This window comes from Acetobacter sp. ESL1128, from assembly GCF_058505085.1.
Map to the genome: position 1 here is coordinate 615949 of NZ_CP196369.1, position 56207 is coordinate 672155.

Annotated in this window: 50 protein-coding genes and 1 tRNA gene (1 of these 51 running past the window's edge); 25 read left to right on the top strand and 26 right to left on the bottom strand. The window is 60.8% G+C overall.

Translation table 11 applies throughout. The annotated features are described in order from the left end of the window. Positions 1 to 51 carry the end of an 8-oxoguanine deaminase gene (locus tag ACSYTG_RS02945; RefSeq protein WP_489783750.1) on the top strand. 1323 nt of this gene lie to the left of the window's left edge, so only the last 51 of its 1374 coding nucleotides appear in the window; the start codon falls outside the window, past its left edge; the stop codon is at positions 49 to 51. A gap of 182 nt (positions 52 to 233) precedes the next feature. Here ACSYTG_RS02945 and ACSYTG_RS02950 read toward each other — a convergent pair whose 3' ends face one another. Beyond that, positions 234 to 1529 carry a dicarboxylate/amino acid:cation symporter gene (locus ACSYTG_RS02950; protein ID WP_086646607.1) on the bottom strand — a complete coding sequence of 432 codons (1296 nt, stop codon included), beginning with the start codon at positions 1527 to 1529 and terminating at the stop codon, positions 234 to 236. Between the two features lie 256 nt (positions 1530 to 1785). Here ACSYTG_RS02950 and ACSYTG_RS02955 point away from each other — a divergent pair, with 256 nt between their 5' ends. The 3 genes from ACSYTG_RS02955 to ppk2 all read left to right on the top strand — a co-directional run bounded on the left by ACSYTG_RS02955 (position 1786) and on the right by ppk2 (position 5113). Further along, positions 1786 to 2367, top strand: coding sequence for an LOG family protein (locus ACSYTG_RS02955; RefSeq protein WP_489783749.1), 582 nt, complete (start codon positions 1786 to 1788; stop codon positions 2365 to 2367). 144 nt (positions 2368 to 2511) lie between these two features. Next, complete coding sequence (locus tag ACSYTG_RS02960) at positions 2512 to 4125, top strand: inorganic phosphate transporter (RefSeq protein ID WP_086646609.1); 1614 nt, start codon at positions 2512 to 2514, stop codon at positions 4123 to 4125. Positions 4126 to 4195: 70 nt separating this feature from the next. Next, entirely contained in the window at positions 4196 to 5113 is a 918-nt protein-coding gene (ppk2, locus tag ACSYTG_RS02965; protein ID WP_086646680.1) for a polyphosphate kinase 2, read from the top strand. A 6-nt stretch (positions 5114 to 5119) separates the two neighbouring features. On the opposite strand, the gene ACSYTG_RS02970 is transcribed toward ppk2, so the two are convergent. From ACSYTG_RS02970 to ACSYTG_RS02985, 4 genes are all read right to left on the bottom strand, one after another. After that, positions 5120 to 5884: a lysophospholipid acyltransferase family protein gene (locus ACSYTG_RS02970; RefSeq protein WP_095349305.1), complete on the bottom strand. Its 765-nt coding sequence runs from the start codon at positions 5882 to 5884 to the stop codon at positions 5120 to 5122. Between the two features lie 58 nt (positions 5885 to 5942). Continuing rightward, positions 5943 to 6566 (bottom strand): SCO family protein, encoded by a 624-nt coding sequence (locus tag ACSYTG_RS02975; RefSeq protein WP_086646611.1) that lies wholly within the window; start codon positions 6564 to 6566, stop codon positions 5943 to 5945. Positions 6567 to 6569: 3 nt separating this feature from the next. After that, on the bottom strand, positions 6570 to 9386 hold the full coding sequence (gene polA / locus ACSYTG_RS02980; RefSeq protein ID WP_489783748.1) for a DNA polymerase I: 2817 nt from the start codon (positions 9384 to 9386) through the stop codon (positions 6570 to 6572). A 158-nt stretch (positions 9387 to 9544) separates the two neighbouring features. Then, entirely contained in the window at positions 9545 to 10648 is a 1104-nt protein-coding gene (locus ACSYTG_RS02985; RefSeq protein WP_253527775.1) for a branched-chain amino acid aminotransferase, read from the bottom strand. Positions 10649 to 10912: 264 nt separating this feature from the next. On the opposite strand from ACSYTG_RS02985, the gene ACSYTG_RS02990 reads away from it, so the two are divergent. Further along, on the top strand, positions 10913 to 12379 hold the full coding sequence (locus ACSYTG_RS02990; RefSeq protein ID WP_489783747.1) for a protein adenylyltransferase SelO: 1467 nt from the start codon (positions 10913 to 10915) through the stop codon (positions 12377 to 12379). Positions 12380 to 12385: 6 nt separating this feature from the next. Here the strand turns inward: ACSYTG_RS02990 and ACSYTG_RS02995 are convergent, their stop codons facing one another. Beyond that, entirely contained in the window at positions 12386 to 13180 is a 795-nt protein-coding gene (locus ACSYTG_RS02995) for an ABC transporter ATP-binding protein (RefSeq protein WP_489783746.1), read from the bottom strand. Continuing rightward, on the bottom strand, positions 13177 to 14226 hold the full coding sequence (locus ACSYTG_RS03000; RefSeq protein ID WP_489783745.1) for a FecCD family ABC transporter permease: 1050 nt from the start codon (positions 14224 to 14226) through the stop codon (positions 13177 to 13179). Before ACSYTG_RS03000 ends, ACSYTG_RS02995 begins: the two co-directional genes overlap by 4 nt. A 251-nt stretch (positions 14227 to 14477) precedes the next feature. On the opposite strand from ACSYTG_RS03000, the gene ACSYTG_RS03005 reads away from it, so the two are divergent. Next, entirely contained in the window at positions 14478 to 15431 is a 954-nt protein-coding gene (locus tag ACSYTG_RS03005; RefSeq protein WP_233129144.1) for an RluA family pseudouridine synthase, read from the top strand. 319 nt (positions 15432 to 15750) lie between these two features. Continuing rightward, complete coding sequence (gene rpoH / locus ACSYTG_RS03010) at positions 15751 to 16635, top strand: RNA polymerase sigma factor RpoH (RefSeq protein ID WP_086646617.1); 885 nt, start codon at positions 15751 to 15753, stop codon at positions 16633 to 16635. A 30-nt stretch (positions 16636 to 16665) separates the two neighbouring features. Here rpoH and recJ read toward each other — a convergent pair whose 3' ends face one another. From recJ to ACSYTG_RS03035, 5 genes are all read right to left on the bottom strand, one after another. Beyond that, a complete protein-coding gene (gene recJ, locus ACSYTG_RS03015; RefSeq protein ID WP_489783744.1) occupies positions 16666 to 18501 on the bottom strand; it encodes a single-stranded-DNA-specific exonuclease RecJ in 1836 nt (611 codons plus the stop codon). A gap of 18 nt (positions 18502 to 18519) precedes the next feature. Beyond that, positions 18520 to 19518 (bottom strand): class II fructose-bisphosphatase, encoded by a 999-nt coding sequence (gene glpX / locus ACSYTG_RS03020; protein WP_086646619.1) that lies wholly within the window; start codon positions 19516 to 19518, stop codon positions 18520 to 18522. Between the two features lie 54 nt (positions 19519 to 19572). Further along, positions 19573 to 20886, bottom strand: a complete 1314-nt coding sequence (locus ACSYTG_RS03025) for a homoserine dehydrogenase (protein ID WP_253527785.1) — start codon at positions 20884 to 20886, stop codon at positions 19573 to 19575. Further along, the gene (locus ACSYTG_RS03030; protein ID WP_086646621.1) at positions 20883 to 22118 is read right to left on the bottom strand and encodes an LL-diaminopimelate aminotransferase; all 1236 of its coding nucleotides are present in this window, start codon (positions 22116 to 22118) and stop codon (positions 20883 to 20885) included. Before ACSYTG_RS03030 ends, ACSYTG_RS03025 begins: the two co-directional genes overlap by 4 nt. 166 nt (positions 22119 to 22284) lie before the next feature. After that, complete coding sequence (locus ACSYTG_RS03035) at positions 22285 to 23310, bottom strand: OmpA family protein (protein WP_472231153.1); 1026 nt, start codon at positions 23308 to 23310, stop codon at positions 22285 to 22287. A 127-nt stretch (positions 23311 to 23437) separates the two neighbouring features. Between ACSYTG_RS03035 and ACSYTG_RS03040 the strand changes: the two genes are divergently transcribed. Continuing rightward, entirely contained in the window at positions 23438 to 24121 is a 684-nt protein-coding gene (locus tag ACSYTG_RS03040) for an ATP-dependent Clp protease proteolytic subunit (RefSeq protein ID WP_179290106.1), read from the top strand. Between the two features lie 130 nt (positions 24122 to 24251). Beyond that, positions 24252 to 25265, top strand: a complete 1014-nt coding sequence (locus ACSYTG_RS03045; RefSeq protein WP_489783743.1) for a ferritin-like domain-containing protein — start codon at positions 24252 to 24254, stop codon at positions 25263 to 25265. A gap of 231 nt (positions 25266 to 25496) precedes the next feature. On the opposite strand, the gene ACSYTG_RS03050 is transcribed toward ACSYTG_RS03045, so the two are convergent. From ACSYTG_RS03050 to ACSYTG_RS03095, 10 genes are all read right to left on the bottom strand, one after another. Next, complete coding sequence (locus tag ACSYTG_RS03050) at positions 25497 to 25853, bottom strand: zinc ribbon domain-containing protein YjdM (protein ID WP_086646683.1); 357 nt, start codon at positions 25851 to 25853, stop codon at positions 25497 to 25499. Between the two features lie 126 nt (positions 25854 to 25979). Beyond that, on the bottom strand, positions 25980 to 26927 hold the full coding sequence (locus ACSYTG_RS03055) for a DMT family transporter (protein ID WP_489783742.1): 948 nt from the start codon (positions 26925 to 26927) through the stop codon (positions 25980 to 25982). 202 nt (positions 26928 to 27129) lie between these two features. Further along, positions 27130 to 28218, bottom strand: coding sequence for a pyrroloquinoline quinone biosynthesis protein PqqE (gene pqqE, locus ACSYTG_RS03060; protein WP_489783741.1), 1089 nt, complete (start codon positions 28216 to 28218; stop codon positions 27130 to 27132). Further along, positions 28215 to 28511, bottom strand: coding sequence for a pyrroloquinoline quinone biosynthesis peptide chaperone PqqD (pqqD, locus tag ACSYTG_RS03065; RefSeq protein ID WP_086646625.1), 297 nt, complete (start codon positions 28509 to 28511; stop codon positions 28215 to 28217). Before pqqD ends, pqqE begins: the two co-directional genes overlap by 4 nt. Further along, positions 28508 to 29248: a pyrroloquinoline-quinone synthase PqqC gene (gene pqqC / locus ACSYTG_RS03070; RefSeq protein ID WP_086646626.1), complete on the bottom strand. Its 741-nt coding sequence runs from the start codon at positions 29246 to 29248 to the stop codon at positions 28508 to 28510. The genes pqqD and pqqC overlap by 4 nt, the downstream gene beginning before the upstream one ends. Beyond that, a complete protein-coding gene (pqqB, locus tag ACSYTG_RS03075) occupies positions 29245 to 30156 on the bottom strand; it encodes a pyrroloquinoline quinone biosynthesis protein PqqB (protein ID WP_095349295.1) in 912 nt (303 codons plus the stop codon). Before pqqB ends, pqqC begins: the two co-directional genes overlap by 4 nt. A gap of 87 nt (positions 30157 to 30243) precedes the next feature. Further along, positions 30244 to 30324 (bottom strand): pyrroloquinoline quinone precursor peptide PqqA, encoded by an 81-nt coding sequence (pqqA, locus tag ACSYTG_RS03080; protein ID WP_035370857.1) that lies wholly within the window; start codon positions 30322 to 30324, stop codon positions 30244 to 30246. A gap of 196 nt (positions 30325 to 30520) precedes the next feature. Beyond that, complete coding sequence (locus ACSYTG_RS03085) at positions 30521 to 31126, bottom strand: GNAT family N-acetyltransferase (protein WP_489783740.1); 606 nt, start codon at positions 31124 to 31126, stop codon at positions 30521 to 30523. Continuing rightward, on the bottom strand, positions 31104 to 31889 hold the full coding sequence (locus tag ACSYTG_RS03090) for an exodeoxyribonuclease III (protein ID WP_489783739.1): 786 nt from the start codon (positions 31887 to 31889) through the stop codon (positions 31104 to 31106). The genes ACSYTG_RS03085 and ACSYTG_RS03090 overlap by 23 nt, the downstream gene beginning before the upstream one ends. Further along, positions 31886 to 32257, bottom strand: coding sequence for a HesB/IscA family protein (locus ACSYTG_RS03095; RefSeq protein ID WP_415420091.1), 372 nt, complete (start codon positions 32255 to 32257; stop codon positions 31886 to 31888). The genes ACSYTG_RS03090 and ACSYTG_RS03095 overlap by 4 nt, the downstream gene beginning before the upstream one ends. Before the next feature lie 137 nt (positions 32258 to 32394). Here ACSYTG_RS03095 and ACSYTG_RS03100 point away from each other — a divergent pair, with 137 nt between their 5' ends. From ACSYTG_RS03100 to ACSYTG_RS03140, 9 genes are all read left to right on the top strand, one after another. Next, positions 32395 to 33585: a deoxyguanosinetriphosphate triphosphohydrolase gene (locus tag ACSYTG_RS03100; protein ID WP_253527798.1), complete on the top strand. Its 1191-nt coding sequence runs from the start codon at positions 32395 to 32397 to the stop codon at positions 33583 to 33585. Positions 33586 to 33625: 40 nt separating this feature from the next. After that, positions 33626 to 35425 (top strand): arginine--tRNA ligase, encoded by a 1800-nt coding sequence (gene argS / locus ACSYTG_RS03105; RefSeq protein ID WP_489783738.1) that lies wholly within the window; start codon positions 33626 to 33628, stop codon positions 35423 to 35425. After that, complete coding sequence (locus ACSYTG_RS03110) at positions 35425 to 36441, top strand: SPOR domain-containing protein (RefSeq protein ID WP_489783737.1); 1017 nt, start codon at positions 35425 to 35427, stop codon at positions 36439 to 36441. The genes argS and ACSYTG_RS03110 overlap by 1 nt, the downstream gene beginning before the upstream one ends. A 20-nt stretch (positions 36442 to 36461) precedes the next feature. Next, positions 36462 to 37421 (top strand): segregation and condensation protein A, encoded by a 960-nt coding sequence (locus tag ACSYTG_RS03115; protein WP_489783736.1) that lies wholly within the window; start codon positions 36462 to 36464, stop codon positions 37419 to 37421. Continuing rightward, positions 37418 to 38179 carry an SMC-Scp complex subunit ScpB gene (gene scpB, locus ACSYTG_RS03120; protein WP_489783735.1) on the top strand — a complete coding sequence of 254 codons (762 nt, stop codon included), beginning with the start codon at positions 37418 to 37420 and terminating at the stop codon, positions 38177 to 38179. Before ACSYTG_RS03115 ends, scpB begins: the two co-directional genes overlap by 4 nt. Positions 38180 to 38253: 74 nt before the next feature. Further along, entirely contained in the window at positions 38254 to 39009 is a 756-nt protein-coding gene (tatB, locus tag ACSYTG_RS03125; RefSeq protein ID WP_489783734.1) for a Sec-independent protein translocase protein TatB, read from the top strand. Next, positions 39006 to 39827, top strand: coding sequence for a twin-arginine translocase subunit TatC (gene tatC / locus ACSYTG_RS03130; protein ID WP_095349286.1), 822 nt, complete (start codon positions 39006 to 39008; stop codon positions 39825 to 39827). The genes tatB and tatC overlap by 4 nt, the downstream gene beginning before the upstream one ends. A 3-nt stretch (positions 39828 to 39830) precedes the next feature. Next, positions 39831 to 41099, top strand: a complete 1269-nt coding sequence (gene serS, locus ACSYTG_RS03135) for a serine--tRNA ligase (protein ID WP_489783733.1) — start codon at positions 39831 to 39833, stop codon at positions 41097 to 41099. 36 nt (positions 41100 to 41135) lie between these two features. Further along, positions 41136 to 41471 (top strand): DMT family transporter, encoded by a 336-nt coding sequence (locus ACSYTG_RS03140; protein WP_086646638.1) that lies wholly within the window; start codon positions 41136 to 41138, stop codon positions 41469 to 41471. Between the two features lie 57 nt (positions 41472 to 41528). Here the strand turns inward: ACSYTG_RS03140 and ACSYTG_RS03145 are convergent, their stop codons facing one another. Beyond that, positions 41529 to 43931, bottom strand: a complete 2403-nt coding sequence (locus ACSYTG_RS03145; protein ID WP_489783732.1) for a protein-disulfide reductase DsbD family protein — start codon at positions 43929 to 43931, stop codon at positions 41529 to 41531. A gap of 92 nt (positions 43932 to 44023) precedes the next feature. Beyond that, positions 44024 to 44239, bottom strand: coding sequence for a zinc-finger domain-containing protein (locus tag ACSYTG_RS03150; protein WP_086646640.1), 216 nt, complete (start codon positions 44237 to 44239; stop codon positions 44024 to 44026). A 59-nt stretch (positions 44240 to 44298) separates the two neighbouring features. Between ACSYTG_RS03150 and ACSYTG_RS03155 the strand changes: the two genes are divergently transcribed. The 5 genes from ACSYTG_RS03155 to ACSYTG_RS03175 all read left to right on the top strand — a co-directional run bounded on the left by ACSYTG_RS03155 (position 44299) and on the right by ACSYTG_RS03175 (position 48809). Beyond that, a complete protein-coding gene (locus ACSYTG_RS03155; RefSeq protein WP_489783731.1) occupies positions 44299 to 45441 on the top strand; it encodes an alpha/beta fold hydrolase in 1143 nt (380 codons plus the stop codon). Positions 45442 to 45554: 113 nt separating this feature from the next. Beyond that, positions 45555 to 45631, top strand: a tRNA-Arg gene (locus tag ACSYTG_RS03160). 220 nt (positions 45632 to 45851) lie between these two features. Next, positions 45852 to 46439: a hypothetical protein gene (locus ACSYTG_RS03165; protein WP_086646642.1), complete on the top strand. Its 588-nt coding sequence runs from the start codon at positions 45852 to 45854 to the stop codon at positions 46437 to 46439. A 31-nt stretch (positions 46440 to 46470) separates the two neighbouring features. Beyond that, positions 46471 to 47880, top strand: a complete 1410-nt coding sequence (locus tag ACSYTG_RS03170; RefSeq protein WP_489783730.1) for a cryptochrome/photolyase family protein — start codon at positions 46471 to 46473, stop codon at positions 47878 to 47880. Positions 47881 to 48047: 167 nt separating this feature from the next. Further along, positions 48048 to 48809 (top strand): SDR family oxidoreductase, encoded by a 762-nt coding sequence (locus tag ACSYTG_RS03175; RefSeq protein WP_086646643.1) that lies wholly within the window; start codon positions 48048 to 48050, stop codon positions 48807 to 48809. Positions 48810 to 48915: 106 nt separating this feature from the next. Here ACSYTG_RS03175 and ACSYTG_RS03180 read toward each other — a convergent pair whose 3' ends face one another. Continuing rightward, the gene (locus ACSYTG_RS03180) at positions 48916 to 49386 is read right to left on the bottom strand and encodes a c-type cytochrome (protein WP_086646644.1); all 471 of its coding nucleotides are present in this window, start codon (positions 49384 to 49386) and stop codon (positions 48916 to 48918) included. Positions 49387 to 49530: 144 nt separating this feature from the next. Here ACSYTG_RS03180 and ACSYTG_RS03185 point away from each other — a divergent pair, with 144 nt between their 5' ends. Together ACSYTG_RS03185 and ACSYTG_RS03190 are read left to right on the top strand one after the other, a co-directional pair. After that, positions 49531 to 50646, top strand: a complete 1116-nt coding sequence (locus ACSYTG_RS03185; RefSeq protein WP_489783729.1) for a THUMP domain-containing class I SAM-dependent RNA methyltransferase — start codon at positions 49531 to 49533, stop codon at positions 50644 to 50646. Between the two features lie 121 nt (positions 50647 to 50767). Next, entirely contained in the window at positions 50768 to 51280 is a 513-nt protein-coding gene (locus ACSYTG_RS03190; RefSeq protein ID WP_086646646.1) for a hypothetical protein, read from the top strand. A gap of 62 nt (positions 51281 to 51342) precedes the next feature. Here ACSYTG_RS03190 and ACSYTG_RS03195 read toward each other — a convergent pair whose 3' ends face one another. After that, positions 51343 to 56010 (bottom strand): autotransporter domain-containing protein, encoded by a 4668-nt coding sequence (locus ACSYTG_RS03195; protein ID WP_489783728.1) that lies wholly within the window; start codon positions 56008 to 56010, stop codon positions 51343 to 51345. Positions 56011 to 56207 lie beyond the last annotated feature (197 nt).

Sequence of the window (56207 nt, forward strand, 5' to 3'; positions counted from 1 at the left end):
CTGGTGGCGCGGCACAACCAGCTTGCCGCGCAGTTGTGCGCTGGGGCGTAGGGCTGCCCATACAGGTGTTTTACCAGTCAGCCCCATCCGGCAAAGCAGGCGTTCCCCCCGGCGCATCGGCCTGACCGGTGCTGGCGGCGTGTCAGTTCCGCGTCGCCAGCATTTCTCTCCCTGCCTGTTTTTCCCAGTCTGTAGAAGCCTCCCGTTGGGAGGGAGGCCTTGTGGTCGTAGGGTCAGGCGGAAGGGATCTCCTTCCGGGAGGCATGCAGGGTTTTATTGAGCTGCTCTGTATCCAGTGCGTTTTCCCACCGGGCCACGACAATGGTCGCCACGGCGTTGCCCACAAGGTTGGTGAGCGAGCGGCACTCGGACATAAACCGGTCAATCCCCAGTATGAGCGCCATACCCCCCACCGGCACACTTGGTACAACGGACAGGGTGGCCGCCAGTGTAATAAAGCCTGCCCCTGTAACCCCCGCAGCCCCCTTGGAGCTGACCATAGCCACAAGCAGCAGGGCAAGCTGTTCACCAAAACCCAGATGCACGTCGGTTGCCTGCGCAATAAACAGGGCTGCAAGGGTCATGTAGATATTGGTGCCATCAAGGTTGAAGGAATAGCCCATAGGCACCACCAGCCCCACAATGCCCGGTTTGCACCCGGCCTGCTCAAGCTTGCTGATAAGCCCGGGCAAGGCTGATTCGGACGAGCTGGTGCCCAGCACAATCAGCAGTTCTTCCTTGAGGAACATCAGAAGTCGCAGAATGCTGAACCCCGCCAGCCGGGCAACAATACCCAGAATAACCAGCACAAACACGCCTGCGGTAAAGTAAAAGGTCAGCACCAGCCCCAGCAGATGTACAATGGAGCCAAGGCCAAACTTGCCCACGGTAAATGCCATGGCCCCAAATGCACCAACTGGCGCCAGATACATAACCAGCCGGACCACACCAAACACCATTTCCGTCAGGCTGCGGAACAGGTTCAGAACCGTCTCCCCCGCCTGACCCATCTGCGCCATGCTGATGCCAAACAGAATAGCGACCAGAAGCACCTGCAGGATCTCGCCCGAGGTAAAAGCCCCCGCCGTGGTGGAGGGAATGATCTGGAGCAGGAAGTCGGTAAAGGAATGGCCGTGTGCTGCCTGCACAAACTGCTCAACGGAGGCGCTGTCCAGGCTTTGCGGGTGGATGTGCATGCCAGCGCCGGGGCGCACGATATTGGCCACCACCATGCCCACAGCCAGTGCCAGCGTGGAAAAACACAGGAAATACAGCATGGCCTTACCCGCCACGCGGCCGGTCTGTTTAAGGTCCGCCATGCCTGCAATGCCGGTGCTGACAGTCAGGAAGATAACCGGCGCAATGACCATTTTGATCAGTTTGACAAACCCGTCTCCCAACGGTTTGAGCAACGTTGCAACGGAGGGGAACAGAGCGCCGACAAGAATACCTGCCGCCACGGCTGCGAGAACCTGAAGATAAAGGAACCGCTGGTGTGAGCTGGATAGGGGAGCAGTAGAGGGAAGCACGCTGGTTATCTTTCTGTTTTTATTGTTTTTGTTTTGGCGTCCGCAATGGGCGTTGGCGAAAAGTTATTCTGTTATATCAAGCCTCTCGGTGTAAGCAGGGGGTAGGCTACTCCCACTTGTTGCAGTTTGGAAAGGGTTGTCCCCTTATCTGGGGCATGAAAAAAACAACACTGTTGTGTGTTTGCCCCCGCACCTGTGCATGCGCGGGCGGAATGGGCGCATCATGTACCGGGGTTTACGGGGAGAATAAGCGGTCGTGCGACGGATTTGTGTGTTTTGTGGTTCCAGTGCCGGGCGTGGGCCTGCCTACCTGCATGCGGCAGAACAGCTTGGCCTGCTTATGGCCCGGCGCGGCATAGGGCTGGTGTATGGGGGGGCTTCGGTCGGGCTTATGGGGGCTGTGGCCAATGCCGTACTGGCCGGTGGCGGGCAGGTTACGGGCGTTATTCCGCAGGCACTGGTTGCGCGGGAGGTGGCGCATAACGGGCTGGAGGACCTGCGGATTGTAGGCTCCATGCACGAGCGCAAAGCCCTTATGGCGGATATGTCCGACGCCTTTATTGCCCTGCCCGGTGGCATTGGTACTCTGGAGGAACTGTTTGAGGTCTGGACGTGGACCCAGCTTGGCAACCACGCCAAACCTTGCGGTGTGTTGAATGTAAACGGGTTTTACAGCACGCTTGGCACGTTTTTGGACCACGTGGTGGCGGAGGGTTTTCTTAAACCCGCCCACAGAGCCATTTTGCAGGTTGGCCAGACACCCCAAGACCTGCTGGACGGGCTGGCCCAATGGCACCCCCCGCAGGAAACAAAATGGATTGCGCAGGATGAACGCTGAATTTGTTTCAATACTGCACCAATGGGGGTGATATTTAGATTATAGAGTTGATGTAAAAGGGATTTTTGTTTCACAATTTCTTAACGCAACCTGAATAAAAAGAGTTTTATCTTGCGCTCATCTTTTTCTGCGCAGGGTGCTTTTATGTCAGATACAATGCTGAGTTCTCCGGTTGGAGGACGTCCGAATATGCGTAAAGGGGAGCATCAGGCTTTCCGCATGTTCTTTTTGGGAGTGATCGCAGCAGCTCTGGCGTTTGTTGGTTACAGCGTGCTGGCTGACCTGCACGCTGTTGGTACCAGTGGCATAGCAACCGGGGCCTTCGCCCTGCTGGCTCTGGCGTTGCTTATTGCTCTGGGCTTTGAATTCGTGAACGGTTTTCACGATACGGCCAATGCGGTCGCAACGGTTATTTACACCAACAGCCTGCCGCCACTGGTTGCGGTGGTCTGGTCTGGTATGTGGAACCTGCTTGGGGTTCTGACCTCCTCGGGGGCGGTGGCATATAGTGTTGTAACGCTGCTGCCGGTGGAACTGATCCTGCAGGTTGGCAGTGGTGCTGGCCATGCCATGATCTTTGCCCTGCTGCTGTCCGCCATTGTGTGGAACCTGGCAACATGGGCGCTGGGTATTCCCAACAGCTCGTCCCACGCTCTGGTTGGCTCCATTCTGGGTGTGGGCCTTGCAAACCAGCTTATGTCGCCTTCTGGCAGCGCGCTGTATGGCGTGGACTGGATGCAGGTTAAAAAGGTGTTCTCCGCCCTGCTGTTTAGCCCCCTGTGTGGCTTTATTCTTGCTGCGGGCCTGTTCATGGTGCTGCGCGTTGTGGTGCGCAATGCCGCCCTCTACCGTGCGCCTGAAGGCGATGCCCCGCCCCCTCTGTGGATCCGTGGTCTATTGATTGGCACCTGCACGGGTGTTTCCTTCTTCCACGGCAGCAACGACGGGCAGAAGGGCATGGGCCTGATCATGCTGATCCTGATTGGTGCCGCCCCGACCGCCTACGCCCTGAACCGCGCCATGCCTGACAGCATGATGCCCGGCTTTGTGGAAACCGCACAGCAGGCCTCCCACGTGTTTGACGTGCACGCCCAGCCCATGCTCAAGCAGCCCACGGCGGAAGAAGCCCGCGCTCAGGTAACAGACGCGCTGCGCATCAAATCCGTAGCCCGTCCCGAAGTGTATGCCGCACTCTCCGTCCTGTCTGCTGATATTGCACAGGCCGTAAGTGGGTATCACTCCTTGCACGAAATTCCGGCAGCAACCGTGCCCAACGTGCGTACCGACATGTATCTGGTGGCGGAAGCCATTCACAACATGGGCAAGGCAGCAACCTTTAGCGCAGAAGAAGACAGCGAACTCGCCAAGTTTATGAAGCAGCTTAACGCAGGCACACGCTTTATTCCTGTGTGGGTTAAAATTGCGGTGGCTCTTGCTCTGGGCCTTGGCACCATGGTCGGCTGGAAGCGCATTGTTGTGACCGTGGGTGAAAAAATTGGCAAAAGCCACCTGACCTACGCTCAGGGTGCTTCCGCCGAGTTCGTGGCCATGGGCACCATTGGTCTGGCCGAAGGGTATGGCCTGCCGGTTTCCACCACGCATATCCTCTCCAGCGGTGTGGCTGGCACAATGGCTGCCGGTGGTGGTGGCTTGCAGTGGGGCACCCTGCGCGCCATGGGCATGGCATGGATTACCACCCTGCCTGCCGCCATGCTGATCAGTGGCGTGCTGTATGTGGTGTTCCGCCACATTTTCTAAAAAACTTCCGCTCTGGCGTGGTCATGCACCACGCCAGACACTGTTTCTGCCAAACAGCAAAGGCAAGATCATGTCTGATGCCAATGTGAACAGCCTTTCTGCTGCCGAGCGTGAACGCGAGCGTATCCGGCAGGAGATCATTGACGATCTGGATGAAGAGATCGAACTCGAATTGCAGGAAGAGGGGCTGGGGGGTGAGGCCTCCGTGTCTGACCGCAGCTTCCGCCATACCTATTTTAGCGAGCTGGTCCGCCTGCAGGGCGAACTGGTGCGTTTGCAGGACTGGGTGAAGGAAACAGGCCACCGTCTGGTGGTGCTGTTTGAAGGGCGCGATGCCGCAGGCAAGGGGGGGGCGATCAAGCGCATTACCCAGCGTCTCAACCCGCGTATCTGCCGCGTGGCTGCGCTGCCCGCCCCCACAGACCGCGAAAAAACACAGTGGTACTTCCAGCGTTACGTAGCCCAGCTTCCCGCTGCGGGTGAGATCGTTCTGTTTGACCGCAGCTGGTACAACCGCGCTGGTGTGGAACGGGTCATGGGGTTCTGCTCGGATGAGGAATACGAAGAGTTCTTCCGCTCCGTGCCAGAGTTTGAGCGCATGCTGGTGCGCAGTGGCATCCAGCTTGTCAAATACTGGTTCTCCATCACGGATGATGAGCAGGAAGCCCGCTTCCGTGCCAGAATAGAAGACCCGCTTAAGCAGTGGAAGCTCAGCCCGATGGATCTGGAGAGCCGCCGCCGCTGGGAATCCTACACCAAAGCCAAGGAAACCATGCTCGAGCGCTCCAGCATTGCCGAGGCCCCGTGGTGGGTTGTGCAGGCGGTGGATAAAAAGCGCGCACGGCTGAACTGTATCAACCATCTTCTGGCGCAGGTGCCTTACCAGCCTGTGTCTCACCCCGAGGTGGATCTGCCCCCGCGTGTGCATCATGCGGACTATGAACGCCTGCCTACGCCTGAAAACATGATTGTTCCAGAAATTTACTAGGTGTGTTCAAAAACCCTCCCCGCCCTGCGGGGAGGACCTGAAGCAGTTGTCCACGGCTTCAATCAGGGCCCGCCCGCTGGCCTCGTCCCGTTTGGGGGCGGCAAAATGCGGTCCAAGCTTTATACCGTAGCGCATGGGCAGGGGAGGGCGTTTTAAAAACGGCCAGCCCTGTGACAGATAGGGTGATGGTGTTTCTATCAGCACCACCTGCACGTCCGAGCGTGTGCGCTGGGCAATGGCGGCAAAGCCGGGCTGCACCGGGCCGGGTTCGGCCCCTGCGCGGGAGCGCGTTCCTTCGGGGAACAGCAGAAGCTGGCAGTCCTCATGCAATGCCTGGGATGCCGGGCCAATAATCCTGAGCAACGTATCGTGCCGCACATAGCCTGCGGTGCGCAGGGTGCTGCCCAGTACGCCCCGTTCCCATATGGAGGCTTTGGTCACGCACACCATATGCGGCAGGGCTGCGGCCAGCAGCAGGCAGTCCAGCCGGGAGGGGTGGTTGGCAACCAGCACAAGGTTCCGGCGCTGGGCAATGGCTGCCAGTTCCGCCATGTCACAGTCCAGAATACCTGCGGCATGTAGGTAGCGTACGGCCACCTTGGCCATGGTGCACAGCCAGCGCCGGGCCACACGCCTGCGGCGTGCGCCCTCGGGCATGGTATGGCGCAGCACAAATGCCCCTGCATCCAGCACCACAAAAACCCCTCCCGTTACCAGCAGGGAGGTATAAAAGCGCGCCGAGGCACTTATGGCGGAGGGGGATAGCGGCATGGGGCTACGGAACAGACCTGCAGGAACACATAACAGAAGTTAAGGCGGGGGAGCCTGATCAGGGGGCGGGAGCATCCGCCGCCATGATCTGGCGCAGGCTTGCGGCCATACTGGCTTTGTCAGCCTGTGCATCTATGGTGCCCCGGTAGCGTGTCTGCGGGTCCATAACCACAAACTGGGGGGACATGCGCATGGCGTAATCCCATTCCGGGTCAGTCATTTTTTCAACGGGTGCATGGTATTCCTTGGCCAGATCAGCCAGAGCAAAGGGGGCTGCCGTGCCAGCCACCACGCGGGGGCTTATGGTCTCGCCGTACTGGCGCAGGCGCTGGGCGTCATCCCGGTCGGGGTCCAGACTGACAAAAATAATAACCATCTTGCGTTTGCCCGGATCAACCTCATCCATGGCGGCAGACATGGCCTGTAGGGCAGGGGTGCATGCGTCCTGCCCGCAATGGGTTGCCCCGAACAGCACCAGCATCCACCGGCCCTGAAAGCTCTTGTCCGTCATGGTGCCGGTTGTGGCGTCCATCAGGCGGAAGGAGCCCCCAACGGGGTTGCCGTAGGAGTTAAGGGTAATGCTGTGCTTGAGTGCCAGCTCGGTGGCCAGCAAGCTGCCCACCCCGGCAAGGGCCAGAATACCCACACTGATCAGGGTAATGCGTTTTCCTGCTGGTGTCATGGGTTAGTGTGCCTCCGCCCAGTTCTGGGCAATGCCTGTTTCTACCACCAGCGGCACTTTGAGCTGTGCTGCTGCTTCCATAATGGCCTTGGCTTTTTGCGCCACGGCACTGGCCTGCTCTGCATCCACTTCAAACAGCAGTTCGTCATGGACCTGTAGCAACATGCGTGCGCTGTCCAGCCCTGTGGCTTTCAGGGCTTCGGGCAGGCGCACCATGGCGCGTTTGATAATGTCCGCAGCACCACCCTGAAGGGGGGCGTTAATGGCCTGTCGCTCCGCATACTGGCGGCGAACGGCACTTTTCTCATGAATGCCCGGTACATAGCAGCGCCTGCCAAACGGGGTCATGACATAGCCGTTGGCGCGGGCTTCGGCCTTGACCTGCTCCATGTAATCCCGGATGCCGGGGTAACGGGCAAAATAGGCATCTATGTAGCTTTTGGCCTCCCCTGCAGGAATACCAAGCTGCTTGCCCAGCCCAAAGGCGGAAATGCCGTAAATAATCCCAAAGTTAATGGCCTTGGCGCGGCGGCGGGTCAGGGCATCCATGCCTTCGAGCGGGATGTTGAACACTTCGGAGGCTGTACGGGCGTGAATGTCCTGCCCCAGCTCAAAGGCTTCACGCAGGGTGGGGATGTTGGCCACATCGGCCAGCAGCCGCAGCTCGATCTGGGAATAGTCGGCCGAGATCAGCTTGCGCCCTGCCGGAGCCACAAATGCCTGACGGATGCGCGTACCTTCCTCCGTGCGGACAGGAATGTTCTGGAGGTTCGGGTCGGAGGAGGACAGGCGGCCCGTGGTGGTAATGGCCATCTGGAACGAGGTATGGACCCGGCTTTCCTTGCTGGTCAGCTTGAGCAGGGCATCCGTGTAGGTGGATTTGAGCTTGGCAAGCTGCCGCCACTCCAGCACGCGCACCGGCAGGTCGTGGCCCTGATCGGCCAGGTCCTGCAATACGGAGGAATCCGTACTCCACGCCCCCGCCTTGCCGCGCTTGCCGCCCTTGAGCCCCATTTCATCAAACAGGATTTCACCAAGCTGGCGGGGGGAGGCAATATTGAACTCCCTGCCAGCCGCGGCATAAATGCCCTGTTCCATGTTTTTCATGCGGCTTTCAAAATCGGCGGAAAGGCGGGTCAGTTCCGCGCGGTCCACTGCAATGCCGTTTTTTTCCATGGTGGCAAGCACCTGCACCAGCGGGCGTTCCACCTGCTCGTACAGGGCCAGTGCCTTGTTGGTGCGCAAGGTGGGGTGCAGCACATGCCACAGGCGCAGGGTTACGTCTGCATCCTCGGCAGCGTAGGTGGTGGCTTTTTCTACCGGTACCTTGGCAAAGGGAATACGGTTGCGGCCCGTGCCGGTTACGCTGTCATACGTTATGGGCGTGTGGTTGAGGTGCAGGGCAGACAACTCATCCATGCCCTGCCCATGCAGCCCGGCAGACTGGCTGTAGGAGATCAGCATTGTGTCATCCACCGGCGCAATGCTGGTGTGGTCTATGCCTGCGTGGTCCAGTACCAGCAGGTCGAACTTAGCGTTCTGGAAGACCTTGAGAACACTTTTGTCCTCCAGCAGCGGGCGTAGCAGCTCCAGTGCCTGTGTGGCGTCAAGCTGTTCGCCGGTCAGGGCTTCCAGCGTGCCCTCGTGCCGCACGGGCACGTAACAGGCTTTGCCGGGTGCGGTGGCAAGGGAAAAGCCGAGCATGTTGGCAGCCAGCGGGTCCAGCCCGTCGGTTTCCGTATCCACGGCGCATACACCTGCATCCTGCGCCATGCTGACCCATTTTTGCAGGGCCTCGGCGGTACGCACGGTTTCGTACTCCGCATAGGGTGCGCTCAGCAGGTCGGCGGGGCCGCTGGATTGGGCCGGGGCGGCCGGGGCCGGGTTGGGGGTGTCCTGCCCGTTTGCGCTGGCATGGGCGGAGGCACGGGCTGCGCGGTGGGCATGTGCCCCAGCCGGGCTGCCCATACCCATGCGGGACATGACGGAGCGGAAGCCCATGCTGTCCAGCCAGTCGGCCAGTGCCAGCTTGTCTGGCTCGCGCGTGGCCAGTTCCTCTACCGGTACGGGCAGGGGCACGTCCGTTGCCAGCGTGACCAGCTGGAGCGAGAGGCGGGCCGCCTGCGCATGTTCGATCAGCATGTCCCGCTTTTTGGATTTTTTCATATCCGGGGCGCTGGCCAGCACGTTTTCCAGCGTACCGAATTCGTTAATCAGGGCCGAGGCCGTTTTGGGGCCAATGCCGGGCACGCCGGGCACGTTATCCGTCGGGTCGCCCATAAGGGCCTGCACATCCACCACTTTTTCGGGCGGGACACCAAACTTGGTTTCCACTTCCGCCGGGCCTATGGGGGTCTGCTTGATGGGGTCAAGCATGCACACGCCTTGCCCCACAAGCTGCATCAGATCCTTGTCGGAGGAAATAATGGTGCAGGTGCCCCCCATTTTGCGCACGGCCACGGCGTAAGAGGCAATCAGGTCGTCTGCCTCCCAGCCCGGCAGTTCTATGCCGGGGACGTTAAAAGCCTGCGTGGCATCCCGGATCAGGCTGAACTGGGGGCGCAGGTCTTCCGGTGGTTCGGGGCGGTGGGCCTTGTACTGGGGGTAAATGTCGGAGCGGAAGGTCTGGCGGCTTGCATCAAACAGCACGGCCAGATGCGTGCCCACATGGTCGCGCAGCAGGCGGGCCAGCATGTTGGTAAAGCCGTACACCGCATTGACCGGCACCCCTTCGGGGCTGGTCATGGGGGGGAGGGCATGAAAAGCGCGGAAAATAAAGCCGCTGCCATCCACAAGAACCAGATGCGGCGTGTTGGTCATGGCTGGGGGAACCGTGTGCAGGGGAGGGCGGGTAAAAAAGCAAGCATGTTCTGGGGATATGCCGCTTGGGCCGGTCTGTCCAGCATCTCTGCCGGAGGTATAGACAAAAACACCCCGGCAGAGACCGGGGTGTTTGAGCAGGGTGCCCTGAGGTGGCCTTACGCTACGGTGCTGATCCAGTTATGTGGGTCAGCCGCGCGGCCAAACTGGATGTCGCACAGCTTCTGGCGCAGCTTTGCCGTGACGTCACCCACCTGATTGTTGTTGATGGTGCAGCTATCCGTCTTGCTCTTGAATGCTCCAATGGGGGACACAACAGCCGCCGTGCCACAGGCAAACACTTCCTTGAGCCTGCCGGATTTGGCATCGGCAAAAAGCTGGTCAAGCGCGTAGCGCTCTTCCTTTACGGTCAGGCCCGCATCGCGCGCCAGTGTCAGCAGGCTGTCACGCGTAATGCCGTGCAGAATGGTGCCGCCTTCCAGCGGGGGGGTCAGCAGGGTGCCGTCTTCAAACACCATCATCACGTTCATGCCGCCCATTTCTTCCAGCCAGCGGCGTTCTTCCGCGTCCAGAAACAGAACCTGCTGGCAGCCGTGGTGCTTGCCTTCCATCTGTGCGGTCAGGCTGGCGGCGTAGTTGCCGCCGCATTTGGCCGTACCCGTGCCCCCGCGGGAGGCGCGCACGGTTTCCGTTTCCACCCAGACCGAAACCGGACCGGCATCCTTGGAGAAGTATTCCCCCGCCGCGCAGGCAATGACAATGAACTTGAACTCGGAGGCAGGCTTGACCCCAAGGGCTGCTTCCGTCGCAATCATGAAGGGGCGGATGTAAAGCGTGCCCACCTCGGGTGCGGGCACCCAGTCCTGGTCGATTTTGACCAGCTGGGTCACCGCTTCCAAAAACAGGTCTTCAGGCAGTTCGGCCATGGCCATGCGCTCGGCCGATTTTTGGAACCGGCGGGCATTGGCTTCGGGGCGGAAGAGCTGCACACCGCCATTGGGGGCGCGGTAGGCCTTCATGCCTTCAAAGATTTCCTGCGCGTAGTGCAGCACGGAGGCAGCGGGGTCGAGCATGAGCGGCTGGCGGGGCAGAATTTCGGCCGAATGCCAGCCCCTGCCTTCCGTATAGGTAACAACAGCCATATGATCGGTAAAAGCGCGGCCAAAACCGGGGTTGGCGACCAGGCTTTCACGCTCGGCGGCGGGGGTGCCATCCGTTTTGCGGGTGATCTTGAAGGCAATGTTGTCGGCTACGGTGGTCATGGTGTTCTCGCGTTTTCCGCGGCGCTGGTGTGGGGACCAGGGGCCTGGTTGCTCCGATATACGGGTTTATTCTGTTGCTTCAGGCACGCCATAAGGCAGCCTGCCGGTGGCCCGGTTGGGCTCTTTCCTATCATGTTCGCCGTGTCTGTGCCAGACAGGTGCAAACCATGGCGTATGTGGTCCGTTCCTGTGTGTTGTGCGGCTGCGGCAGGGCTGGAAGCCCCGCGGCACAGTGCCAAGGCTTTTTTGCAAGGTGGTGTAACAATGCCTCATTCTTCTATCCGGCAGGGTTATGCAACGCTGCCCTCCAGCTTTTATACCCGCACGCAGCCCACCCCGGTTGCCCGGCCTGAACTGATTGCCCTGAACACGGCACTGGCCGCGGAGCTGGGGCTGGATGCAGCATGGCTGACCGGGCCACAGGGCTTGGCCATGCTGGCAGGCAACCAGATGCCACAGGGCATGGACCCGCTGGCAACCGTGTATGCGGGGCACCAGTTTGGCCATTTTTCTCCTCAGTTGGGGGATGGCCGCGCCCTGCTTTTGGGGGAGGTTGAGGACCGCAACGGCCATCTGCGCGAAATTGCACTCAAAGGCTCCGGCCCCACGGCTTATTCACGCAGTGGGGATGGCCGGGCTGCCCTTGGTCCTGTCCTGCGTGAATACCTGCTGAGCGAGAGCATGGCCGCCCTTGGCATCCCCACCACCCGCGCGCTGGCCGCCGTGGCAACGGGGGAGCGCGTTTACCGTGAAACACCCTTGCCCGGTGCCATTGTGGCCCGTGTGGCGCGCAGCCATATCCGCGTTGGTACGTTCCAGTTCTTTGCCGCCCGGCAGGACAGGCACGCCTTGCGCGCGCTGGCCGATTTTGCCATTGCCCGGCTTTACCCGCAGGCAGCACAGGACGCGCAGCCCTATGTGGCGCTGCTACAGGCCGTGGTGGCGGCGCAGGCGGCCCTTGTGGCGCGGTGGATGCTGGTCGGCTTTATTCATGGGGTCATGAACACCGATAACATGGCTATATCGGGGGAAACCATAGATTACGGCCCCTGCGCCTTTATGGACACCTACAACCCGGCCACCGTGTTCAGCTTCATAGATAAGCGTGGCCGTTACGCCTACACCAACCAGCCGACCATAGCCTTGTGGAACCTGACCCGTTTTGCCGAGGCCCTGCTCCCCCTGCTGGCGGAGGAGGACGGGCAGGCCATCAGTCTGGCCCAGCAGGCACTTGGGGCGTTCCATCCGCATTTTCATGCAGCCTATTTTGCTGGCATGTGCGCAAAGCTGGGGCTGGTGGGGGAGGATGAGGGGGATGAAACCCTGTTCAAAACCCTGCTGGACCACATGGAGGCGGAAAAGATGGACATGACCAACACCTTCCGCGCTCTCAGTCATGGCGAGGCTTTGCGCGGCTCCGGCCTGCCGGCCGGGTTGCCTGCCAGTACCAGCCCGTGGCTGGCCCGCTGGCGTGCCCGTGTGGCGCAGCAGGGGAGTGCGGACTATGCCGCCCGTGCCAGCGCCATGCAGCAGGTCAACCCGTGCTATATTCCACGCAACCACAAGGTGGAGGCCATGATTCAGGCCGCCGTAAAACAGCACGATTACACACCGTTCCGGGAAATGCTGAGCGTGCTGGCCACCCCTTATGTGGAGCAGCCGGGCATGGGAGGCTACATAGCACCCCCCACACCTGACGAGGTGGTACCCTATACCTATTGTGGCACCTAAGGGGCGTTACACCACACCTGCGGTGCTGATGAAGCGTTGCCCGTCCCGCCCTGTATCTACCCGTGCATTAATACGGTACACGGTGCGCAGGTGCTCGGGGGTTAAAACTTCCGCCGGAGGGCCGTAGGCCAGAATATGGCCATTGTGCAAAAGGCACGCCAGATCGCATTGGTTGAGTGCGATGTTCAGGTCATGCAGCACAATCAGGGTGACCAGATTGCGCTGTGCGGTCTCACGCCGGATCAGGGCCATAACGGTCTGCTGGTAGTATGGGTCAAGCGCGCTCAGGGGTTCATCCAGCAGCAGGGCGCGGGGTTTGCGGCCAAGGGCCTGTGCCAGCCCTGCAAGCTGGCGCTGCCCGCCGGAGAGTTCATGCAGGCTTTGCGTGGCAAGGTGGGCAATGCCCACATCGGCCAGACAGGCCATGGCGGTGTCTATGTCCGCTGCCGTGCTGGTGTTGCCCTGCCTGCCTGTGGCGTGGCGGGCGGCCAGCATGGCGTCCAGCACGCTCAGGCGTACGGGCTCTGGCAGGGTCTGGGGCAGGTACAGGCAGTGTTGCGCCCGTTGGGCCCGTGGCAGGGGGGTAAGGTCCACCCCATCCAGCATGAGTGTGCCTGTGGCGTGCAGCAGCCCCCCTGTGGCGCGCAGCAGGGTGGATTTGCCGCTGCCATTGGGGCCCAGAACGGCACAGACCGCCCCGTGGGGGAACGGTCCTGCATCCAGTTCGGCCAGTACGGATTTGCGCCCGTACCGCACAGTCAGGTTATGCAGCGTCAGCCCGGCTGGCACGGGGGGCATCATGGCAGCCCTTCCCCACGACGCAGCACAATAACCAGAAAAAACGGTATGCCCACCAGAGCGGTCACAATACCTGTTGGCACCACAACACCGGGCACCAGCATACGCGCAACAAGGGCTGCGAGGGAGAGAATAAACGCCCCGCTCAACAGGCTGGCAGGCAGGTAAAAACGGTGGTCCTCCCCCACAAGGCGGCGGGCAATATGGGGGGCCACCAGCCCGATAAAGCCAATAACCCCCACAAAGGCTACGGCCAGCGCGCATAAAAGGCTTATGCGCAGCAGGGCCGCACGGCGCAGGCGTGGCACATCCACCCCAAGGCTTGCAGCCCGGTCCTCCCCCATACGCAGGGTGGTAAGTGGCCATGCTGCCCGGAGCGAAAATGGCAGGATACAGGCCAGAGCCCCGGCCAGCAGGCCCAGCGTGCCCCATGTTGCGCGGGTCAGGCTACCAAGGGTCCAGAACACCAGATTTTGCAGGGCGTCCTCGTTTGCCACAAACTGCATGAGGGCAACCAATGCCTGAAACGAAAACACAAGTGCCACCCCGCACAGGATAACCGTGCCCGTCCCGCCCTGACGCAGCCGCACCAGCATGTCCAGAATCCATACAGACAGCGCCGCACAGACAAAGGCGCTCCCTGCGGTCAGCCACATGTCGGGCACATGCGCTATGTGCCAGCCCAGCACAATGGCAAGGGACGCGCCAAACGCCCCGGCGGCGGACAGGCCCAGCGTAAACGGGCTGGCCAGCGGGTTGGCCAGAATTGTCTGCATTTCCGCCCCTGCCAGCCCCAGTGCAGCCCCCACGCAGGCCGCCATAAGTGCGTAGGGCAGGCGGATCTGCCAGACAATCAGGCTTGTCTGCTCATCTACCCCGGCAGGGGCAAAAACAGCACGCAGCATGGTTGTGGGGGAAAGTTCGGCAGGCCCCACCGCGCAATCCAGCAGGACAGACAGGGCCAGCGCACCCAAAAGCCCGGCCAGCACAAGGCTGCGGTGGCGCAGGGCGGTCTGGTAGGTGCGGGCAATGGTGGGGTGGTGGGTCATACCCGCACACTATCCTGCCGTATATGGCGCAGGGCAAGGGGGCATGGTGTACGGGCACACCAAAAGGCGTGCAGGCCACGCGGCAGGCTGGGCTGGTGGTTTACATCCTGCGGCTTGACGCACAGCCTGCAAGCAGGCTTTGTACGCGCAATTCCACCCAATAAGCGTGAATGAGACAAACGGGTTTGGCACATACAGTTCCCCCTCAAGGCGAAGCCGCGCCCGGCCTTGCCCCTACCCACGGCACCACACTGGCCTTTACGGTGGATGCCGCACAGGCGGGCGAGCGGGTGGACCGGTTTTTGTCCAACTGCCCCGGAGCCCCTTCGCGCTCACGCATCAAAGGGCTGATCGAGGGCGGGAACCTCCTGTGCAATGGTGTGGTGCTGCGTGAACCCGCCACGCCGGTCCGGGCAGGAATGGTGGTGGTGCTGGACCTGCCCGCCGCAGCCCCTGCCACCCCGCAGGGCGAAGCCATGGATTTTAACATCCTGTATGAAGATGACGACCTGATCGTGCTGGACAAGCCCGCGGGGCTGGTGGTCCACCCCGCACCGGGGAACGAGACGGGTACGCTGGTCAACGGCCTGATCGCCCATTGCGGCAATAGCCTTAAGGGCATTGGCGGGGAGCGCCGCCCCGGCATTGTGCACCGGCTGGATAAGGATACGTCGGGCGTTATGGTGGTTGCCAAAACGGAAAAAGCGCATCTGGCGCTCTCGGATGATTTTGCCGCCCGCCGCATAGACCGTGCCTATCTGGCGTTCTGCTGGGGTGTGCCTACCCCTGCGGAGGGGGATTATGAAGGCGCAATAGGCCGCGACAAGCGGGACCGCAAACGCATGGCGCTGGTTACCCATGGTGGCAAATGGGCCTTGACCCATTACCGCACGCTCAAGGTGTTCAGTGCTTCGGCCGCCCTTGTTGCGTGCAAACTGGCAACGGGCCGCACGCACCAGATCCGGGTGCATTTTTCGGCCAATGGCCACCCCCTTATGGGGGACCCGCTCTACCTGCGGCGCGTGCCTGCTGCGGCCCGTGGTCTGTCCCCGGTGGGCAAAGGGGCTGGGCTGGACTTCCCCCGTCAGGCGCTCCATGCGGCGCGGTTGGGCTTTACCCACCCCAGAACGGGTGAAAACCTGCTGTTTGAAACCCCAATGCCGCCCGACATGCAGGAACTGGAACAGGCCCTGAGCGACTCGTAACGGCGCAGGCCTGCTCCGAGTCCGCATTAAAGGGGACCGCTACGGTCCACTAACTGTGGCAGTTTTGCTACCATCCGCACCTGTTTTCTTGACAGGGTGCATTTTTCAGGCGCACCCTCTTGGTCCATACCGCTCACTTTTCCGTAAAGCGGGAAGGGGCCTTTGGTCTCTGCTGCTCATGCCGAGGGTAGATGCAAGGGCCGTCTAGTTTTCCATCGGGTAATGGGACTCGCCGCTGCAAGTCTGGATGCGCCTGTTAACGGAACAGGAACCAAACGCATCCGTGGGAGTTTCCATCTCAGGAAGGAGTACTCAAATCATGGCTTCCGTCATTGATGTTGGGCCTGAAGGCAATCTTTCAAGGTACCTTCAGGAAATTCGTAAGTATCCCCTGCTCACGCCAGAAGAAGAACTCACCCTTTCACGCAAATGGCGCGATAAGGGAGATGTCAAGGCAGCCCACCGGCTGGTGACATCCCACCTGCGTCTGGTTGCCAAAATTGCCATGGGCTACCGGGGTTATGGTCTGCCGATCAATGAACTGATCAGCGAAGGCAATGTGGGGATGATGCAGGCCGTGCGCCGCTTTGACCCCGAAAAAGGCTTCCGGCTGGCCACTTACGCCATGTGGTGGATCCGCGCTGCCATTCAGGAATACATCCTGCATAGCTGGTCTTTGGTCAAAATGGGCACAACGGCAGCCCAGAAAAAGCTGTTCTTCAACCTGCGCCGCCTTAAAGGGCAGATGCAGGCGATTGATGATGGTGACCTTCAGCCCGAACAGGTCAACAAGATCGCCACAACTCTTGGTGTGTCCGAGCAGGATGTGGTGGACATGAACCGCCGCATGGCTGCACCGGACCACAGCCTGAACGCCCCGCTTAAAACGGACCTGGAAAGCGAATGGCAGGACCGTCTTGTGGACGATCAGGTGAACCAGGAAGAGGTTTACGCCGAAAACGAGGAAATGTCGGGTCGCAAGGCCCTGCTTGCCACAGCACTCGAGACCCTGAACGAGCGTGAACGCCGCATTTTCACCGAACGTCGCCTCAAGGATGACCCGGCAACGCTGGAAGAACTCGCCCACGACTACGGCATTTCCCGCGAGCGGGTGCGCCAGATTGAAGTGCGCGCGTTTGAAAAAGTGCAGGAAGCCATGAAGAAGGAAGTCGCAGCCCGCCGCAACGCCGCACAGGGGGAATAAGCCCCCTGTGCCTGCACAGGGTAGGGCCGTTCAGGCTCGGGCTACGTCCTGCACAAAAAAAGTGGCATCCGTGCGCCCGTTCCAGCTTTCTGCCCGCAGGTAGCCTGCCAGATGCAGGGCGGGGCGGGTTGCATCTTCCAACGCAACGGCGAGCGGGTTGTTATCCGCCTTGAACAGAAGTGCCTTGAGCCTGCTGCCATTGCTGGCGCGGATCAGCACCCGCAGGGTGTTGCTGTCCCGCCCTATGCGGTCGGTGCGGACAATATGCACATTGGGCAGGGCAATAAGTGGTTCGGGGTTGCCTGCGCCAAAGGGGGCCAGAGCTGCCATGTCGGTCGCCAGTTCTGCCGTGGCTCCGGTTACGGCCACAACGGCATCTATGGTCAGGTCCACGGTGGGCGGCAGTTCCGCCGCCTGTGGCAGACGGGTATCGAGAAAAGAGTGGAACTCCGCCAGCTTGTCTGCATGAAGCGAAAAACCCGCAGCCATGGCGTGCCCGCCACCTGTTTTAAGCAGCCCGGCCTGACGTGCGGCAATAATGACCGTACCAAGGTCCAGCCCGGCAACCGAGCGGCCAGAGCCTTTTATGCTCCCGTCCTCCTGCTGCGCGCCAACAAGGGCGGGGCGGTTGAAGCGTTCTTTTATGCGCCCTGCCACAATCCCCACGACACCGGGGTGCCAGTCCTTGCCCGCGAGCAGAATAACACCGTGGCCGGCGTCTTTCTGTTCTGCTGCCTGCTCCATGGCGCGGTCCAGAATATCGGCTTCCACATCCTGCCTGCGGCGGTTGACGGCATCCAGCCGCTCGGCCATCTGCTTTGCTTCATGCACATCCGGGCAGCGGAGCAGGCGCAGGCCAAGTGCGGCTTCGGCTATGCGTCCGCCCGCATTAATGCGCGGCCCCAGCGCAAACCCGCACGAAAACGCATCAGGCGCTTTGCTGACACCCGCAATTTCAAGCAGGGCAGCAACCCCTACACGCTGCCGGGCCGCCATAACCTTTAACCCCTCGGCCACAAACAGGCGGTTGACCCCTTGCAGGGGCATGACGTCACACACCGTGGCCAGCGCAACAAGGTCCAGCAGAGGGCGCAGGTCGGGCTGGGGATGGCTTGCGTTAAAAAAACCGTTCTCGCGCAGGGTGCGTCTGGTCGCAACAGTGGCCAGAAAACTCAGTGCCGCAGCGCAGATATGCCCAAGACCCGATGAGCAGTCCGCCCGGTTGGGGTTAACCGTGGCCAGAATGGCTGGCAGGGCATCTTCCGACTTGTGGTGGTCCAGCACCACCACATCGGCCTTGCCTGCAAGCTGGTTCAGAATATCGGCAGAGGCTGTGCCACAGTCCACACAGACCAGCAGTTTGGCACCCTGGGCCACCAGTGCCTCAAGTGCTGGCAGGTTGGGGCCATACCCTTCGGTCATGCGGTCGGGAATATGGGTGAGAACGGAGCAGCCAAGTTGTTCAAAAAAAGCGGCCAGCACGGCACTGGCGCATGCGCCGTCCACGTCATAATCGCCAAAAATACCTATGGTTTCCCCCGCCTGTACGGCCTGCGCCATGCGGGCGGCGGCTTTGTCCATATCCGTCAGGCAGGACGGGTCGGGCATAAGGGCGCGCAGGGTGGGGGCCAGAAAATGCGGTGCATGCTCGGGGCTGACCCCGCGCATGGCCAGCAGGCGGCCTACAATTTCGGGTATGCCAAGTTGCTGGGCCAGTGCGGCCCCCAGCCGGTTGGTGGTCGGGTTGTCTGCTCCCTCCCGCCAGGACCAGCGTCGTGCGTTCACGCTGTGCTCTACATTGAGCACGGCTGGTGTTGCGGCTGGGGTGGGGGCGTGCGCCCCCTCTGGTGATGCGGTCGAGAGCATGGGGTTAAAAAACGCCTGTTATTGCGGCGTCCATGTTTTGGTTTTGAAGTTGTGGTGCCCTTCAATAAAGCGGGACGTGCCAGATTTGGAACGCATGACCAGCGAGTGCGTCACAGCCTGATGCGGGTACTGCCGCACGCCGCGCAGCAGCGCCCCGGTGGTGACCCCAGTGGCCGAGAACAGCACCGAGCCAGCTGCCATATCATGCAGGTCCAGTTTGCGGTCGGGGTTTTTGCCGGGGTTCATCTTCTGGGCGCGTTCGCGCTGGGCGTTATCTTCAAACAGCAGGCGGCCCTGCATCTGGCCTTCCACGCAGCGCACGGCGGCGGCGGTCAGCACCCCTTCGGGCGCACCGCCGGAGCCGACGTAAATATCGACCTGGCTGCTATCAAGGCAGGCAGCAATGCCACCGGCCACGTCGCCATCGCTCAGCAGGCGCACGCGGGCACCGGCTGCCCGGGCGCGGGCAATCATTTCCTCGTGCCGTTCGCGGTCGAGCGTGCACAGCAGCAGGTCCTGCACGCTTTTGCCTTTGGCTTTGGCAAGGTTCTTCAGGTTGGTTTCAATCGTGTTTTCAAGGTCCACCACACCTGCGGGCAGGTTGGGGCCAACCACAATCTTGTCCATGTACACATCGGGTGCGTGCAGGAAGTTGCCGCGTTCGGCCAGTGCCACCACCGTAATGGCGTTTGGCATGTCCTTTGCGCACAGGTTGGTGCCTTCCAGCGGGTCCACGGCAATATCCATGGCCGGGCCGCCGGAGCCCACTTTCTCGCCAATATAGAGCATGGGCGCTTCGTCCATTTCGCCCTCACCAATGACCACGGTGCCATCAATGGCCACGGTGTCAAAGGCAATGCGCATGGCTTCCACCGCGGCACCGTCTGCATCGTTCTTACGGCCGCGGCCCGTCCAGCGGGCAGAGGCAAGGGCCGCCGCTTCGGTCACGCGCACCAGCTCAAGAGCCAGATTGCGGTCGGAAACAACGAAGGGAGAGGGGCCAATGGAATCAGACATGAGAAAGCGGGATCCTTAATTACACAATTGATCGGGCGGGGCTGGCGGGTTGCTTCAGGCAGCCTCGATCCGGATCACAACTGTGGAGTCTGTCACAACAGTCAAAGCGTCAATCCGGGTGACGGCGTCCTGCATAGCCGCCTCGGATGTCCGATGTGTGACCAGAACAAGGGGAACATAAGGCGTGCTGTCATTTTCCGCCGGGTGCTGGAGCATGCTGCGCAGCGATACGCCACAATCACGCAGGATGGCGGTAATGTCGGCAATAACGCCGGGGCGGTCTTCCACCATCAGGCGTAGGTAGAAGGCACCTTCCCCGCTGGAAATGGGGCAGGCCCGCAGCGGGGGCTGGGCGCTGGTCTGCACGCCCCACACGGCAATGGTGTTGCCACGGGCAATATCCACCAGATCCGCCGTGACCGCACTGGCCGTGGGGCCCGCACCAGCCCCGCGTCCTTCGATCATGATCCGGCCAACAAACTCGCCTTCAGCCACCACAGCGTTAAAGACGCCATCCACCTGTGCCAGCGGAGCCTGCTGGGGCACAAGGCAGGGGGTTACGCGGGCGTGCAGCCCGGCATCGGTCATGCTGGCAAGGCCCAGCAGCTTGATCCGGTAGCCAAGGGCGCGGGCAAAACTCTGGTCCACTGCACCAATGCGGCGGATGCCCTCTACATGCACGCTGTCAAACGCTACGGGCTGACCAAAGGCCAGACCTGCCAGAATGGTCAGTTTGTGGGCTGCGTCCAGCCCGTCCACATCGGTGGAGGGGTCGGCTTCGGCATAGCCGAGGTCCTGCGCATCCTTGAGTACAGTTGCAAAATCCTTGCCCGTCTCGCGCATGACGGTGAGGATGTAGTTGCAGGTGCCGTTAAGAATACCGCCCACGCGCAGCAGGCGGTCCGCTGCCAGCCCTTCGCGCACGGTTTTAATGGCGGGAATACCGCCAGCAACTGCTGCTTCAAACAGCAGGGGGGCGTTGTTGTCAGCACTCAGGCGGGCAAGGGTGGAGCCATGCAGGGCCAGCAGCGCCTTGTTGGCGGTAACCACAGGTTTGCCAGCTTTAAGGGCTGCTTCCACCAGCGTACGGGCGGTGCCTTCTGCCCCGCCAATCAGCTCCACCACCACGTCCACATCGGGGTCGTTTACCAGATCGGCGGCGTTGTCGTACCAGCGCAGGGCGGACACATCCACCCCACGGTCCCGCGTGCGCTCGCGCGCGCTAACGGCCACAACCTCCAGCGGGCGGCCTGCCCGTGCGCTCAGCAGGTCCGCATTGGCCCGCAGCAGTTTGATAACGCCCGCGCCAACCGTGCCGAGCCCGGCAATGCCAAGACGAAGAGGAGAAGAAGAGGAACAGGATGTCACGGTGCAACAGACTCCGGTTTTTGGGCTGGGTTGGAGGAGGGAGGGGCCTTGACGCCGTGGGCGGCCATAAAGCCCTTGATGGAACGCAGGGCCTGCCGCAGGCGGTGGGTGTTTTCCACCAGCCCGATACGGACGTGGTCATCACCATATTCACCAAACCCAAGGCCCGGTGCCACGGCAACGCCGGCTTCTTCAAGCAGGAGTTTGGAGAAGGCAACACTCCCCATCTCGCGGAAAGGTTCGGGAATGGGAGCCCATGCAAACATGGACCCTTCGGGGGAGGGCACGTCCCACCCGGCGGAATGCAGGCCCTTGATCAGCACGTCGCGCCGTTCCTTATACAGGTTGCGCAGGTCGGCCACGCAGTCCTGCGGGCCGTTCAGCGCGGTTACGGCGGCAACCTGAATGGGGGTGAAGGCCCCGTAATCCAGATAGGATTTAATGCGGGTAAGGGCGGAAATCAGCCGTTCGTTGCCTGCGGCAAAACCCACGCGCCAGCCAGCCATGGAGTAGGTCTTGGAGAGCGAGGTAAATTCCACCGCAATGTCACGCGCGCCCGGAACGGCCAGAATGGAAGGGGGAACCAGATCGCCAAAATAGATTTCGGCATAAGCAAGGTCGGACAGAATCCAGATTTCCTCACGCCGGGCAAAGGCGACCAGTTCTTTATAAAAATCCAGATCAGCCAGATACGATGTGGGGTTGGACGGGAAGTTGACAATCAGCGCCGTGGGTTTGGGCACGGAGTGGCGTACGGCGCGCTCAAGTGCGCGCAGCATGTCCTCGTTCGGGGTGGCGGGGATGGAGCGTACGGACGCACCCGCAATAATAAACCCGAACTGGTGAATGGGGTAAGACGGGTTGGGCACCAGAATGGTGTCCCCCGGGCTGGTAATGGCGGAGGCCAGATTGGCCAGCCCTTCCTTGGAGCCAAGGGTAACAATCACTTCGCTGTCGGGGTTGAGTTTGACGTTGAAGCGCCGGTCATAATACCCCGCCACGGCCTTGCGCAGGCCGGGAATGCCACGGCTGACCGAGTAACGGTGCGAGCGTGGGTCGTTCACCGTTTCAATCAGCTTGTTCACAATATGGGGTGGGGTGGGGGTGTCGGGGTTGCCCATGCCAAGGTCAATAATATCCTCGCCCCGTGCGCGCGCTGCTGCCTTGGCCTGATTGACAGAGGCGAAAACATAAGGCGGCAGGCGGCGGATGCGATGGAACTCTTCGGTCATGGACTTTGGGTGCTCTGAAAGGACAGGGAACATGGCCCCTGTAGGATGAAGGGAGTGAGCATAGTAATCGCCAAAATGGAACAGGCAACTCCTCTGGATGCAAAACCGCCGTGCGGGTGCGTTTTTACCGCATGCGGGGCGGAGCAAAAGGGGTGTGTGCGCGGGATCAGGGCGGGGTAACCACCTTTGCCCCTGTGCCAAAGGCATCGCCCCGTACGGTTATGGCGCTGGCGGGAATGCCCCGTTTGGTCAGTTCCACGGCAAGGCGCTGGGCACGCAGCAGCCCAAGGCGTACGGCATCGGCCTGATCCTGCGGGCTCATGGATGCGGCATCACCAAACCCGCGGATGGTCAGGGGGCCGTTTGGCCATTTTTGCACAATCTTGGCTAGTGCCGCGTCCTGCCCGCTGGAAAGCTGGTCGGACTGGGGCACAAAATGGAAGGCCGTTCCTTTTATATCGGTCAGGTCATAGTTGGGGCGCACGGCATCGGGCAGGTTTGCATCCGTTGGCACATCAAAACCGGGAAAGCTGGGGGCCGTGGGCGGGGTTTGAGGTATTTGCGGAATCTGGTCGGGGCGTAATTCGGGAATATCCGCTTTTTTGTGCACCTCGGGCATGGCCACTTCCGCCTCGGCTTCTTCCGGTGCGGGGGAGGAGGCCGTGGTGCCTGCTGGCAGGCTGGATACGGCCGAACGCAGGGGTGCCCGCACGGGCTGGGGGGCGCTGTCGGCTGCGTCCATTACCGCGCCGCTTACGCCTGCGGGCAGGGTCGGCTGGGCCTTTTGCGTACTGGTTCTGCCGCTTGCATTGGGTGGGGGCGGAATGTTGGGGATCATGGTCCCGTTGGCGGCCACGGTCCGGTAGGTCAGGTTGCGGTCGCGGGTCAGCTGTTCGCTTAACAGGGCGCGCGCATCGGGGGAGGGCACTTCGGGCACATCCGTTGGGGTCAGGCCCACTTTGGGGTAGGGGTCGTAGCGCCCGGGTGGTGGGGGGCGCTGCTCGGCAATGGCGCCGCCGCGCATACTGCGTGACCAGTCCAGAGCTGTATCAATAGCATCGCGGTGCTGGCAGGCGCTTAATGTGCCACCCAGTGCAACAAGAGCAGCCATGCTGGCAGCCTGCAAAAAGCGGTCTGGCCGGGGGGCGTTGGTCCGGCTGGTCGGCTTCTGCTCCAGAGGGGGCTGCTGCATGGCGGGGGGAATGCTCCGAAAAACCTGATATAAAATTGCCCCGCACCTTACCCTTTTCCCTCCCCCGTGGCGAGAGAGCGCATGATTGCCCCTTGGCAGGCACGTTCGGGCAGCGCAGGATAAGGGAATGAACACTGCTACGGAACAATGTGCGGAGACAGCAATGACAGGCATCTTCTCCCGTAACGCCATCAGGCTGGACGATGAACCGGAAACCCCGGAAACCCCCGAAAAAGAGGAAGGCAAGGCCTCTGGCGCCCCGCAGGGCGAACTGGAGCACAAGCTGTTCAAGCAGCGTAAGGTGCTTATTTTTGGTGGGATAAACGACAAGGTCGCGCGCGACGTAACCGGCCGCCTGCTGGCACTGGCCGGTGAATCCGACAAGCCGATTGATGTGTACGTCAACTCCCCCGGCGGGCACGTGGAAAGTGGCGACACGATCCATGACATGATCCGCTTTGTCGATTCGATTGCTCCGGTCAACATGATCGGCACGGGCTGGGTGGCTTCTGCTGGCGCGCTTATTTTTGCCGCAGGTCACAAGGACCGCCGATTCTGCCTGCCCAACACGCGCTTTCTGCTGCACCAGCCCATGGGCGGTGTGCGTGGTCCGGCAACCGATATTGATATCGAAGCGCGCGAGATCATTAAAATGCGCGAACGCCTGAACCACCTTTTCGCGCGTGAAACCGGGCAGCCTTACGAAAAAGTCGTCAAGGACACGGACCGCAACTACTGGATGTCCGCAAAAGAAGCGATAGATTACGGTTTAGTGACCAAGATCATTTCTAAGCTGGCTGATCTGCACTAACACGGGGGCGTCGTCGCCATTCCCGGCAATGGGGATGGCGGCATGTTTCAGGTTTATTGGACCTTCCGACGTTCCAGCCAGTCAGGGCCGGTTGCAAAAAGGGGAGGTCCCCAGATAACGGGTTCCTCACATGGGTTCTCTGAGCGATATTTACTCCCATCTGCCGGAAAGTATGGATGACCTTCCTGCACCCCCTAATGCCGAGGCTGTGGCCGAAGCGGATTTCCGCGCGCGGCATTGGCTGAGCCCCATTCGCGGGCCGCTTAAGCCGGGTTCGGAAGAGCATAAGCGCGCACTCGCGGCCATGTTCCGCGATACGTTCAACCCGTACAAGCCATCTGTCATTGACTGGCCCAAGCTGGACCCCGAAACCCTGCACCGCGTAACCTCCCTGCCGATCTGGGATATTGCCGTGCAGACCGAGGGCAAGGCCCGCCTGCGTATGGCCGCTTACGCCAGCCTGGTCACGGATCCTGATGTCAAGGACGCCATCTCACGCAATGCGTGGGAAGAAAACCGGCATAAGGAAGTGCTGTCCAAAATGGTGGCAGCCTACAACATTCCCATGGCCCCCGAGCCCCCGTATGTGGAGCCGAAGGACGTGGAATGGGCCTATCTGGTCACTGGTTTTTCGGAATGCGTGGATAGCTTTTTTGCGTTTGGCATGTTCGAACTGGCCAAGCGTTCGGGCTACTTCCCCGAAGCCCTGACCGACACGTTCGAGCCGATCATGCAGGAAGAATGCCGCCATATCCTGCTCTTTGCCAACTGGCTGGCCTGGTATCGCGCGGTTATGCCGTGGTGGCGTCGCCCGTTCTTTGAGGCAAAGGTGTGGGCTGTTTGGGGCTTTCTGGCCTACGAACGCATGAGCCTTGCCCGCACGGTGGATGATAGCGGGCAGGTCCATACGCAGGACAACAACTTTACCGTAACCGGCACCAAGGAAGTGACCAACATCCAGATCAGCCTGCCGGACTTTATGGACCTGTGTCTGGAAGAAGATGATCGGCGCTTTGCCGGGTATGACCCGCGCCTGCTGCGCCCGACCACAACCCCCGCCATTGCCAAGGTGATCCGCAATGTGGGTCGGGTGTGGGAATTTACATCGGGTATTTTCAAGGCCAACGGTAAAAAAGCCGTCTGAGCTTTTTGCCTGTCGTGGTTTGCATGCAGCCTGCCCTTATGGGGCAGGCTGTTTTGTTTGGGGCATAGGCACAAAACGCAGCCGGATATTGGTTCAGCAAGTGCGTAGGCGCGGCATACTTCTATGCCGCATGGTAAGTCAGAGACCTCATAATAGGTTTGTTTTTTCCAAACCATATGTACTGGCATGGGGCTTTATGTGGCCCATGCCAGTAAGGTCTTGTGCGGGAGTTCAGGATTTTTTTACAAATTCCGACTTCAGGTTCATGGCCCCGATGCCGCTTATTTTGCACGCAATGTTGTGGCCGTCCGTGCCATCGACCAGTTTGATGTTCTTGACCTTGGTGCCGCTTTTAACCACCAGAGAAGACCCTTTTACCTTAAGGTCCTTGGTGACTGTAATGGTGTCCCCATCAGCCAGAACGTTGCCGTTGGCATCATGAATAACGCCAGAACCGCCTGCATCCGCATCCGTTGCACTGGTGGAAAATTCGTTCCATTCGTGTGCACATTCGGGGCAGACCCATAACCCGCCATCCTGATAGATATGTTCACAGCCGCATTGCGGGCATTTGTGTTCGTCGCTCATGGTCATCCCCCCGTGGTTACAATGCGGCGCAACCTAATACATGCGCCCGGTAATAGAAATAGCAGGGGAAAAAGCAGGCTGGCGCTCCCGTTAGCCCAGCAGGCAAAAAGTGGAAGCAGTTGGGGGTTACGCAGCGGCTGCCGGTTTGCGGTGGGCGCGTACGCACAGCAATACGCTCAGCACCACACAGCCAAAGGCCAGTGTTTCCATCCCGCTGGGCAGTCGCTGCTCCCATATGAAACCGTAGCAGAGGGAAAACAGGGTTTCGAACAGAATCATCTGCCCCACCAGTGTTAGCGGGAGGAGCTGGTTCATTCTGTTCCACAGTGCGTTGCCTGCAATGGAAGCCAGCAGGGCAACGCCCGCACTCACCAGTGCAAAGTTGCGCCATTGCTCCAGCCCGTGGGCTGTGCTGTCCAGCAGAAGGGCAAGGGGGAGCAGGACCACATTCTGGGCGCCAGTGGCAAGCCCGGTCAGCAGGTTCCAGTCATGGGCGGAAAAATGCCGTTGGCGCACAAGTGCGCGGCTATTCCCCACGGCATAGAGTGTCCAGGAGCCAAGGGCCGCAACAGCGCAGAGCAACCCCAGAAAAGGCGCACGGGCAACAGAATGTGCATGCGTATGCATGGCCTGCCAGCCAATGCACGCAGCACCGGTCAGGCACAGCAGGATGGAAGGTAAAAGCTGGCGCAGGGGCAGGGCGTCCTTGTCGCGGCTGCCAACCAGTGTCACCAACACAGGCAAAAAGCCGATTACAAGAGTGGTGCTGGTAATGCCCCCGTTTTTGACAGCGCTCGAGAGCAGCACATAATAAGCCGTATTCCCCGCAAAGGAGAGCCAGCTCAGCGTCCACCATGTGCGCAGGCTTACGGTATGGCTGAGCACCTGCCAGCGTGGTGCAACCATAACGGCGGCAAACAGGCCGTACAGCACGTAGCGGCCACAGGCCATTTCCAGTGCGCTGAAGTTGCGGATCAGCTCGGGGGCCAGAAAAACCAGCCCCCACAATGCGCCCGCCCCAACACCGCAGGCAATGCCTTTGCCAAGGTTATGCTGTGTGGCTGGGTGGTGCATGGGGTTGGTCGCCTTGGCCGGGGGTGTGGGGCCATGCGGCCCGGGCAAATGGTGGGGCGCTCGGGTCCGAGCGGGTTAGTGGTGCCTCTTAGCCATAAGTGCGGTTGCGATGCAATTTGTTCGCATGTCCTGCGCCTGCACGTGGCATCCGTGGCGTTGTTTGGGTCAGGTGGTGGCCGGTTTTGTAAAAACCCTTTTTACCTCAGGCGTTCCCGAAGCGCCTGTAGCGGAAGGGGGGCGGCGTTTGGGGGCGCTGGGCAATAGCCTGCGTGACCTGTTTGTGATCGGGGGCCTTGTGGCAGACCGGGTCTGCCGCATCCGCCTTGCCGGCCAGTGCCAGTGCCTGACAACGGCAGCCCCCCCAGTCTTCCTCCTTGAACGCGCAGGACTGGCAGGGCTCGGGCATCCATTCCGTGCCGCGGAACAGGTTAAAAATGGGGGAATCCTCCCATATGGCAGCAAGGCCTGCCTCGCGCACATTGGGGAAGGTGATGTTGGGAATGGTTTCCGCCGCGTGGCAGGGGAGCACCTTGCCTGTGGGGGTAATGTTTAAAAAACGCTGGCCCCACCCGCCCATGCAGGGTTTGGGCCGGTCCTCGTAATAATCGGGGGTAACAAAATCTATGCTCATGCGCCCTGCCAGCCGGGTGCGGGCTGCGGCTACAGCTTCGGTCGTGGCCTCTATCTGGACACGGTCGGGCAGGAGGGCGTCGCGGTTAAGCAGGCCCCAGCCATAATACTGGGTGTGGGCAATTTCCACCCGTCTGGCGCCAAGCTGTTCAGCCAGTTCCAGCATGGCGGGCACACGCTCGGCATTCTGGCGATGGATGACAAAATTGAGCGTGAGCGGCAGACCCTCTGCGGTAATCAGGCGCGCTGCTTCCAGCTTTTTGGCGTGTGCGCCTGCCATGTTGGCAATGCGGTCTGCGCTGGCGGGGTCCACGTCCTGAAAAGACAGCTGGATATGGTCCAGTCCTGCATCGGCCAGAGCGCGCAGTGTGTCCGGGCGGATCAGCACGCCAGAGGTGATCAGGTTGGAATACAGGCCAGCCTGTGCTGCGTGGCGCACAAGTTCTGGCAGGTCGGGGCGGGCCATTGGCTCCCCGCCAGAAAAATGAACCTGCAACACGCCCATCAGCGCCGCCTCGTCCAGCACACGCTGCCATTCCGTGGTGCCTAGCTCCTGCGTTCTGGGGTCGAGCATAAGCGGGTTGGAACAGTAGGGGCATTGCAGGGGGCAGCGGTGGGTAAGCTCCGCCAGCAGGCTCATGGGGGGAGGGGGCGCGCTCATGCGGGCAGCAGCACCTGCTTTGTGGCCAGTTCTGCCACCATGGCCAGCACGTCCTGCGCAATAACGGCACGGGGGGCGGTAAATTTTTCGGCCAGCAGGTCTATAATGGTGTGGAGCGGGCGGGTGCCATCCACCAGTTGCAGCACTTCGGCGGCAATGGCATCGGCATGAAAAGCGCGCTCGGGGGCCTGAATAAACCAGACCTCCCGCACGCGGTCATATTGCAGGCGGGTGCCACGCGCAAAGCGTGGCACGGTCGTCTCGCACAAAGTTGGGCCTGTGGCCTCGGTCATGCCTGCGGGCCTGGGCGGAATGCACCGGGGGGAACACGCCCGGGGACCACATAGGCGTAATCCAGTGCATCCAGCATGGACCACAACACGTTGCATTTGAACTTGAGCGCGTTGAGCACCGCTGTCTGCTGCTCTGCCGTGCGGGCGTGCTCGCGCACATAGGCCAGCGCAAAAGCGGAATCCTGCGGGGCCTGCGTAAGCCGGGGCTTGAAGTAGGCGAGTGTTTCCTCGGTGACAAAATCGTAGTTGCTGAGCATGCCCGCAACCCGCTCGCTGATAATGGTGGGGGAGAACAGCTCGGTCAGGGAGGAAGCAATGGCCTCCAGAATGGAGCGTTCCCGCACGAACTGCACATAGGCTTCCACGGCAAAGCGCGTGCCGGGCAGCAGCCCATCGAGCGATTCCACATAAGCGCGGTCCAGCCCGAGGCCATCGGTCAGTTTGAGCCAGCGGGCAACACCCCCCGTGCCGGGCTGTGTGCCATCATGGTCTTCCAGCCTGCGCCGCCATTCACGCCGCAGCTCCGTGGTGGGCAGGCGGGCCAGCAGGGAGGCATCCTTGGCGGGAATACTGGCCTGATAATAATAGCGGTTCAGTGCCCAGGCCTGTACCTGCCCTTTGTTCAGCTTGCCGTCGTGCAAGGCACGGTGGAAGGGGTGCAGGTTGTGGTAGCGCTCGGCACCAATGGCGCGCAGGGCGGCTTCCAGTTCATCAGGGGTGAGAATACGGTCTGTCATAATCTTACCTTCATGCCATCAAAGGCCACTTCCCAGCCTGCGGCTTCGGCCTGCTGGCGCTCGGTGCTGTCGGCCAGCAGAACAGGGTTGGAATTGTTGATGTGGATGAGGATTTTGCGGGTCACATTCAAATCCGCAAAAGCGCAGAATGTGCCATCGGGCTGGTCGGCGAGGGACATATGGCCCATGCGGTGGCCGGTTTTGCTGCCAAGGCCCGCGCGCACCATTTCATCATCCGTCCAGAGCGTGCCGTCAAAAAAGACGGCGTCGGCTCCCTGAATGTGGGCGCGCAGTTCATCCGTCATCATCGCGCAGCCGGGAATAAACAGGGCGCGGGCGGTGCCATCGGTTATTTCCAGCCCGATGGTTTCACCATTCGTCATGATTTCGGCCGGGTTTTCCGCTTTTTCGGCATAAAGGGGGACTTTGCCGGGAACGGAAAACGGGGTGATGCAAAAGCCCGGTGGGTCCAGGGCAATCGGGCGGTCGAGCACCATGGGCAGGCGGGGCACCAGTGTACGGTCGAGCGCTGTAAAAATGGGGTTTGCGTCCAGCTGGTCCAGCACCGGCTGCGTTGCATACAGCTCAAACGCCTGCCGCTCGCGCAGGGTGAGCAGGCCGGTAATGGCGTCAATTTCCCCACTGGTCAGCACAACCCCGGCAATGGGGGTGGAGCGCAGGCCGGTGCGCGGGTGCAGGTCGGGGGTCTGGTTGATCTGGGTCCGCAGGTCGGGGGAGGCATTCAGCACGTACCACGACGTGCCATTCCCGCTAACGGCTATGGAGGCCTGTGTGCGGGCGGGGGCTGCGGGGTCACCCGCGCGGGCGCGGCGGCAGGCAGGGGCGTTGGAGTTCCATTGCGGAAAACCGCCACCAGCGGCTGCGCCAAGGACGACAATATCAAGCATACGACGCTTTCTAAACAAAAAAGCCGTCAGGGGGAAAGTCGGTGAGGCACCAACCCGCCTGACGGCTGAGAGAGGGCATGCCCTCTCTTATTTTTTCTGACCGCAGACATAGCTGTTGATTTCTGCGCCCAACGGAATTTCCGTCACTTTCGGTGCGTTCCAGGCCATGATGTTTCTCCTTGGCATTGGGTGTGGTGTGCACAAAACGCAGCCACACATCGCAGGTACGTGCGGTGCGTCAGAGCGTGGTTAGTGTGATGAAAAAAAACAAACGTGCAAGGGCTGGTACTGCCATAAGGGGGGAAGGTGCGGCCTTATCACGGCAGTGTGATGGCGCATGCCCGCTTTGAGCGGCGCAACTGTTTCATTTTGAAACACATTCAGCCGCCGCAGGGACAGCATACTGCATGGCGCAGCGGGGTATTGCGGCAAGGCCGGTGGCGTGCTCATCCGCCAGTATGCTGGCCAGCCGTGCGTCCAGTGCGGCATCGGGCACATGGCAAAACCCGGCCGAGGCATAGAATGGCGCGTTCCATGGTAAGTTGACAAACGTGGTGAGTGTTACGCGCTGCAATCCCCGCTTCTGTGCGGCTGTGCATACGGCGTGCAGCAGGCGGCGGCCCAGCCCCTGGCCCTGTGCCGCCCGCGTGACCGACATTTCCTGAATATGCAGGTCCTGCCCGTAAGGGTGCGCTGTGACAAACCCCAGCAACGGCCCCGCAGCACTGGCCGCAACCCAGCAGGCTTGCGCGGCTATGCTGGCAGTATGTTCGGCAAGGGGGAGCACATCTCCCCCGGCCAGCCCGGCCAGTTCCGGTATGGTGGCAAATGCCTGTGCGGCATCGCGCTCCAGTGCAGGCAGGTGCGGGGCATCCGCCAGACAGGCGGGGCGGATGGTGCAGGGCAGGCAGGCACCCGTGGCAGGGTTGCCCGCTGTGCCTGTGGGCCTAGTTGGGTGTGGGTACGCCATTTTCCAGCGTGACAATAAGCGGCACGTGGTCGGATGGGCGCTCCTTGCCGCGTTCCCCCCGGTCGGGTTGTGCTGTTTGCAGGCGTTCGGCCACACGGGGGGAGAGCAGCATATGGTCGATCCGTAACCCGCTGTCCCGTGGCCATGCTCCGGCCTGATAATCCCAGAACGTATAGGCCGCACCGTGGGGGTGCAGGGCGCGCAGGGCATCGGTCAGGCCCAGCCAGCGCAGTTGCCGCCATGCTGCCCGGCTTTGCGGGCGTACAAGAGCGTCATCCGGGGCCAGCGCACCGGGGGCGCAGTCCTCTGGGGTGGGGCAGATATTGTAATCCCCCGCCAGCACAAAGTCCGTATCCTGCTGCAAAAAATCCTGCGCGCGCGCGGTGAGTGCTGCCAGAAACTCCAGCTTGGTGGCGTAACCCTGCTCCGCGCCGGAATTGCCATTGGGCAGGTACAGGTTGCCCAGCACCAGCCCTTGGGTGCAAACCTCCACATACCGGGCGGCAGGGTCGGTAAAGCCGGGCAGATGCTCGGTTGTGACCGTAAAATCCCCACGGACCAGTGTGGCTACGCCGTTATAGGATTTCTGCCCCACAACGGCGCTGCGGTAGCCTGCCTGCGCAAAAACCTCGGAGGGAAACAGATGCGTCTCGCATTTGATTTCCTGCAACATCAGCACATCGGGCTGTTCGCGCGCCAGCCAGTCCAGCACCAGATCCTGCCGCAGACGCACCGAGTTGATGTTCCATGTCGCGATTTTCATGCGAGGGAAAAGCTCGTGCCGCACCCGCAGGAGGACGCCGCATTGGGGTTGGCCACGGCAAAATGTGCCCCCATCAGCTTGTCCTCAAAGGTCAGTTCCGCCCCCGCCAGCAGGTCCAGACTTGTGGGGTCCACCACCACCAGCGCGCCGTTTTTTTCTATGCGCACGTCATCAGCGGCCAGCCCGCCGGGCGGGGTGAGGATGAACTGATACTGGAACCCGTTGCACCCCCCTGCTTCCACCGCTACGCGCAGGGCAACCGGGGCTTCCTGCCCGCTGGTGGCACTGGCCTGTTTTTTGGCGATAACGCTGGCAATGCGATTGGCAGCGGAGTCGGAGACGGAAAAAGTGGGGGCTGGCTGTGTCATACCCCCATAGATAATCCGCCCGCGTGCAGGTTTGAAGGGGCAAGACGCCTCCAATGGTCAACTTTCCTCCAATAGCCTAAGATCAGGCGGCATGGTCCGTGGGCATTGTGCCGCCCGGACAGGCCAGGAGGTGCGTAATGCTGCAAGCCACACAACGCGATGAGCTGATGCCCTATGCCGTGCAGCCCGGCGAGGGCCGGGGCAGGCGCCTGCACGCAGAGCCCGAATCCCTGACCCGCTCCCCCTGGCAGCGTGACCGGGACAGGGTGGTGCATTCCTCCGGCTTCAGGCGTTTGCAGTATAAAACGCAGGTGTTCATTAACCACGAGGGCGATTTTTTCCGCACCCGGCTGACCCATTCGCTGGAAGTGGCGCAGGTGGCCCGCTCCATGGCCCGCTACCTGCGGCTGGATGAAGACCTGACCGAGGCCGTGGCCTTGGCGCATGACCTCGGCCACACGCCCTTTGGTCATGCGGGGGAAGATGCACTTGCCGCGCGCATGCAGGAGTACGGCGGGTTTGACCATAACGCGCAGGCGCTGCGGCAGGTCATGCTGCTGGAGCGGCGCTATCTGGCGTTTGATGGCCTGAACCTGACATGGGAGACGCTGGAAGGGCTGGCCAAACATAATGGCCCCGTGCGCAGGCCATCCGCCAGACTGGCGGAGGTGGATGCGCTGTTCCCGCTGGAGTTGGGCGGTTATGCCTCGGCCGAGGCACAGGTGGCTGCTCTGGCAGATGACATTGCTTACCACGGGCATGATCTGGATGATGGCGTAAAGTCCGGCCTGCTGTCGCTGGATGATCTGGTGGATGTGCCACTGGTCGGGCAGGCTCTGGCCGAAGCCCGCGCACTGGCGGCAGACCTGCCAAAAACCGACACCCGCACCCACCAGCGTATCCGGCACGAAATGGTGCGCCGTGTCATTCATGCTCTGGTGACCGATGTGCTGGTGTGCACACGCGCGCGGCTGGCGGATCTGGCCCCGCGCAGTGTTGAGGATATTCGGGCCGCCAATGCGCCCGTTGTGGCCTTTGGCCCCGCCATGGATGAGGCCAATAAGGGGATCCGCAAGTTCCTGTTTGCCAAGCTGTACAGGCATTGGCGGGTCAACCGCATGACCCACAAGGCCCGCCACGTAACGGGGGAGCTGTTTTCCACCCTTACGGAGTCGCCAAACCTGTTGCCAGCCGAATGGCAGCAGCGTCTGGGGGATAAAGATAAGGCAGCCGTGCACCGCACCGTGGCGGATTACGTGGCTTCCATGACCGATCGATACGCCATGGAAGAACATAGGCGGTTGACGGACCTGGCCGTTGCAGGCTGATAAACGCGTTTGCTGCACCAATTACGGGGTTGAGTCGTCTATGTCCGAGTGTGTTTTCCAGCGTTACCGTCATCATGTTCTGGCCGTTGTGCGCGAACTGTTGCCCGACGTGGCGGAGGAAACGCTGGCCCGCGTGGAATTGACCCCCACGCGTGACCCCGCGCACGGGGACATGGCAACAAACGCCGCCCTGCTGCTAGCCAAGGCTGCGCGCCGCAAACCGGCCGATATTGCGGCTGATCTGGTCAGCGCCCTGCAAAAGGTGGAAGGCATTGCTGCCGTGGCTGCCGCCGGGCCCGGTTTTGTCAACATCACCCTGCAGCCCGCCGTGCTGCGGGCCGTGCTGCCCGTGGTGCTGACTGTGGGTGAGGCCTATGGCCAGTCCACAGCAGGCAAGGGCGTGCGGGTGAATGTGGAATACGTATCCGCCAACCCCACCGGCCCCATGCATGTCGGCCATTGCCGCGGTGCCGTGGTGGGCGATGCACTGGCCAACCTTATGGCCAAGGCCGGGTTTGACGTGATCAAGGAATTCTACATCAACGATGCGGGGAATCAGGTCAAGGCGCTGGCATGGGCGGCATACTGGCGCTACCTGCAGGTGCTGGGTACCAGAATGACGCAGGACGATTTTTCGGCCCTTGCCCCCGGTGGCCTGCAATATCAGGGCGAATACCTCATTCCCGTGGGTGAGGCACTGGCAGCCGAGTTTGGCAACAAGCTGGCTGAAGTGGACGTGGACGGAGCACCCCTGCCAGCCCCTGCCGCAACATGGCTGGAAACCGTGCGCGGCTTTGCCGTGACCCATATGTTAAGTGCGATCAAGGAAGACCTCGCAGCCCTTGGCGTGCACCATGATGTGTTTTCGTCCGAGGCGGATGTGCTGGCCCGTGGCGTAACCGATACCGCCATAGACCAGCTGGCCAAGGCCGACCTGCTGTACAACGGCGTGCTGGAACCCCCCAAAGGCAAACTGCCAGAAGACTGGGAAGAGCGCGAACAGCTCCTGTTCCGCTCCACCAGCTTTGGGGATGATGTGGACCGCCCGCTGCGCAAGTCGGATGGCACCAACACCTATTTTGCCAACGATATTGGCTACCACATGGACAAGGTCGCCCGTGGCGCACAGGTCATGATTGACGTGTGGGGGGCTGACCATGGCGGTTACGTCAAACGCATGAAGGCCGCCGTAAAGGCCCTTACGGGGGATACCGTACCGCTGGAAGTGCTGCTGTGCCAGATCGTGCATATTCTGCGTGATGGTCAGCCGGTCAAAATGTCCAAGCGTGCAGGCACGTTTGTTACCCTGCGGGACCTGATTGACGAAGTCGGGCGTGATGCCGTGCGCTTTACCATGCTCACCCGCAAGAGCGATGCCCAGATGGAGTTTGATCTGGACCTTGTGGTGGCCCAGCAGCGTGATAACCCCGTGTTTTATGTGCAGTATGCCCATGCCCGCTGCCGCTCCGTGCTGCGCAGTGCCGCAGAAGAAGGGGCCTACGGCGCAGTGGACAACGCAGCCCTTGCCTCCGCTACGCTGGACAGCCTGACCTCGGACGCGGAAATGGCTCTGGTGCGCCGTCTGGCTGAATGGCCGCGCATGGTGGAAGCCGCCGCCTTTGCGCGGGAGCCGCACCGTATTGCGTTCTATCTGGCCGAACTGGCGGGTGATTTTCATGCGCTGTGGAACCGTGGGCGTGATGATGCGTCCCTGAGGTTCCTGCAGGCTGGTGCGGTGGAAGCCACGCGCGCGCGTCTGGCCCTTGTGGCGGCTACGGCGGCGGTTATCCGCTCCGGCCTTGCGGTTATGGGTGTGGACCCGGTGGAGGAAATGCGCTGATGAGTGAGGATGACCGCCCCAGCTCTACGGTGGAAGAACGGATCAGCCGTGCGCGTGAACGCATGAGCATGGATTATGACGACAAACCCGCCACGCGCTCGGCCACAGGCAACAAATTGGCCAGTGGCAGCAAGCTGATGGATATGTTCACCAGCTTTTTGGGCAGTGAGTCCGGCACGCGGCGTCTGGCTTACGGTGCGGCCGGGCTGGGCGGGCTGCTGGTGCTGGGCATTGGCGGCTGGGCTGTGCTGGGCCACCACCAGAGCGGTATTCCCGTTATGGGGCCACCCCCGGTTGCCATGCGCACCAAGCCGGTTGATCCGGGCGGTATGCAGCTTGATACGCTGGCCCTGCCCGATGCAGATGCAAACCAGCAGGGTCACCCCGTGCCCGCGCCTGAAAAACCCAACCCCGCAGCCCTTGCCGCCCAGTATGGTGGCCAGCCTGCCCCGGCGGGTGCCCCAGCCCCCGTAGCGGCGGATAATGCAGGCGCCACTCCGCCAGCGGGTGCGGCTGCACCAGCGGCTACCGCAGCTGAACCCACAGCGCAGGATGCCGCACAGGCCGATGGCGCAGCCCTTAAGCCTGTGCCCTCCGCCGCGTTGCCCGCGCAGGGGGCGGACGCTCCCGCAGCCGAGGCCGCAGTGCCCGAACCGCTCAAGGAAGCCCCCATTCCCACGGATGATGCCTCCGATGGGGAAGAGGAAGTCGCCCCGGTTGCCAAACCTGCGGCCAAAAAAGCCGTAACTGCTCCACGTGGTACGGCAGGGGGCAAGTATCAGGTCCAGCTGGCAGCCCTGCAAACCGAGGCAGAAGCCCAGAAGGAATGGGCACGGCTTAAAACCCGTTACCCAACCCTGTTCGGTGGTGTTACCCCCGCTTTTGTCCGTACCGAGCAGAATAACGCCACGTTCTACCGCCTGCGCGTGCTGGGCTTTGGTGCCGTGGCGGATGCAAAGGATTTCTGCGCCTCGGTGCGTGAGCGTGGTATGGCCTGCATGGTGGTGCGTCCCTGACGCCACCTGTGGAACGCTTGATGGAATCCCAAACTGTGCATCCGGCAGGGGAGGGCACGCAGCCCCCTCCTGCCGACAAACCGGCAGACCCGCAAACCACTGCGCCGCATGATGCAGCGCAGGACCACGTGCCACGTGTACCGCTTTTGCGGCTGGAGGGGTTTGAAGGGCCAATGGACCTTCTGCTCGATCTGGCGCGGGCGCAAAAGGTGGACCTCGCCCGGATTTCCATCCTGCAACTGGTCGAACAGTATCTGGCTGTGGTGGAAAATGCCCGCCGTGTCCGGCTGGAACTGGCAGCAGACTGGCTGGTTATGGCCGCATGGCTGGCATGGCTCAAATCCCGCCTGCTGCTCCCCGCCGATGACGAACTGGCCATGGAGGGGGAGGAAGCCGCCGAGCTGTTGCAAGAACGGCTGATAGAGCTGGCCTGCATGGGCGAGCTGGCCCGCTGGCTGGATGTACGGCCCCGCCTTGGGCGTGATGTGTTTGCCCGTGGCCTGCCCGAAAATCTGGTGGAGGTGGACCGCTCCGGTCTGGCGCTGGATATGGCCCAGCTTATGCGGGCTTACCTTGCCTGTGTAAGACGCACCGCACGCAGGCGGATTTACGCCCCCCGCACGATCCGGTTCTGGACCGTGCAGGATGCGCTGAGCAGGCTGACCCGCCTGCTGGGCGAAACCCCACCGGGCTGGAGCACGCTGGACGCTTTTCTGCCAGACAGCCTGCCCGGTCAGGCGGAGGGGGAGGATGCCCTGCGCCAGCGCCGCGCCGCCATGGCAGGCACCCTGATCGCAGGGTTGGAACTGGCCAAGACCGGGCGGCTTGAACTGCGGCAGGATGAAACCTTTGGCCAGATCATGCTCCGCCCGCACGAGCAGGCAGAGGCCACCGACCAGCAGCCCGAACCGGAGGAAGACCCCACCCCCGCAGAGGACGCCACGCTTGGGCACACCAGAGAAAAGAAGCAGGACGCATGACCATCCCCGCCCCCCTGACTGTGCCGGATGAAGCCGTAAGGCTGGCCGAAGCCCTTATTTTTGCCTCGACCGAACCCGTGAGCGCCCGCCGTCTGGCGGACCTGCTGGAAGGCAGGCAGATTATGCCCACGGGGGAGGAAGACCTGGGGGCTTTTGTGGCGGCTGTTCTGGCCGAACTGTGCCGCCGTTATGAGGGTAGGGGCGTGTTCCCCGTAGAGGTGGCCGGTGGCTGGCAGTTCCGTACCGCCCCCGATCTGGCACCGCTCTTAACCCGCGTGCTGGAGCGGCCAAGGCGGCTGCCCCGCGCGGTGATGGAAACACTGGCCATTATTGCCTACCACCAGCCCTGTACCCGTGTGGAAATAGAAGAAATTCGTGGCGTAAGCCTTGGGCAGAATGTGCTCGATACCCTGATCGAAGCGGAGCTGATTGCCCCGCGTGGCCGCAAGGAGGTGCCGGGCAGGCCGGTCTTGTGGGGCACCACGGCCGACTTTTTGCGTCATTTTGGCCTGCGCGCACTCTCCGACATGCCGCGGCGTGAGGAGCTTATGGTGGATGTGCCCCAAAATCCGGGGGAGGGCGGGCTGCCCCAGTCGGCTATGGCGTTTCAGGCCGCAGGGCAAGGGCCTGATGAGGGCCCCCACTCCCCGGGGGATACCCCGGAGCAGGCGGGGGAAGAGCCAGAGGTACCCCTCGCAACCGGCGCGGCAGATGAGCAGGTTGCACAGGTTGCGGTTCCCGCCCCCGATGGTCCGTGATAGAGATGCACGCCCTGACTGTGTTGCAGGACTATGTTGTGGGTCGCATGGGGTGGGCGTGAACGGGGCTTGGTATGTTTGATTTTGCATGGTCGGAATTCGCCCTGATCGGCGCGGTGGCTCTGGTTGTTATTGGCCCCAAGGACCTGCCGGTTGCTATTCGCGGGCTTGCAAAAGGCATTAAAAAAGCCCGTGCGCTGGCCAGTGAGTTCCAGTCCCACCTTGATGAGGTGGTGCGTGAGGCTGACCTGTCCGAGGTAAGCGAGCATGTGCGGGACCTGAAAAACCTGAACGTGCGCGGCCGGATCATGAAGGCGCTGGATAGCGATGGGAGCCTGAACAAGGCTGTATCCGCCCCACCCGTAACCGAGCGTTTTGTCCCCTCCGGCCCCAGAGCGCTGGATGCCATGCCCCGCTCGGCAAGCCCCGCCCCCGCAACAGCGGACTACGCCACCACGCCTATGGGCCATGAGCACTACGGCTCCGCTCCGGCATGGCAGGAAAGTGTGCAGGACCGGCAGGTGGACAGTGCTCCCCCCGAACTGCCCCCCATTATTGTGCGCCGCATCCTGCGTGAGCAGGACCGGCTGCATCCGCCTGCCATCCTCCCCCCCGTGCGGCTTATGCATGCAGGCCATAGCGTGGCCCCCGGCGTTATTGCCGGGCTGGAGGACCAGCCCATTACGGGGCAGGCCGTTGCGCCTCCCTTTACGCCAGAGCAACCCACCCCGGCGGGCGCAGAGCCAGCGGGGGAAGAGGCCGAGAATAGAACGCAGGCCGTTACGGCAGCACATGGACCCGCCAGCACGACAACGGACCCGCAGGCATGAGCGATAACGCCCCTCATCAGGAAGACCCGATCCACGACCAGCCCATGCCTCTGCTGGAGCATTTGCTGGAGCTGCGCCGCCGCCTGCTGTGGTCGGGGGCTGCGTTTATTGTGTGCTTTGCCCTGTGCTACCATTACGCGGGTGATATTTACCTGTTTCTGGCCCGCCCGTTAGGCGAGATCATGCGCCAGCGTGGGGAGCAGCCCCACCTGATTTATACCGCACTGTATGAGGCGTTTTTTACCTATATCCGGGTGGCCCTGTTCGGGGCGGCGTTTTTGTCCTTTCCCATAGTCGCCATACAGGCGTGGATGTTTATTGCGCCGGGGCTTTACCGCTCGGAAAAACGGGCTTTTGCACCGTTCCTTATTGCAACGCCTGTGCTGTTCGTGGCCGGGGCGGCGCTGGCGTATTACTTTATTTTCCCTGTGGCATGGCGGTTTTTCGTGTCGTTCCAGACGCCGGGTGCGGGGGGCGATCAGGTACAGATCGAACTTCAGGCCAAGGTGTCGGAATATCTGTCTCTGGTCATGAAGATGATCATGGCGTTTGGCATTGCGTTCGAGCTGCCGGTGGTGCTCAGCCTGCTTGCCCGTGTGGGTATTGTGACCTCCGCCATGCTGCGCAAGTTCCGCCGCTACGCCATTGTGGGCGCGTTTGTGCTTGGGGCCATTTTTATGCCGCCCGACCCCATTACCCAGTTCGGTCTGGCTGTGCCGCTGGTGTTGCTTTACGAAATTTCCATTCTGTGTGCCCGCCTGATCGAGCCTAAACGGCCGCTGGCGGATACGACCAACCCCGAGCAGGAGGTTCCCTGATCCATGCATGACATCCGCGCCCTAAGAGCCGACCCCACGGCGTTTGATGCAGATCTGGCGCGCCGGGGCATGGCCCCCGTCTCTGCGCAGCTTCTTGCATGGGATGAGGAAAAACGGCAGGCCCAGACCCTTTTGCAGGACAAGCAGACCCGCAGCAAAACCCTTGCGCGGGAGATAGGCACCCTCAAACGTACAGGGGGAGACACAGCCGGGCTGGAAGCCGAAGGCGCTAGCCTGCGCACGGACATGGAAGGACTGAAGGAGAAGGTGGACACTCTGGGCAACCAGACCACCAACCTGCTGGCCACCCTGCCCAACCGGCTGGACCCGAGCGTGCCTGATGGCCCGGATGAAACCGCAAATGTGGTGGTGCAAACATGGGGCACCAGACCCGAGTTTGCCTTTGCCCCCAAACAGCATTTTGAGCTGGGCGAGGCTTTGGGCCAGATGGATTTTGCCACGGCGGCCAAGCTTTCGGGGTCGCGCTTTGTGGTGCTGCGTGGCGCACTGGCACGGCTGGAGCGCGCTCTGGGCCAGTTCATGCTTGACCTGCACACCACGGAGCATGGCTACACGGAAACACAGGTGCCCGTGCTGGTGAATGATGATGCCATGTACGGCACCGACAAGCTGCCCAAGTTTGCCGACCAGTCCTTTAGAACGGAGGATGGCCGCTGGCTTATTCCCACAGCTGAAGTGCCGCTGAGCGCTTCGGTCGCGGGGGATATTGTGGATGGCTCCGCCCTGCCCATGCGCCTGACCGCACTCAGCCAGTGCTTCCGTAGCGAGGCCGGGGCCTCCGGGCGGGACGTGCGCGGCATGCTGCGCCAGCACCAGTTTGAAAAAGTGGAAATGGTCAGCGTGACCACGCCGGAGGAGAGTGACGCCGAACACGAGCGCATGACCCGCTGTGCCGAGGTTGTGCTGGAAAAACTGAACATTTCCTACCGCCGCATGCTGCTGTGTGCGGGGGATACGGGGTTTGGCGCGGCCAAGACGTTTGACCTTGAAGCCTGGCTGCCGGGGCAGGACGCCTGGCGTGAGATTTCGTCATGCTCCAACACGCGCGACTTTCAGGCCCGCCGCATGAATGCACGCTACCGTGCGCAGGCCGGTGGCGCCCCCGCGTTTGTGCATACCCTCAATGGTTCCGGGCTGGCTGTAGGGCGTACCTTAATTGCCGTGATGGAAAACTACCAGAACGAGGATGGGTCCATAACCGTGCCGGAGGTTCTGCGCCCCTATATGGGTGGTCTTGAGCGCATTGCGTAACGTCGGGCGCGCCACTCCCGCTTCGGGTTTGTGGGGATGACTCACAAACCCCTGCTGCTTTTGGGCATTGCCATTGTGGCGGAAGTGATTGGCACGGCCTGCCTTGCCGCGTCTCAGGGATTTGCGCGCTGGCTGCCTGCGACCATCAGCCTGCTGGCTTATGGGTGCGCGTTTTACTTTCTGTCCATCCCGCTTAAAACCCTGCCCGCAGGCGTTGTGTACGCCTTGTGGTCGGGTGTTGGCATTGTGCTGATTTCGGTTATTGGCGCGGTGTTTTTAAAACAGACGCTCGATGCCCCGGCCATTGCGGGCATCGCGCTTATTCTGGCTGGTGTGGTGGTCATCAACCTGTTTTCCACCACCACACATTAAGCCCTCCGCAGCTTTGCTGGCAGGGGCTTGGTGTGGGGTGGAGCCGTGCCGTTGCTCTTAATGTATGGGGGTTATGGTGCGGAGCACCAGCCCCTGGGTCAGAATCTGGGGGAGCACCACGGCATCACCCTGTGCGGGTACAAACAGGTAAAACGGCACACCGTCGCGCCCATGCGCGTGCAGAAAAGCCGTTATGGCCGGGTCTCGCCGGGTCCAGTCCCCGCGCAGGACCGTTACGCCGTAGCGGGCCATGGCGGCTTTTGTGGCATCGGTGTTCAGGGCCACGCGCTCGTTCACAAGGCAGCTAATGCACCATGCCGCTGTCATATCCACAAACACGGGTTTACCGGCGGCATGCAGGGCGTCCAGCCGCTTTTGCGAAAAAGCCTCTGTCCCGCTGGGTAAAGCTTGCACCGTGCCGGGCTGCTGTGCCGCCTGCTGTTGCAGGGCAGGGAGCAGCGCCATGGCCCCCAGCAGCCCCAGCAGGGCCACACCATACAGGGCCGTGCAACTCCGGCTGTGGCCCATGTGGCGCTGGCGCTTTTGGGCAATGCCATACACCCATGCAGCAAACGCCAGACACACCATGCCCGAACACAGCAGCAATACTGTTGTGGCGCCCCCTTCCACCGTGGCAACCCAGAGCAGCCACACGCATGTCCCGAGCAGGGGGAACGCCAGAAACTGGCGTAAATAGTCCATCCATGCACCGGGGCGCGGCAGGTGGCTGGCCAGTGTGGGGCTAAAGGCCAGCAGCACGTAGGGGGCCGCCAGCCCAACGCCAAGGGCTGCAAACACCACCAGCCCGGTAAGCGGCGGACCAGCAAGGGCTCCAGCAATGGCAACCCCCATGAACGGGGCCGTGCAGGGGGAGGCCACAACCACAGCCAGCAGGCCGGTCAGCACATCATGCGCAAGCCCGTGTTTGCGGGAGGAGGCATTGCCCAGAGCGGGGGGAAGAAAGGCAAATACATCCAGCAGGTTGAGCGCCATGGCAAAGAGCAGCCAGGTGATCATGCCCACAAATACGGTGGACTGGAACTGGAACCCCCAGCCCGTAGCACTCCCCCCAACCCGTAGCGCCATGACCAGTGCGCCAAGGGCTGTAAAACCCGCAATAACCCCGGCGGCGTAAGCTATGGCACTCTGCTTTTGGTGCTTGCGCTCGCTTTGGCCCATACGGGCCACGGCCAGTGCCTTCATGGCCAGAATGGGAAAAACGCAGGGCATCAGGTTTAGCACCAGCCCGCCAAGTAACCCCAGTACGATAAAGCGGAGCAGGTCGCGCGTTGTGTTGCCACCCTCTGCCAGTGCGTTACCTGTAGGGGCGGCTGTGTCGGGGGCGGGGCTGGCCTGACTGGCGGCACCTTGCTCTTCGGGCAGTGTGGGGGTGGGTTGGGGTGTGCCTGATGGTGGAGTTGCCGCCGGTATTGCGCGTGGCACTCCACTCAGGGCCGCGCTCTGTGCCGGGGCTGGTGTATCCGCCTGTGGGGTAGCCTGTATGCTCAGGGCGCGCTCGGTTCCGTCTGGTGCCTGCAGGACCAGAATACCCGCCAGAGGTTTGTTACGGGCAAAACCTGTTGTGGGTTCAAGGCGGAGGGACAGCCCATTGGCATCAAATGTCAGGGTCTGTGGTGCAGCTTCGGCAATCTGCCCGCGTTCTTGGGGCATGAACCACGCATTCCCCACGGATTGCCGGTTCAGGCCCGGTGCGAGCACATGCAATACACCAGCAGGGCTGACTGTAACCGGGTAGGGGGAAGGCACAGGCGTATGCTGGGCCGCCTGCACAAAAAGAGATGCCTGAGCAGAGGCCAGCGGAGCCCCTGTGGGCAGGGTCAGGGTAAACGTACCGTCTTCGGGAATGCAGGATTGCTCGCATACAAGCCAGCTTGCCTGTGCGTTCAGGGTTGTCCAGCCGTGTGCGTCTGGTGTGCCGGGTTGCAGGTGCAGCGTAACCGGCAGCACAACATCCCCCGTATAGGCGTAGGACATAAGGGAGGCATCCCTTATGCGTTGGGGCGTGGGCCAGGTAATGGTCTGGGCGGTGCCCTGTAATGCGCCCGATGCGGTGACACTCAGGCTGGCAGGGTCCCCTGCATCCCCGGGGTTAAGCCAGTATGTGTGCCATCCGGGCTTGAGCTGCAGGCGCAGGGCCACATGGAGCGGGGCAGTGGCGCTGGCCGTGCTGGCGTCCGTAATCAGGGTGGCGGTGCTGTGGGCACTGACCACAGGAGCACTTTGCGCAGCCTGTGCGGCATGGGGCAGGCTGCCGGTGCAGGCCAGTGCTAGCCCCAGTAGTCCCGCCAGCCCCGTTGCCAGCCCCGTTGCCAGCCGTGCCACCTGTTCAGAACCACGCAAAAACAGGGCGCGGGGGGTGCGCGTGCTGGCAGCCGCTGGTGCGGAGCACGCAACCTTGGGGGCAGGGAGTTGGGTGGCGGAGCGGGCAGGGCGGCGCATCAACGTCAGCTTTCAGCACGGGTATGGGTCCAGAGGGCCAGCATACGCAAAGCCTGGCTGTGTGGGAAATGGATCGTGTGCCCGCCGCCGGATTAATGCCCGGAGTCGGCTGCTGCACCGGGCTGGAGCACAAACAGGCGCGAGCAGTATGGGCAGACCGTCTGGTGCCCACCGATCCTGAGCCAGACGCGCGGGTGCCCCAACTGGCCCAGCCCGCCATCGCAGGCAATTTTGCGCTGATCGACCAGAATGGTTTCCACATGCCCCAGACGGGGGCGGGGGATGGGGTTTGCCGGTTGGATAAGCATGGGTTCAAAAAGCCTCGTATCAGGTTGGCAGGTACGGGTGTGGCGCAAAGTCTGGGGGGATGATACGCATTGTAGCCGTGGTTGTGCAGCAGGCATCTTTTCCCATACGCGTGAGCAAAGGCTTACTCCGGCGCTGGAGCAGGGCTTTGCCCCTGTTTGCATGTGGGCTGGCTCTGCTTGGAGGCTGCGCCAGTGTGCTGCCCCCTGCACCTGTTCCTCCCCCCTGGTACGCCGCCGCCGCCCGCCTTGTTCCGCCTGATGGGGTGATAAGCCTGCGGGATGGTGCGGCCATACCCGTGCGGGTGTGGCAGGCCCATGGGCATGAACGCGCGGTTGTGCTGGCCCTGCACGGGTTTAATGACAGCAAGGACGCATGGGAGTATTCCGCCCCGGCTCTGGCAGCACAGGGGATTACACTTGTTGCCCCCGACATACGCGGTTTTGGGGCCGCCCCCCTGCGTGGGGGCTGGGCCGGCAGTGCCCAGCTGGTTGCCGATGCGCGTGAGGAGGAAGGCCGGATCCGCCAGACCCACCCTGACGTGCCGCTTTACCTTATGGGGGAGAGCATGGGGGGCGCTGTGCTTATGCTGCTTATGTCCGGCCCGGATGCCCCCAAGGTTGCAGGGACCATATTGCTGGCCCCTGCTGTGTGGGACCTTGGAATAGGGGCGGATATTCCGCTGGATGTGCTGGCCACACTGTTTCCCAAGCGTTTTGTAACGGGGCGCGAACTGCCGGTGCATGTTGTGGCCAGCGATAACCCCGCAGCCCTTATCCGCCTGTATTATGACCCGCTCACCCTGCGCCAGACCCGGCTGGAAGCCCTGCGCGGGCTGGTGGCCCTCATGCGCAGTGCAGCGCGTGCGGCGCCAAGGGTGCATGGCCCCGTCTTGTGCTTGTACGGAGATCAGGACCAGCTTGTGCCCCCGCAGGCCATGGCGCAGGCATGGGGGGAACTGCCACCGCCAGCCCGGCTGGACCTGATAACCGGAGGGCACCACCTGCTGCTGCGTGACCGGCGCGGCGCGCTGGCTCTGGGGGATATTGCTAGCTGGATCAACCAGCCAGAGCGGTTTTTGCCATCGGGGGGGGATATAACCGCTGCCGTATGGCTGGCGCAGGAGCAGAGAGCCAGCGGGCTTGGTGGGCGTAGCCCGGCATGGTTCCTGCCTGCCAGACTGGATGGCGTTGTTCCTCCCTAAGCCCTGTGGAGGCCCCTTGCAGGGGTTATTCTGCCGGTGCTGGCCTGTTCGGGCGGATATGAAAGATAAAGGCTTGGCAACGCCCCCCGCTTTAGGTTAGGAGATGGGCCAACGGACCCGTAGCTCAGCTGGATAGAGCGTTGCCCTCCGAAGGCAAAGGTCACGCGTTCGAATCGCGTCGGGTCCACCATTCTCCTGTAAAAATAGCCAAAAACTGCGGTTTATAGGCTGGGTTAGACACTTTCCCGTTTCGGGTTAGACACGTCCGGGCTGTTCTCCCCTGTTTATGCTGCGGGTAAGTGCTTCTCGCGCGCGGACAGACTGTTTATTCTTGGCCATTCATGCCAGATTGCGCGTGGTATTCAGGACAGCTTTTTTACAAACGGTGGATAAAGGGTGCGGCAGTGGTGATGAAGCAGAAACTTTTTGTTGTGGCATCCTGCCTGTTTATTGCGTCAGTCGCTGCGTTTGTGCCTGCTGCCACAGCACGGGCGGCGTCTGTGCCCCGTTCGCCCTATGCCGCCAATGATGGCGAGAGCACATTGTGTGTATCCGGCCCGGTTTACATTATTGATGTGCATGTGGTGGTGACCGTCAATGACGTGGAACACACCATCAGCACCGCTGCGTCTGAAGTGTGTTCGGTCAACCCAGCCAATTTTTCCGATGTAGTGGTGCAGGGCGCACCGCCGCAGGGGGGAGCGCCGCTGGAGGTCAGTAAAAAAGTCGGGGTGGAGGGCACAGTCCGCCTGAACGGCCGCACAGCTACGCTGGAAACCAACGTGTACCTGCCCACCAAGGGGGGGAGTGCCGCCCAGTGTGCCAACAGCCAGCCGGGGGATGGCAGCCCGCCATGCAAAAGCAGCTCCCTTGGGGTTAACCTCTCCAAAACATGGATCTTTACGCGCAACACATGGCGCGATTTTTACGTAGGGCCAGATGACAACGGCAACCCGGTCAAGGTGCTTGTGCGTCTGTCCGATGGTCCGGTGAACTAACGCGGCCACCATGCGCGTAACAGGTGCCGGTATGGATAAAACCAGCCCATCCCCCGTTGTGGTCTGGTTCCGCGATGACCTGCGACTGGCCGACAACCTTGCCCTGACCAACGCCGTGCGGAGCGGCCAGCCCTTGTGGTGCGTGTTTATACGCCCTGCAGGTCAGGCCTGCACAACCGCGCTGGACTGGTGGCAGGCCCAGAGTGTGCAGGCGCTGGACCACGCCTTGCGCGCATATGGTGGCCGCCTGCACCTGTTTACGGGGCAGGCCGAGCAGATTCTGCCCGAACTGGTGCGTGAAGGCGGGTGTAAGCAGGTGTTCTGGAACCGTCGCTACGACCCGGCGGGTAAAGCTACGGATACCCGGCTCAAGGCCCAGCTTAAACAGATGGGTGTGGCAGTGCACAGCACGCCGGGCAGCCTGCTGCATGAGCCATGGACCGTGCGGAGCAAGGCCGGGCAGCCTTTTCAGGTCTTTGGTGCATTCTGGCGTGCGGCCAGTGCTACGGCCCATTACCCGGCCCCCTTGCCGGTTCCCCCAAGTATGGCGTTTGCCCCATGCCTGGCCTTGCCAGATGCACAGATCTTGCCCGATGCCGCAGTGCAGAACCTGCCGGGCTGGGCCGAGGCCATGCGGCCCTACCACGCTTTTGCCGAGCAGGACGCACACGCCCAGTTGCATGACTTTATTGCCCATGCCCTGCAAAATTATGCGCAGGACAGGGATTTTCCCAGCAGGGATGCAACGTCCGAGCTTTCTCCCTTCTTGCGCACGGGCCAGATAACACCTGCACAGATCTGGCACGCCGTGGCGGCGGCAGGCGCGCAGGATGGAGGGAGTAAGTTCCTCTCCGAAATCGGGTGGCGGGAGTTTGCGTGGTCCTTGTTGTGGGAACACCCGGATATGAGTACGCGCAACCTCAGGCCCGAGTTTGATACAATGCCATGGCGGGTGGACCCCAAGGGGCTGGCACGCTGGCAAAAGGGGCGCACGGGTTACCCGCTGGTTGATGCGGGCATGCGCCAGCTCTGGCAGACGGGTCTTATGCACAACCGGGTGCGCATGGTTGTGGCGTCTTTTCTGGTCAAACACCTGCTGATTGACTGGCGCGAGGGCGAACGCTGGTTTGCCCATACGCTGGTGGATTATGACCCCGCAAGCAACCCCATGAACTGGCAATGGAATGCTGGAACCGGGGTGGAATCCGCCCCTTTTTTCCGGATTATGAACCCCATCCTGCAATCGCAGAAATTCGACCCCGATGGCGCGTATATCCGTACCTGGGTGCCCGAACTGGCGGGGCTGCGTGGCCCCGATATTCATACCCCATGGCAGGCAACCCTGTTGCAGCCGACTGGCTACCCCAGCCCCATTGTGGACCACGGCGTAGCGCGCGCACGGGCACTGGCAGCATGGAAAGCGCAGAAAAACGAGGCATGAGTTAAGCCCGTGCAGCCTTTACGCCGGATATGACTCGATAATGCGGGGTAAAGAACTGATTTTTTTGAAAATATGGTGAAGAAAACAATTTTTTTGACGGGCATCAAGGCCAAAGGCTTCGGTTTGCGTTTGTAATTACAGGACAGAACAAACCACGGAGCAGATACATGACCCGCGTAGCAGGAAAAGTCGCCATTGTTACAGGGGCCGCCAACGGTATTGGCAAGGCCACCGCAATTCTGCTGGCCAAGGAAGGTGCCAAGGTTGTCGTGGCTGATTTGCAGGAAGAAGCCGGACACAACACGGTAGCCGAAATCAAGGCTGCAGGGGGCGAGGCCCTGTTTGTCAAACTCAACGTTACGCAGGAAGCAGACTGGCAGAACGCCGTAAATCTGGCGGAGCAGACATTTGGCAAGCTGGATGTTGCGGTCAACAATGCCGGTATTGCCTATAATGGCACGGTGGAAAGCACGAGCCTGGAAGACTGGCAGCGTGTGCAGTCCATCAACCTCAACAGCGTGTTTCTGGGCACCAAATATGCGGTTGAAGCCATGAAAAAAGCAGGGGGCGGGTCCATTATCAACCTGTCCTCCATTGAAGGGCTGGTGGGGGACCCTACCCTTGCAGCCTATAACGCCAGCAAGGGTGGCGTGCGCCTGTTTACCAAATCTGCCGCATTGCACTGTGCCAAGTCGGGCTACAAGATTCGGGTCAATTCCGTGCATCCGGGCTATATCTGGACCCCCATGGTGCAGGGGCTGACCAAGGATGCCGCAGAAGCACGCCAGAAGCTGGTGGACCTGCATCCGCTTGGCCATCTGGGTGAACCGGACGATATTGCGTACGGCATTCTGTATCTGGCGTCTGACGAATCCAAGTTCATGACCGGGAGTGAACTGGTGATTGATGGCGGCTACACGGCCCAGTAAGTCATTTTGTTACCCCGGCCCTTCACGGGGCTGGGGTAACAAAAAAGCCTCCCGCACAGTGCTGCGGGAGGCTTTTTTTATGGTCTGCCCGTAATGGGGCAGGGGCTTATGGCAGCGGGTGGGCTGCGTTAAGCGTGTTGCGCTCTTCCAGAATCTGGCCGGGCTGGAGTGGGGTTGCACGCGCGCTCTTGATTTCGTCTGCAGTAAAGGCCGGGGCGGAAGCGTCGCCCGACAGGGCGGAAACGTAGCTCAGCAGTGCTGCAATATCATCATCCGACATGGCGGCCATGGAGGGCATGTAACCCATATAGGACATGCCGCCAGCCTTCAGGCTGCCTGCCAGACCGTTGAGCAGTACGTGAATAACGTAGGTTTTGCCTTCGGGGGTGGCTGCAATCTGGTTGATACGGCCTTTAAGCGGAGGGAACTGCCCGGGCACGCCGCTGCCGGTGCTCTGGTGGCACATGGCGCAGTGTGTTGCGAACAGTTGCGCACCATCGGCTGCTGCGTGTGCGTTCCCTGCAAGGCCGGACAGGCCCGCAGTTGCTGCAAGCACAGCCAGAATGGTTTTTTTCATGAAAAACTCCTGCTTAATCGTTCGATTTCGCAACAATTATACACGGCTTTGGCCGTATCTCAACTCCCCCTTGCGCACAGATCCGCATATGGGGCGCGCAAGGATAAAGTTGCCGTTGGGCTGGCTTCCTGTCATTCAGGCATCATGACGAAAGATAAGGACTTTGAGATCTTTTTGGCCACTGTGCCGGGGCTGGAATCCGTATTGTGCGCGGAGGTGCGGCTTAAAGGGTTCAAACAGCCCGTGGCCGTGCCCGGCGGGGTTGTTATCCGCGGTGGGTGGCCGGAGGTCTGGCGCGCAAACCTGTGGGTGCGTGGGACCAGCCGGGTTCTGGCGCGTATAGCGTCTTTTCCCGTTGTGCACCTGTCCCAGCTCGACCGGCGCGCGCGGCAGGTGGCGTGGCAGGACGTTCTGCGCCCCGATGTACCCTTCCGGGTGGAGGCAAGCTGTGCAGGCTCGCGCGTGTACCATGCCGGTGCTGCGGCCGAGCGCATAGGAAAAGCCATTGCCCAGACGCTGGGTGCCACACAGGCGGATGACGCACCAGTGCTGGTGCGTGCGCGTATTGAGCAGAATCTCTGCACCATAAGCGTGGATACATCGGGCGATCTGCTGCACAGGCGCGGCTACAAACAGGCCATTAACCGCGCCCCCCTGCGGGAGACAATGGCGGCCCTGTTCCTGCGCCAGTGTGGCTATAACGGGCAGGAGCCAGTGCTGGACCCCATGTGTGGCTCGGGTACGTTTGTGATTGAGGCCGCCGAAATTGCCGCCCGCCTTAACCCCGGCCGGGCGCGCCATTTTGCGTTTGAACAACTGGCGACCTTTGATGCGCAGGCATGGCAGCAGATGCGCGCGGTTAAAAGCGAACGCACACCTTTGGTCCATTTTTATGGGAGCGACCGGGATGCAGGCGCCATAACCATGAGCCGCGCCAACGCTGAACGCGCAGGCGTGCAGGACTACGCAACCTTTGCCCAGACCACCATCAGCGCCCTGCGGCCACCACCGGGGCCTGCGGGGTTGGTTATTGCCAACCCACCCTATGGCACCCGCATAGGCGACAAGCAGAGCCTGCTCCCCCTTTACAGTGCGTTTGGGCAAACCATGCTGGCGCATTTTTCGGGCTGGCGTGTGGCTATTGTCACGACCGAGGCAAAGCTTGCCCATGGCACCGGCCTGCCATTTTTGCCGCCCGAAGCCCCCGTGCCGCATGGGGGGCTGCGTGTTTCGTTGTACCAGACCGCACAGCTGCCATAGGGGATGGTGTGGTATGGGGGCGGGCATGACGGGCATGCCTGCGCGCCCCCTTTATTTCCCCCATCCTGCTTTATAAAAGGAAGCCCGATCAGCAGGTGAGCCAGGGGTGAGGTGCCAAAAAATGAGCGTGACATGGGGCGATTTTCAGGCCGTTGTGCAGTTATCGGCCGGTCTTAACGTGGCTATTCTCAGCTTTGTGGACATCAGCCTGCCCGCCATCAAGGAGCGGCGGCGCGTGTTTGCCAAGGCCCGGCAGGAACTCGATATTCACCGCAAAAACCCTCATAAACGCACGGAGGTTGAAATAAAGGAACACACCGCCGCTGTGGATGATGTGGACCGCAAGCTGTTTGACCTGTGGCGGGAGACATCGGCGTTTGAGAGTATTGAGGATTCCTTGCTCAAATCAACCGGCGTGCTCGGGTTTTGTGGCGCGGTGCTGAGCATAGGCCTGCTGTGGTATTCCGCCCTGCACTATGATGCTCCCATCCTGTTTACAGGGGAACTGCTGACCGTCATTTCGTTCGGCTCCCTGCTGGGTGCGTTTTTGATCAATTACTTCACCGCATCCAAGGCATCCCAGTATGCCAAGCGGTGCAATGACCTGCGCACCCATATGCGCTTGCATCTTTAGGCACAGAACCTGAAAAAAACAGTGCAGGTTCTGCCAGTTTTATAAGTCTGGTGGGGCATAGCCTAGAACTTCAGCAACATGCTGGCCTTTACACCACTTTCCACCGATTGCGCACCATACTGACCGGTGTAGGACAGACCGATTTTTATGCGGTCGCTCAGTCTGGCGCTCAGCCCCGTATCCAGCACCACAGCATCGGTTGAGAGGGGTGTGCCTGCAATATCCATGCTGCCGCTGCCTCCTGCGGCAAACAGCATATGGGTTGTGGGTGTTGTCAGCCCGAATGCGTGCCGGTACGCCACCGAGCCATGTGGGATTAACAGCAGCCTGCCCGCATGAAAGCTGGAAGAAGCCTTGACCCCAAAGGTGGAAAACGTAACCCCCGTATCCATTCCGGCCCCCCGCAGGGCCGCTGCCCCGCCATGTTCATGGTAGCCATTGGTGTGCAGGTTGACATACGCCACATTGGCAAAAGGTTCGGCTATGCTCCGGCCCATGTAAAGGCGGTAACCCAGCTCACCAAACCCCTGTGCGGTGCCGCCAAGATAACTGCTTGAAAGGCGGTCCGTATAACCGGGAAAAGCAACATTGCGTTGTAGGCTCAGCATATTCCACGTATAGGCAGCCCCCAGTTTAAGGGTAAGCGCACCCCAGTGTGTGCCTGCATACCCCCCAAGGCTTACCGTGTTGCCATGGCCGGATGAGCCACGCCCACTCCCTACATCAAACATGGTGCGGCCATAGCTGAGCATGCTGCCAATGCGCCATGTGTTGTTGAGTATGGGTGTATCTACCCCCATGATAAAACCGGTGGTGGAATGGTGCAGGGCTGCGGCATTGCCATCGCCCCCATTATGGCCAAGGCTGCCGTAAGCCTGCCCCCACAAGACGGTCTGTTCGCTCAGGCAGCCTTCATCCTTGCGGCCGGTTCTGAGCGATGCCGTGTGCAGGGTATCGTCCACATAGCCTTTGTTGCAGTCTGCTGTATCCAGCCGCTCCATGGCTGCCTGACGTACCAGAAAGCTGTCCTGCACAAGTGCGGTACGGGCCGAGGCATGCACCTCGCCCGAAAGCGTGTTCATGCTCCGGCGGGCCTGTGCGGCATTCAGGTGCTCCATAGCCCCCACAATGGCGCTGCTCTGGGGTATGCGGTCCAGCATCTGTGCGGTTTCACGCTCGTTGCGGGTATTGGTGACGGAGGCAAAGCTCAGGCTATTGCGTGCCATAAGCACGTCCAGATCATTCCCGTTATAATATAGCGATGGTGAGATAAATGTGTAAGGGCTGGTCAGGTTGGTTTGCAGGGAATAGGTTTTTTGCAAAAATCCGCTGCCGGTTGTGAGAATGGTATAATATTCATTTAGTTTTAATGAGGTGGCAGGCGTAACATTCAGAACAACAGTGCCAGAAAGAGCAGCACTGCCCGCAACGCTGAGTGTATTGGACTGCAACTGCTGGTACTGCGTGCCCTGAAGGTTCAAGACCTTGCCCGAAAGCTGGTCCGTGCCCTGAAGAGCGAGTGTGGAGTTCTGCGCGGTTTGCAAATTTCCTGCCACCCGAACACTGTTTTGTACATCGGGGGTGGCAAGGGTGCCACCAGAACCAATAACGGTATCCCCCACGGAGCCAGACCCGCTTAAGGTGCCACCATTGCTGACATCAACGGATGAAGAGGTAATGGACCCATCCACCTCCAGCGTGCCTTGTGTTACGGTGGTGGCCCCCGTGTAGGTGCTGTTTGCGCTCAGCACGGTTGTGCCGGCACCATTTTGTGCCAGACCACCAGTGCCATCAATACTTTGCGCCAGTGTAAAGGTGCCACTGTGGTTTATGGCCAGCACGCCGTTATTGTGGATGGCAGTGCCAGCGGCAAGGGCACCGGACGTGCCCCCATTACCCAGTTGCAATACACCGCCGTTAATGGATGTTGCTCCCTGATAGGTCTGGTCCTTGGTAATAATCAGGGTTCCCAGATCCGTTTTTACCAGAGATGTACCGCCAGAAACCAGTTGGTCATTCAGCACCGTATCCAGTATGGCAGTAATGGAGGCCCCAGCCGTAGTGCCATCCCCCACACGGATAAGAGTGGACGCGCTGTTTGCGTAAATATTATCCCCGGTTACCGTGTATATTTTGCCATCATTATTGGCAAACTGCATGCCGCTGGCGACAACATTGTTTGTAACGCCGTTATATGTGTCCTGCACAGTTACCGTTCCGGCATTGCCGGCATAAACAACAAACTGGCCATTAACCCACGGCCCGTTGGTCTGGCCTGTTTTGTCGGTCCAGTTCAGGTCATTGGTGCCGGTCTGGGCGTCCCATGTGCCGGAGCCGCCATCTACCGTGTTGTTGCTCCGGTTGGTGGTGCTTCCACCATCCCAGAACGTCAGGTTGCCGTAATTGATAACCAGATTGACCTGATGATCAATGGATGTCTGCAAGGATGCCGTAGCACCGGGGGCAACGCTTGTTGGGGCCAGTGTCTGGTCTGCGGCACCACTTAATGTGCCACCGTATGTGTACAAACGGTAAAGGCCGGGGTCCAGACTGTTATTGTTTACGTTTGGCCCGGCGGTATTGGGCGTAATGCTGAGCGTGCCGCCAAGGGTGAGGTCCCCCTGCACGGCAACCAGAGAGTTATAGGCGCCGCCAGCAACATTGGTCTGCCCCAGATAAAAGTTCTGGGATGATCCACTCGCCAGTGTCAGGTTCTGTGCCATGCTCAGGATGCCAACATGGCTGGTTACATCCCCCGGGGTCAGGGTGCCCCCACTTTGTATGACGGTATTCCCCCCCAGTGTGCCGGTGCCAGATAAAGTGGCTGTGGCGTTTACCAGTGTATCCCCGGTGGCTGTGCTCTGGTCACCATTGATGGCAAGAATGCCCGATGTGATCTGGGTGGTGCCGGTATAGGCATTATTGCCACTAAAAACCTGTGTCCCGGATGCGCTTACGCTCACCCCACCAGTGCCGGAGAGCGTGCCGGAGTAGGTGTTGTCTGCCGTGGCCAGTGTAAGCAGCCCGTCCAGAGTGCCGTTGGCCGAACCACTTAAAGACCCAATGGTTGCGCCGTTTGCCGTGACATCAAAAGTGCCGCCATTGGCCAGAAGCTGCCCGTTTATGGTGTTCCCATCCAGCGTCAGGGTGCCGGACGTGTTGGTTGTGTTGTGCAGGACCGTATTGTTTTTGGCGAGTAACAGCGTGCCTGCGTTAGCAACACTGTCCACAGTGCCAGCATTGAGTGTGAGTGTGCCGCCGGAATCATTGACCGCGGCACCCGCTATTGTGCTGTCGGAAAAAGTTGCCGTGCCACTTTTGTTTTCCACGCTTCCAACGTGGGAGTTGTTCTGAATGGTCATGACCCCAATGTTGGAAAGGGCACCCTGTATGGTTGCGGCATCCATGTTCAGGACTGTCGAGTTTGTAAAGTTTCCAACAACTGTTGCATTGGTATTGATGTTTGCCGTCCCGGCATTGTTGACATCCCCCAGAACCTGGGAGGACCCGGTCAGGTTAAAGGTGGAGCCGGTGGTGTCTGTTACATTGCCTTTGATAACGGAGGAACTGCTGAGTGTGGCCGTGCCGGAGTTTATAAGGGACTGTTCAAAAACCGCATTGCTGGCGGCCTGAATAACCCCCGTGTTGGAGTTGTTCACCAGCCCGCCAATGGTCCCGTTAACGGTAAGCTGCCCAATGTTGAGCACATTCCCAAAAACCTTGCCGGTGCTGGTAATAATGGTGGGGTTGGCCGCACTCGAATTGTTGGTCAGGCTGCCAGCGATTGACCCGGATAGATTCAGGGCAGCATTGGCGCTGACTGCGGTCATCCCCGTATATGTATTCTGCCCTGAAAAGGACTGAACCCCGCCAGAGAGCGATATGCCACCCGGCCCGGACATAACGCCGGAATAGAGCGCGTTGCCCGCACGGTTGATGATCAGGGTGCCGGTCAGGGTGCCATTTGCCGTGCCGGAAAGGGCGTTTACCGCGCCATTGATAACATTGAATGTGCCCCCGTTGGCTTCCAGCGTGCCCAGCACATAAACGCCCATACCCGAAAGTGTGACCGTGCCGCCATCGCTGACAACATTGCCCTGAACCATGGCGCTGCCATTCAGGTTGAGTATGCCCGAATTGCTTACGTCACTCCCTATTATGCTATTGGTTGTAAAGGTGCCCGATGCGTGGTTTGTCAGCCCCCCCTGCACTGCGGTGGCGGAGAGTTTGGCTGTGCCTGAATTCTCAAAACTCCCGTTTATGGTGCCGGATAGGTTTGAGAATGTTGCATCCTGCTGGTTGATAACATTCAGGGTTTCTGCGGCTGAGAGCGTCATGCTGCCGTAATTGTTCACGTCCCCCATTGTGCCAAATGTGGCGCGGATGGACCCGGAGGCAAGGTTGACAATACTGCCGGTTGTTCCTCTGGTCAGGTAGAATGTTCCGCTGTTGGTTGTATTGTTGAGCGTTCCTGAATTATTTAACATCCCATTATTGGTTGTTGTGCCGGCAATTCTCCCCGATGAGTTAATAAATGTGCTGCCATTGTTGGTCAGGTTTATATTCTGGCTATTGCTGACCGAGTAATTCGAGCCCGCATCAACGGTATAATCCGTTGCACTGCTGGCTGCGAAAGCGGGAACAGAAACAAAAAGGGACGTGGTAAAAAGATAAACCTTAAGCCCGTTAACGTGTGGTTTGCGGAAAATTGTAAGGCATTTTCCCAACATGCGGCTGTCTCCTGACGGGCTTAATAGAAATGTCCGGAGAAAACCTTAATAATAATTAATTAATAATATTCTAATCTTTCTCTATCTATATTTGATATTATTTTCTTAACAGCGTTATTTATCCTACAAAAAACAACATTTGTTTGATTTTTATTTACAAAAATTATGTTTATTCAGAGCGGGGAGAGCCGCTTTTC

Excerpts from the sequence above, each read along its gene's own strand:
- ACSYTG_RS02960 (WP_086646609.1), top strand. The coding sequence starts at position 2,512 with ATGTCAGATACAATGCTGAGTTCTCCGGTTGGAGGACGTCCGAATATG.
- ppk2 (WP_086646680.1), top strand. The coding sequence starts at position 4,196 with ATGTCTGATGCCAATGTGAACAGCCTTTCTGCTGCCGAGCGTGAACGC.
- ACSYTG_RS02970 (WP_095349305.1), bottom strand. The coding sequence starts at position 5,884 with ATGCCGCTATCCCCCTCCGCCATAAGTGCCTCGGCGCGCTTTTATACC.
- ACSYTG_RS02975 (WP_086646611.1), bottom strand. The coding sequence starts at position 6,566 with ATGACACCAGCAGGAAAACGCATTACCCTGATCAGTGTGGGTATTCTG.
- polA (WP_489783748.1), bottom strand. The coding sequence starts at position 9,386 with ATGACCAACACGCCGCATCTGGTTCTTGTGGATGGCAGCGGCTTTATT.
- ACSYTG_RS02985 (WP_253527775.1), bottom strand. The coding sequence starts at position 10,648 with ATGACCACCGTAGCCGACAACATTGCCTTCAAGATCACCCGCAAAACG.
- ACSYTG_RS02990 (WP_489783747.1), top strand. The coding sequence starts at position 10,913 with ATGCCTCATTCTTCTATCCGGCAGGGTTATGCAACGCTGCCCTCCAGC.
- ACSYTG_RS02995 (WP_489783746.1), bottom strand. The coding sequence starts at position 13,180 with ATGATGCCCCCCGTGCCAGCCGGGCTGACGCTGCATAACCTGACTGTG.
- ACSYTG_RS03000 (WP_489783745.1), bottom strand. The coding sequence starts at position 14,226 with ATGACCCACCACCCCACCATTGCCCGCACCTACCAGACCGCCCTGCGC.
- rpoH (WP_086646617.1), top strand. The coding sequence starts at position 15,751 with ATGGCTTCCGTCATTGATGTTGGGCCTGAAGGCAATCTTTCAAGGTAC.
- recJ (WP_489783744.1), bottom strand. The coding sequence starts at position 18,501 with ATGCTCTCGACCGCATCACCAGAGGGGGCGCACGCCCCCACCCCAGCC.
- glpX (WP_086646619.1), bottom strand. The coding sequence starts at position 19,518 with ATGTCTGATTCCATTGGCCCCTCTCCCTTCGTTGTTTCCGACCGCAAT.
- ACSYTG_RS03030 (WP_086646621.1), bottom strand. The coding sequence starts at position 22,118 with ATGACCGAAGAGTTCCATCGCATCCGCCGCCTGCCGCCTTATGTTTTC.
- ACSYTG_RS03035 (WP_472231153.1), bottom strand. The coding sequence starts at position 23,310 with ATGCAGCAGCCCCCTCTGGAGCAGAAGCCGACCAGCCGGACCAACGCC.
- ACSYTG_RS03040 (WP_179290106.1), top strand. The coding sequence starts at position 23,438 with ATGAACACTGCTACGGAACAATGTGCGGAGACAGCAATGACAGGCATC.
- ACSYTG_RS03045 (WP_489783743.1), top strand. The coding sequence starts at position 24,252 with ATGGGTTCTCTGAGCGATATTTACTCCCATCTGCCGGAAAGTATGGAT.
- ACSYTG_RS03050 (WP_086646683.1), bottom strand. The coding sequence starts at position 25,853 with ATGAGCGACGAACACAAATGCCCGCAATGCGGCTGTGAACATATCTAT.
- ACSYTG_RS03055 (WP_489783742.1), bottom strand. The coding sequence starts at position 26,927 with ATGCACCACCCAGCCACACAGCATAACCTTGGCAAAGGCATTGCCTGC.
- pqqE (WP_489783741.1), bottom strand. The coding sequence starts at position 28,218 with ATGAGCGCGCCCCCTCCCCCCATGAGCCTGCTGGCGGAGCTTACCCAC.
- pqqD (WP_086646625.1), bottom strand. The coding sequence starts at position 28,511 with ATGACCGAGGCCACAGGCCCAACTTTGTGCGAGACGACCGTGCCACGC.
- pqqC (WP_086646626.1), bottom strand. The coding sequence starts at position 29,248 with ATGACAGACCGTATTCTCACCCCTGATGAACTGGAAGCCGCCCTGCGC.
- pqqB (WP_095349295.1), bottom strand. The coding sequence starts at position 30,156 with ATGCTTGATATTGTCGTCCTTGGCGCAGCCGCTGGTGGCGGTTTTCCG.
- pqqA (WP_035370857.1), bottom strand. The coding sequence starts at position 30,324 with ATGGCCTGGAACGCACCGAAAGTGACGGAAATTCCGTTGGGCGCAGAA.
- ACSYTG_RS03085 (WP_489783740.1), bottom strand. The coding sequence starts at position 31,126 with ATGGCGTACCCACACCCAACTAGGCCCACAGGCACAGCGGGCAACCCT.
- ACSYTG_RS03090 (WP_489783739.1), bottom strand. The coding sequence starts at position 31,889 with ATGAAAATCGCGACATGGAACATCAACTCGGTGCGTCTGCGGCAGGAT.
- ACSYTG_RS03095 (WP_415420091.1), bottom strand. The coding sequence starts at position 32,257 with ATGACACAGCCAGCCCCCACTTTTTCCGTCTCCGACTCCGCTGCCAAT.
- ACSYTG_RS03100 (WP_253527798.1), top strand. The coding sequence starts at position 32,395 with ATGCTGCAAGCCACACAACGCGATGAGCTGATGCCCTATGCCGTGCAG.
- argS (WP_489783738.1), top strand. The coding sequence starts at position 33,626 with ATGTCCGAGTGTGTTTTCCAGCGTTACCGTCATCATGTTCTGGCCGTT.
- ACSYTG_RS03110 (WP_489783737.1), top strand. The coding sequence starts at position 35,425 with ATGAGTGAGGATGACCGCCCCAGCTCTACGGTGGAAGAACGGATCAGC.
- ACSYTG_RS03115 (WP_489783736.1), top strand. The coding sequence starts at position 36,462 with ATGGAATCCCAAACTGTGCATCCGGCAGGGGAGGGCACGCAGCCCCCT.
- scpB (WP_489783735.1), top strand. The coding sequence starts at position 37,418 with ATGACCATCCCCGCCCCCCTGACTGTGCCGGATGAAGCCGTAAGGCTG.
- tatB (WP_489783734.1), top strand. The coding sequence starts at position 38,254 with ATGTTTGATTTTGCATGGTCGGAATTCGCCCTGATCGGCGCGGTGGCT.
- tatC (WP_095349286.1), top strand. The coding sequence starts at position 39,006 with ATGAGCGATAACGCCCCTCATCAGGAAGACCCGATCCACGACCAGCCC.
- serS (WP_489783733.1), top strand. The coding sequence starts at position 39,831 with ATGCATGACATCCGCGCCCTAAGAGCCGACCCCACGGCGTTTGATGCA.
- ACSYTG_RS03140 (WP_086646638.1), top strand. The coding sequence starts at position 41,136 with ATGACTCACAAACCCCTGCTGCTTTTGGGCATTGCCATTGTGGCGGAA.
- ACSYTG_RS03145 (WP_489783732.1), bottom strand. The coding sequence starts at position 43,931 with ATGCGCCGCCCTGCCCGCTCCGCCACCCAACTCCCTGCCCCCAAGGTT.
- ACSYTG_RS03150 (WP_086646640.1), bottom strand. The coding sequence starts at position 44,239 with ATGCTTATCCAACCGGCAAACCCCATCCCCCGCCCCCGTCTGGGGCAT.
- ACSYTG_RS03155 (WP_489783731.1), top strand. The coding sequence starts at position 44,299 with ATGATACGCATTGTAGCCGTGGTTGTGCAGCAGGCATCTTTTCCCATA.
- ACSYTG_RS03165 (WP_086646642.1), top strand. The coding sequence starts at position 45,852 with ATGAAGCAGAAACTTTTTGTTGTGGCATCCTGCCTGTTTATTGCGTCA.
- ACSYTG_RS03170 (WP_489783730.1), top strand. The coding sequence starts at position 46,471 with ATGGATAAAACCAGCCCATCCCCCGTTGTGGTCTGGTTCCGCGATGAC.
- ACSYTG_RS03175 (WP_086646643.1), top strand. The coding sequence starts at position 48,048 with ATGACCCGCGTAGCAGGAAAAGTCGCCATTGTTACAGGGGCCGCCAAC.
- ACSYTG_RS03180 (WP_086646644.1), bottom strand. The coding sequence starts at position 49,386 with ATGAAAAAAACCATTCTGGCTGTGCTTGCAGCAACTGCGGGCCTGTCC.
- ACSYTG_RS03185 (WP_489783729.1), top strand. The coding sequence starts at position 49,531 with ATGACGAAAGATAAGGACTTTGAGATCTTTTTGGCCACTGTGCCGGGG.
- ACSYTG_RS03190 (WP_086646646.1), top strand. The coding sequence starts at position 50,768 with ATGAGCGTGACATGGGGCGATTTTCAGGCCGTTGTGCAGTTATCGGCC.
- ACSYTG_RS03195 (WP_489783728.1), bottom strand. The coding sequence starts at position 56,010 with ATGTTGGGAAAATGCCTTACAATTTTCCGCAAACCACACGTTAACGGG.